Source organism: Thalassotalea litorea (assembly GCF_043642205.1).
Taxonomy (GTDB): Bacteria; Pseudomonadota; Gammaproteobacteria; order Enterobacterales; family Alteromonadaceae; genus Thalassotalea_A; species Thalassotalea_A litorea.
Window position 1 is genome coordinate 1 of record NZ_JBHZSG010000026.1, and the last position, 45800, is coordinate 45800.

Sequence of the window (45800 nt, forward strand, 5' to 3'; positions counted from 1 at the left end):
TTCTCTGCAATCAAAGCCTTGTCTAAAAGCCTTTAAATTCTCACTGAGTGAGCAATAATTTAATGGGATTGGTATAAATCATTCGGATACCAGAGCTTTTAGAGTGAATTTGCTGGTGTGTTTATTTTCAGTGGACGTTTTATTTTGTGTGGAAGGTTATGTCAGTAATAACGCTACGGCGATTATCAAAGGAACGACAAGGGTGATTATTGTATTAACCCCCAGATAGACGGGGTGGTCGCCAAGGCTCGAGCCATGGGTTTTACTCCCGTGATAACAAAAGATGCAGGCGAGCAATGGCAGCAGGGCGATGGCGGTTATTTGGGGAAAGCTGTTACTTACGATTGCCACCACCAATGTCAGAGCCGTAAGCAAGGCAAACAACGCATAAACCTTACTGGCAGTATTAACGCCATATCGAATGGACAAGTGATTGCGACCAACCTTTTGATCGGCATCGATATCCGGAAACTGGTTTAACAGTAATAGGTTGTTGGTCAGAAAAAACATGATCAAGCCCGCAAAAAATGCACCGCAAGTCTGTGTTCCCGATAACGCAAAATGACTGCCGCTAACCATAATCGTGCCAAACCCTAAACCCGGTGCAATTAAACATGCCAGTGCTGATTTATTGAGCCAGCGGGTATAAGCAAGAATTAAGAAAATACCGAGAACACCATAAATCATGATTAATGGTCCTCTCAAATAGTAAAAAAACAGACCGATAGTGAGTGTTACCAATAGTGATAACAGAGCGATATATAACACCCAGTTTTTCATGTTTGGGGCTTCAATTAAGGCGCCGCTGCCACCACTAAACGCGGTACGTTTTGTTGTCGCGTCAAGGCCGCTGGTAAAATCCAGATACTCGTTTAATGCATTGGCGCTGATATGAGCAAAAAGCGCTGCGATCAAGGCTAAAAATAACACCATAAAATCGAGATTGACTTGTTCATAGATAACAAGGCTGGCAGCAACAAAAATACAGACTGGGGTCAGTATTAAAAATGGTAACCGCATGGTTCGCAGTAGTGTGGTAATCATTGATGCTGTCCAGCATATTCGAACGCAGATACGAAGGTATCTGGCCAAAGACCTGTGCTTGCTGATTTGAGCAATCCGATACAGTTTTGCGAAATGAGTGGTGTCGATGGCGTCATTTAACGAAATGAATTTGTTAGCCTTTGATTCTTTAAAGGTAGCAAAGGGCACTGGGAGATCAAAGCTGAATGGAGCAGCGAAACGATTAAATTTCGCTATTGCAGACAGGATAACCAATATTTCAGCTCATGGAAGAGAGGGGGAACCTTGTGCTTTTCTTCCACGTCAGTATCCACCCAAAGCCACGACAAATAGAGTGGTTTTCTTTTCAGAAGATAGCTCCTCGATAACTGCTCCTGCGTTATTCTACCAGAGTGCGTCCTTGCACTTGTGCATTTTCTGTATACCGACCATCCGTGGTCATAACCTTCGTTAGAGTCCCTCTTTCACAGAAGCGAAACGATTAAATTTCGTTTCTTAGTTAAAGTTTCTCTTCTAGAACTCATAAGAGATATTCGCAGCGAACCCGCGTCCTGGCTCAGTAAAACCCTGAAGATCAGAGTCAGTCGCATGACCGGCAACATTGACAAAACGGATATACTCTTTATCAAGCAAGTTGCTGGCGAGAACATTTAATGTCAGTGCATCATTAACCTGATAATTTAGCGACCAGTCCAGTGAGCCATAACCGGCAATCTCTGTTTCAGCTTCATTTACTTTGCTCATCCGATCGGCCCAGTTTAATGTCAGTTGTGTAGAAAGGTCTGCGTAGTCAAAAGTCACCCCTAAAATACCCGACAATGGACTGATGGTGTTGATGTACTCGTCCGTAGTATCGTCTTTACCATCCTGATATGAGGCATTGGCGAATACACTCCAGCTATTGCTCAGCGCATAGTCTATGGCAAGCTCGGCGCCTTTAATCGTTACCGAATCAATGTTCTGATACTGGAAGGTATCGTGCTGATTAGCGAAACTGCCATCTTCATTAAACACGGTTTGAGAATCGATTAATTGAGTCGCTAAGAACTGATCGTATTCGGTATAGTAAATCGCTGCATTGATGATTAGGTCGCCAACATGGCCACGAACACCAACCTCAAAACTATCACTCTCTTCCGGTGATAAATCATCACTTGGAACAATTTCGTAAATGTAAGTAGATGCCGCCTGGTTGTAGTGCTCGATGTAAGCCAGATCGTAAGCCGGAACTTTAAAACCCTGACCGTATTGAGCAAACGCCGAGAACATATTGTTAACTTTGTAAAGCGCACCTAAATTGAATGATGTCTGGCTTTCATCAATCTTGGCAAATTCTTCACCATTGGTTTTCAACGCACCATTGGGATCCATATTGTATTGGTCAAAACGAACACCCGGAGTAATGAGAAAATCACCGCCCAATAGGCTGATTTCATCATTAAAAAAGATACCTAAACGATTAACATCATTGGTTGGGAATTTGTTGGTTACATCGTCTTTCGTGCTTACACCTGCAACCTCACGGTACTCATGTGAGGTACGTAAACTTTCTGTAGTTTCATAGTCTAAGCCGTAACCCAAGGTGTGGGTGTCGTTTAATTCAATGGCTGCGTTAGAAAGGAATCCCGTTGTTTCTTGCTTGTATAGACCGGTTTTCCACATATCGCGTAATTCGACCACGCCGAATATTGGCGCGTTAATATCTAGTTGACCGTATTCTTCATCGCTTTGTTCTGAGGTGTTGTTATACAAGGAAATATTTAGATAGTCGAAAAAAGGTGTTTTGCTGGTGCTGGTGTATTGCAGCTTGTAGGCGGTTGATTGTTTCTCAGTGATGCTTTTTTCGGCAACGATGTTATAACCATATGGCGCCAACCCTCGGAAATAAAATAGCAATCCATCGGCACTGTCACCTTCCACGTCTTGCTTGTAGGAGTCGACGATAAAGTTTAACGCGTTGTCATCGTTAATGTTCCATTTTGCTTTGTATAGAACACTCGTTGATTCAATGCTAAATGGTGCTTTTGATGCTTCGAAGTTTTGTTGTTCTTCACCATCGCGGTAGCTGGCGTTTAACAAGTGCTCTAGCTCGCCGGTTTTAAGTGCTAGTGTACCAGCAGTACCGACTTGCGAGCTGTGATCGGAGTATTCTAGTTTCACGCGACCACCAAAATTCTCTCCATTTTCTAAGTAGTCGCTGGCATCTTTGGTAGTGAACACGACAATACCGCCAAGTGCATCAGAACCGTACAAAGAGGAAGCCGCACCTTTAGCAACTTCTACTTGTTTTAATGTGTCGGTATCAATAAAGCCGCGACCAACAATATCATTTTGACCATTGGCACCGTAGCCTTCGCTCATCCGCATGCCATCTTTGATAATCAATATACGGTCAGAGCCCATGCCGCGCACCAAAATATTCTGAGCACCACCAACACCGCCAGTAACCTGAATGGAAGGATCGTACTTAAACAATTCGTTCAAGTCGGTAACAACCTGAGTTTCAATAGTTTCAGCATCTATGACTGAAATACTGCCGGCAACATCCTGCAATGCTTTTGGCGTTTTGCTACCACTGATAACAATGGTTTCTATGGGATCGGTCAGGGGGCCTGGTTGTTCTTCATTGGCAGAAACGTTAGGTGTTAGTAAAAATTGGCCGGCAATTACCGTGCTTAACAGTGTTTTATTACAGCGATACATAGCATTTCCTTATTCTTGGATTTTGCAGAATGAGCGTTAAGTGATGGAAAATTGCGTTTTATTATTATCTTGATAAATGCAATTGTAAAGCTAAATGATAATTATTATCATTTGTATTGTTATTTGTTTGTGGGTTCGCTATAGTTCGTTCCATAATTTCAATAAGGAACTTCTCTGTGTTTATTCAATCCATCGAACAATTAATGGCTCAGGTATCAGAACTGCTGATGACACCGGTTATCATCGCCATTGTGCTACTACTCTTCTATGCCTTGTTTGCGCTCGGTCGTTTTTTCAGTCAATTGATCCAGCGCAGAAATAATGTGTTGATTTACACCCGCCAATTAAATAGCGAACAGCCACAAGGTGTTGCTGGTTTCCCGATATACAACTATTTCGTAGAAAACCCGGACGCAAGCCAGGATGAATTGGAAGTGTTTGCCTTGAAAAAGCTGGAAACCTTGCGAATTGTGACCCGTATTGCGCCAATGCTCGGCTTGATAGCCACCATGATCCCGATGGGGCCTGCGCTACAAGCGTTAGCCGATGGAAACATCCAGGGGATCAGCGAAAACCTGATAATCGCCTTTGCTGCGGTTATCTGGGGATTGGTTATTTCTTCGATTACTTTTTGGCCGGCTTCGGTAAAAAAACGCTGGTGTGCCAATGAGTTGATTGCGATCTCCAAACTTAAAAAGCAAGACTAAATAGGGTGCCTTATGCGATTTCTTGATGAAGATGAAGAATTGAACCCAATTGTGAGTGCAGTAAACCTGGTTGACGTATTTCTAGTGATTATTGCGGCGCTATTGATTGCTCTGGCGCAAAATCCCATTAGTGTTTTCAGTGCTGAAAACGTCACGGTAATTAAAAATGCCGGTGAGCCGAACATGGAAGTGATTGTTAAAGAAGGTAAGGAAATCAAACAGTATAAATCTACTGGTGACATCGGTTCTGGTGAAGGGTTGCGAGCTGGTGTCGCTTACAAAATGGCGGATGGTAGCTTTGTATATGTTCCAGAGGGAGAAGCCGTTGAACAAGGTAATGCCACTACTGGCGGAGGACAACCATAATGTTTAAGCGCCTAGCGACAGCACTGTTTTCGGTGCTAATGGTGTTAAGTGCACCGCTGAATGCCGCCGAACAAAAAGCCAAAGACGTAGTGTTAATCATGTCGTCTCATGCATCTAAGCCTAAAGGTGAACTATTAGCTTTACTGGCAAAAGATCAGGCTTTTAATCTTGATATTTATTCTACCAAAGGAAAAAGCGAAGACGACGTTAAAGCGCGTTGGCAATCCGCCGATTTGATTATGCTCGACGGTATTAATCCGGCATTATCGGCGTTTATGTTTGGTAAATACCAAGCGTATTTGCAGGAGTTTTCTGACGTTCCGGTTATCTCGTTAGGGGATTTGGATAACGACAAACAAAATCAGGGGCTATCGACACAGCAGAAACAAACGCTTGGTAGCTATTATCAAAATGCCGGGCGTGACAACTATGCCAATATGATGGATTACCTGAGTGTTGACGTTTTTAGCCTAAGTGATAAAACCGTTGCCTCGCCACGAGTTACCCCAAATGTTGGCTTGTACCACTATGATTTTCCTGGCGCTGTTACCGCCGATGAAAATGCATTTTTCGAATTTTTGGCGGCTGCTGACAAACAACCCATTATTGCTATTGGTATGCATCGCTCTGTGGTTGACTACGAGCAAACGCAAATTGTTGATGCCATCATCAAAGGATTGGAAGCAAAAGGTGCGAAAGCGTTAGGTTACTTTTTCGAAGGCAATGACGAGGCGCTTAACTACACCGATTTATTGCAAGATGATACACAGCAAACCCGTGTTGATTTGTTGATCAACTACCGTTCGTTACATTATGTCGATAAGCGCCGCAGTGAATTTGAAAAGCTTGGCGTTCCGATTATTCACGCATTGAATTACAACGACGGTGACCAAGCCTCATTCAATGAAAATCACACCGGAGTTTCGCCTTCTTTAACGCCATTCTTTTTGGTGATGCCAGAAGATACCGGAAGTACCGATCCGACGATTATTGCCGCTAATGACAAGGGCGAGAAAGTGATCATGCAAGACCAGCTAACCGCATTAGTTGAGCGCGCTTATAATCACGCCAATCTTGCTCATATTGCCGCGGCGGATAAGAAAGTAGCCACCTTTATCTGGAACTATCCTCCGGGTGAGAAAAACATTGGCGCGGCATTCTTAGACGTACCGTCATCGATTGAACAAATTGCTACAGCGATGAAAGCCGGTGGTTATCAGGTCAATGTTAAAGACAACGAAACCTTAATTGAACAAGCGGGTCTTTTACTTCGTCCTTATTATCGCAATGAAGATTCGGCGACGCTAATTGATAAAGGTCTGGCCGACTATTTACCACTTAGCACCTATTTAAGTTGGTTCAATTCCTTACCTGAAAACGTCCAACTACCGATTGTAGAGCGTTGGGGGAATCCGGGCGACTCGAACATGGTCACCGAAGTAAACGGTGAGAAGATGTTTGTTATCCCGCGCATGGAACTGGGTAACATGATTGTCTTGCCACAAGGGGTTCGCGGTGAAGACCCAGATGAGCATGCCAGCTTATATCACTCAACCAAAACCCCGGTAACTCACGGCTATCTGGCCATTTATCTATATGTTCGCGAAGTGTTTGATGCCGATGCCTATATCCATCTGGGTACTCATGGTTCACAGGAATGGCTAACCGGTAAAGAACGCGGTTTATCGGTTTGGGATGCGCCCAATTTAGCCATTGGCAATTTGCCGGTATTCTACCCGTACATTATCGACAATGTTGGCGAAGCCATGCAGGCGAAACGTCGCGGTCGTGCGACGATGATTTCTCATTTAACCCCGGGCTTTGCCAAAGCAGGCCTTTATGCTGACGTTGCTAAGTTAAATGAGTTGATCACCAACTATATGATGCTAGAGCAGGGGCAGACCCGCGCGAACACCGAACAATCAATTAAAGACTTAGCGACTGAGTTATCCCTGTTTAAGGATCTCGGCGTAGATCCAAATGCTGAAGGCTTTGTCCTTGATGATGCGATCGCTAAGATGCAGGATCACTTAAACGATATGGTCCAGCAAAGCCAGCCGCTTGGGGTTCATACCTTTGGTTTATTGCCAAAAGAAGCGCATTTACTCAGTACCATCATTCAAATGTTGGGTGATGATTTTGCCGAGCGCGCCGCGGCCTATGAAAAAGCTAATTCCCTGGCAGTCGCTGAACAAAATCGTCTTGATGAACGCCAGGTCGTTAACCTTGAAGCGCTGGATGGTTTCCAGCTATTAAAGCGTCACTTGATTGACAATAAAGCCGATGCAAATTTGTTACCTGCAGCGCCAGATACGGCTCTGGCTGCCGATCTGGAACTGGCAGACAGCTACTGGCATAACTTTGACAATATCGCCGAAATCAGCAATCTATTGTTGGCGCTTGATGCCGGTTATATTGGCGTCAGTCACGGTGGCGATCCCATTCGAAACCCGGATGCTGCGCCAACTGGCCGTAACCTGATTGGCTTTAACCCGGCGAAAGTGCCTTCCAAAGAAGCCTATCAAGCCGGTGTGAAATTAATGGATCAGACCATTGAAGATTACTATGCCAAGCATGGTAAGTACCCTGACAAGCTAGCGTTCTCATTATGGTCACTGGAAACCATGCGTCATCAAGGCGCCTTGGAAGCGCAGATTCTTCATGCCATGGGGGTTAAACCTGTCTGGAACCGTGCAGGCAATGTAACTGGTACAGAAGTCATTCCTTACTCGGAGTTGGGCCGTCCACGGGTTGATGTGGTTATCTCTGCAACCGGTTTGTATCGGGATGCATTCCCGAATGTAATGCTTTTCCTGGCTAAAGCCATTGATGAAATCGGAAAGCTAAAAGAAGACAATAACTTTGTTTATCGTCATGCTAACGCTTTGAAAAAAGAGCTTCTAGAGTCCGGTAAATCAGCTGAAGACGCCGATTATTTATCGACCTTACGTATCTTTTCTAATGAAACAGGAAATTATGGTACTGGCCTTGCCGGCGCATCACTGGATTCCGATAGCTGGGAAGATGATAGTAAACTGGCAAATTTGTATTTAGACCGAATGGGCTATGCCTTTGGTAAAGACGAGTCACGCTGGAGCGAAAATGTTACTGGTGACAATCTTTACGCCAAAGTCTTGTCTGGCACAGATGGTGTGGTGTTCTCCCGTTCCACCAACCTGTATGCCTTGATGACCAACGATGACCCGTTCCAGTACTTTGGAGGTATCGGTCTTGCGGTACGTCATTTAGACGGTGAAACGCCTCAGATGTACGTGTCTAATTTGCGTCGCAAAGACAATGTGAAAGCGCAAACCATGGAAGCTTTTCTAAATCAGGAAATGCGTAGCCGTTATTTTCACCCGCGCTGGATTCAGGCGATGCAGGAATCAGGTTATGCTGGCGCCACTGCCATTCTTGATCGCATGAACAATATGTGGGGTTGGGAAGTGATGACACCGGATGCGGTTCGTGATGACCATTGGCAGGAATTCTTCGAAGTCTATGTTAATGATAAGTATGAACTGGATATGCGGGAGTTTTTTGAACAGCACAATGCAGAAGCTCTGGCGCAAATGCTAGAGCGCATGTTAGAAGCGGTTCGTAAAGGCTACTGGCAAGCGGATGAACAGACACTACAAACTATGGTAGAAACCTATACCGAGCTGGCGACGGAGTTTGATGTAGCAACGGATAACGAGAAGTTCAAAGAGTTTATGGATAGCACGGCTGCAGGTTTTGGTTTAACGCCTCTAACGCAGGCGCTCGCTGAAGCTTTAGCTCAGGTTCCACCCATAGCCGCTGCACAGCCGCAAACGGAGCAGGTCACAGGGCAAAAACTTGAGCAGACCGAAGTGGTTGAGCACGAGACCGATTACCGTGGTTTGTACTTGTTATTGTTGGTTGTTCTTGCTGGATTTAGCAGTAGCTACCTGCAGCGTCCACCAAGTGCATCAGCCCGTCTGCCAAAGGAAAACACGAAACAACGGGAAACGAAAGAAAAACTCGCTGCCTGATGATGACGTTAAATCATCAGGGTTTAAATGCCGGCTTTCGCCGGCATTTTTTTATCACCAAGTGGCTACATACCCTGACATATTCGCAGATGCTGGCCGATGAAAAGTTTAGTGACCCTTTTGTTGAATAAGCAGGCGGCGGAGAGATTTTATGGGGACAGAGTCATGTATGTATCGCAGTTAACGATTTGAATTATTTCAAGATCTTTTGTCGCTAATTGACTCTGACCCCACTTAAACTCGAGGAGTTTATCTTAAGGCCCATTTACGGCGCTAACTCTGAGTTGTGCACAAACTTAGTGGGATTGGTATGAAACTAAAGTACTTGTGGATTATTGAACGCGCACGATAGGGGGCCAACATCCAGTGTCTGTGGGTCTACACTTTCTGATGCTAATGCATTAAGCGGAGTAAATATCAGCGTATTGTCGTTTGATTTCAGGTTAAATTTCCGCATCCAGTTTAAGCGACCGATAGTGTGTAGTGCATAGCGGTTGAATGGCAATGGGCACTTTAAATACACATAGTGATACGCTTTTGCCATCGCACCAGGATCGGCGGTGTGGATATAGATGGTATGTTGGTTAAGGTTATGTTCCTGATGGATGTAACCTAAATCGGAATCAGACGCGGTAAGGAAAAATATACCCAGGGTAAGCAAGATAATTTGCAGTGCGGCGAAAATATAACATGCGGCTAAAACCAGATTGCCAGCGATACGTGAATGGATAACCGCTTTAAAGGCCTTAGCTTTGTGGGTTAAGAGGAAAACGCCAGCACAAACCAGAACGATCTTAACCGGGCGCAAATAATCAGCAAGCACATCCATGTGTGCTGGTGAATAAAGGTTAAGGCCCCATAAGGTGACACCATACCAACTTTCCCACAAGGGCATAAAAATCAGCAGGATGGCAAGGCATAAAAGCCAAGCCACGGATCTGCTTCTTTCAGTATGTTTCATATCGTCCCTGATTTTCATCACCTAGCTTGTGGTTACGGTGACTTCGTAAGAGGTGAATTTGCGCAGGTTAATAACGCCGGTATCGAAAATTAAATACTGGCCCTTGATACCTTGTAAAACGCCGGATACTTCAGGTGTTTTATCGAAGTTGAATGAGCTAATCTTGGTCGGATATAGATCTACCGGGTAATCAATATCGATTACATCTTCATCCAGTTGCTCGATGGCGTCGCCGCCAAAACGAAGCCTTAATTCATCCAGGCGTTTGCTGATCTCAGGGATAAGTTCCAGCGCTCGCTGTTTTAAATCAATAGCATCGGCTTTGCCCTTTAGCATATTACGCCAGTTGGTTTTATCGCTAATGAGCTCTGCTAATGCGGTTTCAACCAATCCGGATTGTAAGCGCGAATCGACTTTAAAAATTGGCAATGCCTGATTTGCGCCCTGATCCATCCAACGCGTTGGTATTTGCGTGTGACGGGTAATACCGACTTTAATCGCGGTGGTGTTGGCAAGATACACATAATGGGGCACAAAACAATTGGCTTCTCCCCACTGTGGTTCACGACAGGTGCCTTGTTCAAAATGACATTTTTCCGGTTTTAATATACACATGTCACATTGCGCTAGCTTCATCATGCACGGATAGCAAAAACCCTGAGAGTAACTCTTTTTGGTTTTTTTGCCGCAGCTTTGGCAGTGGATTTGTCCTGTGTGAGTCAGGGTTAATTTCTGGCCAATGAGTGGGTTTAACGCTAAGCGATGCTCGCCGGCTTTGAGTGTGTAATGGGCGACGCCATCGATAAGTTCTGTGGCCATTTTACTTAAATGGCCGGTAAAGTGATTTGTCATTAGAGTTTAACCTTGGATCTCGTTGCTTTTAGGTTACCGCGCTGGCTCTTTTTGTCCATGCGTTTGGCTTTCGCTGATTTACTGGGCTTGGTAGGGCGTCGCGTTTTAACGGTTTTTGATGCAGGTAATAGCACTTCAATTAAACGTGCGATAGCTGCCGCCTTGTTCATTTCCTGAGTTCGATGTTCCTGAGATTTTAGGATCACGACTCCTTCTTTGGTAATGCGATGGTCCGTTAACGCGAGTATTCGCTGTCGATAATGCTCCGGTAAATTGGCGCTTTTAATGTCATAGCGCAAGTGAATTGCGGTGGCGACTTTATTGACATTCTGACCACCTGCGCCCTGTGAGCGAATGGCGGTAAACTCAATGTCATTTTCATCGATAACAAAGTCGGGAGTCTGTTTGCTGACGGGGATCATGTTATTGCCTTATTTATCTATCTCTATATAGTGAGGGATTCTTAAATAAGGTTCAATGGTATTTATGTCGTCTTCTTGGTTTGTCTATATTCTTCGCTGTGCCGATCAAAGTTTGTACACCGGTATTACCATTGATGTGGATAAACGTCTGAAGGAACATAATCAGGATAATCAAAAGGGGGCAAAATATACCAGAGCGCGACGTCCTGTCGAGCTCATCTACCAGGAATCCCAGCCCGATCGTAGCGGAGCCGCAAAGCGCGAAGCGGAAATTAAAAAGCTTTCGCGCAAGCAAAAAATCCAACTGATATCAGCGCACGAGACTGCATTAACAGACACATAGCCGCAGCGACAACGGCAAAGGTATCGTCCACATATGACAAATTCCTTTAGCGTTAAATTTGCTCTGTCTACTCCCTATCTTGCTATTATGTACGCAGTTATCACTTCCAGAAATAAGCACTTACTTACCTTTTGGCGCAATAAAATCAGTTCAGTGTACAGGTGTACAGAGGTCTGATTAGTATGAATTGCATCGACTTGCTGTTTTTTGCTGGGTAAACTAGCCGCCAATTACCTTTTTACTTTGTTTAGGCAAACTATGTTTATCCGCCAGTTTTATCAAAATAAAGATGCGAAAGTATGCTTTAGCCGTCAGCAGGCTAGCGATTTTGCTAAAAATGTTGCCGATGATTTCAATCCTTTGCATGACATCACCGCCAAGCGATTCTGTGTTCCAGGCGATTTGTTATTTTCGGTTATCCTGGATAAGTCCGGCTTAAACCAGGAAATGTCATTTACCTTCTCAGGCATGGTAACCGATGCCAACGAACTTTATTTTCCAGAGGATATTCAAGAGTCGGCGAGCGTTATTGATGATAATGACAAAGCCTACCTGTCGGTGGATGTTAGTGGTAAAAATAGTCGCTGTGAAACACTTACTGAGTCTTTGGTTCGTTCTTATGTGGCTTTTTCAGGCGATACATTTCCGCATATCTTAGGCGATTTGATGCGCAAAAATTCGGTGATGATTAATCCTGCCCGCCCGATGGTGATGTATGAAAGCATGAAAATCCACCTAGACACCGTTGATGTAAAAGAAGTCACGCTGAAATTTAACGAAAAAGAGACTGAGCTTGTCGTTGATGGTAAGCGAGGCAAAGCTCGCCTGGTATTTGATTTTAATTCCAATGGTGAAACCATTGGCTATGGTGAGAAACATATGGTGCTGAGTGGCTTGCGTGAGTATGACCAAGAAATCATGGATGCGGTGTATCAGCAATATATGGCAATGAAAGAGGCGTACCACAAGCAACAAGTCGTAAACGCTTAACAGGATAATTAATCGTCTGTAAACGGTTAGTTGGGGAGCAAAAAGCGCAGTAGGGCAGCGCATTTCCTACTGCGTTTTTTCATTTCTGGAACTTTGAATTCCAGCTTTAACTGAAATTCAAAAGGTGTCAGCTTGAAAGGAACTGCTTTTAAGCGGTGTCAACGAATAGCCTTTGCGCGAGTTGCCTCTGCTCAGGCGAGGTGTCAGCTCGAAATGGACAACTTTCAAGCGGTGTCAAACGAGAAATAGATTCCTCGTTAGGGTGTCAACGGTGTCAACGAATAGCCTTTGTTTAAGTCGGCACCTTCACAAAATCGTTTTTTGATTTTGTGATGACACCTGACTTCGCGTCGTCTGCGAAGTCTGACACCCAAGCGTAATTGTATGCGAAGTAAATTACGCGCCACTCGTCACTTGTCACCCAAGCGGAATTGGCTAGGCCTTATCAATTCCGCTTAAACACTCGCTTGAATCTTTCTCTGGTAAACCAGTCGTCCATTTTTCTCGCGGCTTCACCGGAATATCTTTGATATTTGCGCAGCCAACGTTTTGCAAATGTATACTCTAGGCTCAATATTCCCAACCCTAATGGGATAAATAGAATTGCCGGTCCTGGCAATAGAATAAAAATCACGCCAATGGCCAGTAAAAACCAGCCCAGAATCATCAATAATTGAGTTTTAATTCTCGTCAGTAACATTTTTGTCCCTTTGATATCAAACCATGTTTGGATTTAATATCAATGCAGCAATAATTGAACCATGATTGTAACTCATTGTTATTATTGTGTTTCGTGGTATTTGAAAACCTTGTTTATTGACTCTTTTCGTTTAATTTACGAATAATTGGCGGATAAAACTAATTCTGATTTTTGATCCGTCGGCAGGCATTAAGGATTTTATTTAAGTCATTGCGGCGTTGTTGGTATTGCTGCTGCTGTTTTTGGTGCCGCTGCCGCTCCATTTCCTGCTGTTGTCTTTCCGCTTCACTTTGCGGCATATTTCGCTGTGAATTACCTTGGCGTTGTATATTGTTATAGCGATTATTCGCTTGGCGAATATCGTTTTCCAACTGGCGTAATTCGTTCGAGGCAAGTTGACAATCTTGTCTTGCAAATGCTTGCTGACAAGCTGCCAGACAAAATAGGGTAAGCGCAATGGACATTGTCCTGGAGGTTTTCGTCGCTTGCATGTTAAGGGCTCCCGATAAGAATTTGAATAAATCAATTATTGTTACAGTGTAGTTTATGATGCGCACTTGCTATGATAAGTGCATTGTTTTTGATGGATAAAGTAAGAAATGGCGTTAGAACTTTGGTTGTCTTTAGTGCTGGTGTGTATCTTAGGGGCCTTGTCGCCAGGGCCAAGCCTGGCGTTAGTAGTAAGAAATACCATGTTAGGTGGTCAAGCAGCCGGTCTTGCAACTGCCATTAGCCATGGCTTTGGTGTCGCTCTTTATGCAGCTATAGCTGTCACTGGTATCGGACTGGTCATTGTTCAGTCACCTATGTTATTTGCGATTGTTCAATACGCTGGCGCGGCATTTCTGCTGTATTTAGCCATTAATGCCTTGCGCAGCAAAGGCACAAATATCGAGTTTGAACACCAGCAAAATGGCGCGGAGCATAAAGTCCACGGTTGGCGTGATGGTTTTCTTATTGCCTTTTTAAATCCTAAATTGGCGTTGTTTTTTCTGGCACTATTCAGCCAGTTTGTCGACGCCAATGCCACGCTTAAGCAACAACTTATCATGATATTTACGGTCGGCGGTATTGATACCCTATGGTATTGTATCGTGGCTTATGGATTGTCCCGGGGACCGGTGCTAAATCGCCTGAAGAAAAATAGCGCCATCGTCGATAAAGTCACTGGCGTGGTGTTAATTGCATTGGCGGTTCGGGTAGTGATTTAACCGGAGTTAGCTTTAACATTTATCTAGTACCCCAAAAAATAATTTCAGAGCACTTAGCAACTTTTCCAATAGGAATATTCCTCTGGTTAATTCACGAATATTACGGCGATAAAGCAAGTAAACTGAATTGGTATAAGCTTAATCCACGCCTTTAAAAATTAACGTTTATGTTGGAAGTCATTTTTCTTGCTATTGCTCTGAGTATGGATGCCTTTGCCGTTTCTATCGGCTTAGGCTCAAAAGCGGTGCCATCAAAAAAGAAACTGGCGATTTTAGCGGCATTTATGTTTGGTTTTTTTCAGGGCATTATGCCGCTGCTCGGCTATCTTGGCGGCAAAGGCATGCTCGGCTGGATCGATAGTTATGCCACCTGGTTGGCGTTTTTCCTGCTCATGTTAGTAGGCATTAAAATGATTTATGAAGGGTTTGCTGAAGGCATTGAAGAAGACATTTCAAAAATCACATTTAAAGTTATGTTGATCCTGTCACTGGCCACCAGCATTGATGCCATGGCTGCGGGGTTTAGTCTGACATTGCTATCTGTGCAGCCACTTCTAGCCTGTGCCATTATCGCGTTAATTACGGCATTATTTAGCGGTTTTGGCGTGTATATAGGTCATCGAAGCGGCACCTGGCTTGAGGGTAAAGCAGAAATCTTTGGCGGTGTGATTCTCATTCTTATTGGTATAAAGATACTGGCAGCGAGTTGAGGGCTACAGTTTTCGGTAGCGGTAAATTAATACTTTTAAACCTTTACCTGGCATAGCGTCAATAAACACGTCTGGCGGCAGTAGCTCTTCAATAAATTCACAATCAGGGCATTCTTTTTCGACCGTATCTTTAAGGAATTGCTGGTCTAAATCCGGTGAATTTAGACACAGCATGATTAGACCATTATCGGCCATTAATTGTGGCAAGCGGCGAATGATTTTACCGTAGTCGCGCTGAATATTAACACTACCCTTTTGAAATGATGGTGGATCGCAAATTAGCAATTCATAAGGGCCATATTTGCGCAGGCGAGCATAGGATTTAAAGATATCGACGCCTTCAAATTTTACCTTTTCAAGTAGGTGCTTATTCAGACGATGGTTATCTCGTCCTCGAGCCAAGGGAGCTTTGGCAATATCAATATTGACGACTTGTCTGGCACCACCAGCAATGGCGGCAATGGAGAAGGCACAGGTATAGGCAAATAGATTTAACACGTTTTTATCTTGGGCATGATGTTTTACCCATTCTCGGCCATTTCGCATATCAAAAAACAAGCCATGGTTTTGCGATTTACCTAAGGTTAGGCCGTATTTAAGACCTGCTTCCGTTGCTTCTAATGCCTCAATTTGCTCACCCAGCAATAATCGATAAGGTGCCTTAGCCAGAAATCTTTCTTGCACCTGCACCGATTTACATTCAGGTATGCTGCGTTGTAAACATTGTGCCAGTGCACGTAAGAAGTTCTCGTCTTCTTCTCTAAATAGGGAAATCACCACCACTGGCTTTATCCAGTCGATACAAATGTGTTCAAAGCCGGCATATTGATGGCCACGACCATGAAACAAACGCTGGGCATCCGTTGTTGGGATACCTTCGTTATTGCCCGGCAGTCGGACTAGGGGGAAAAAGTCGTCCATAAAATTGGTGGTAAGAATTCAGAGGAATATTAGGCGCTAGTGTAGCGAAAAAGCCCCGCAGAGTGAAATAACATGCGAAAACGCGGTGACTTAGGCGACGCATTTACGCTCTTCACTCTTGATTGGTCCAATCAATGGGGCGTTAAATCCTAACAAGATTTACATCATAAATAGCTTGAACAGAGGTTTTCAATTGCGTAGTTTAATCTTTCAAATCAGTAGATTAGATATCTGTTTAGATTCTTTCATTGAAAATAAGACGTATCAAGGATGTATGAATGACAAAAATTACTGCACTATTATTAATGCTAACTTTCTCTGCAGCACCTGCGTATGCAGAGTCCGCCAAGGAAGAAACTCACACAAAAGCTGTCGCCGAAAATAATTACAGTGTTAGTTTGGAAGGCAATTGGAATGACGTTGATTTTTATACGCTTCAAGCTGACGGTACATTCGGTATCGGAGAACATTTTGGTAGTTCCATTGGTGCGAACACGATTTTTATTAATGGCGATTCCGATAGTAGCGATTTTCAGAATTTGCGAGCATCGATTTTTACCAGAAATCCAGAGGTTGGTCGATTAGAGCTCGCTTACCAAACGGTATTTGGTCCATCTAATACAAGTGACTATTTTTCAGTGACGGGAGAGTATTACTTTTCTAATTGGACCATTGGTGCCTATTTTTTGAGTGATGATCTTTCTGATTTAAACGACCTTAATATATACACCAATATCTATTTCACGCAAACCGTTCGGTTGGAAATCGACCTTCTAGATTCAAGTGATGATTCGCTCGTTAAAGGGACCATTAAATTTCAATTGCCGGAGGTTACGGGCAATGAATGGATTTTTAATGTGAGTTATGGTGCGGCGCTTTGGGACAATAATCAGGTCGGATTCGGTGTCACTTATGTCCCTAAATTTAATGGTAGCTTGAAACAATATTACCGTAGCTATAGCACCAATATTAAAGCTGCCTTATTCCATTAGTCATTAGTAAGAACTACTAAAATCAAGATGTCAGAATCGTTGATATTCAACAACTCTGGCCTCTTGATATTGGCCTCTTGATATAGCCCCTTTGATATCGAAAGCCTTAGTCGATGAAACTAGTTTGATTAGTACTTCCTGTACCTCACCCCAGCCTGTTGCTATTGGTGCTGGAACTGGAGATGGTGCCGGTGTTGGTGTTGGTGTCGAAACCTATTCTCATTAAATGAGGCTTGTTGATATATTTTCCAAGGTGCAGCCAGATCTCCCGATTACTCACGTCCTTCTAACAACCTAAAGATAACGCTAAGACAAAGTCTGACTGTCTTTCTTTATCCCGTTTAAGTTACACTCATAACATCAGTCCAATATGTAGAAATATCCAACCTCTTTTCATCTTTGAGGTTTTTGGATTTGTGCTTATTTGGATAACACTACGGCTCATTATAAAAACAATAAATATAAGGATAGCTTTATGGCTAATCTGTTGGTTAAATCCACAAAAATTATATTCGTTATTCTCATTCTGGTGGTTGCCGCCATCTATTTTTACCTACGGCAAAGCTTGCCGATACTCGACGGTCAAGTGCAAGCAGACGTGGAGCAAACCGTAATCGTATCCAGAGATGAGCAGGGCATCGCTCAAATCAACGGCAGTAACCGTCAGGACGTGAGTGTTGCGTTAGGCTATTTGCACGCGCAGGAGCGTTTTTTCCAAATGGATTTATTACGCCGAAACTCTGCTGGGGAACTGTCGGAATTATTTGGTGAATTAGCTTTTAAACACGATCAAAAAATCCGTGTGCACCAGTTCAGAAAACGTGTCACTCAATTTGTTTCCTTGCTCACGGAAGAACAACAATCGATTTTGCAAAGTTATACGGCAGGCGTGAATCAAGGTTTAGAGGATCTTGCGGCTAACCCTTTTGAATATGCCTTACTTGGTGCAACACCAAAGCCTTGGTTGCCACAAGATAGTATGTTGGTGCTCTATTCTATGTATATGGACTTGCAATATGAATATGGCGACAGGGAATTATTATTGGGGGCAATGTCAGATCTGCTCTCAGAAGAGGGATTTCAGTTTTTAATTCCGGAAGGTTCAAACTGGGATGCGGCGGTAGATGGTACGCAATTACCTAAGGGCGAAATGCCCGAAGGGGAAGTCTTTGCGGATGATCTGAGCGCAGTAAACTTAGCAAACGTAGTAAACTTAGCAAACGCAGAAACCATCAATCACGCTCAGCAATTCGCACTATTTCCGGATAATCAGGAAGGCTTCAAAGGGAGTAATAACTGGGCTGTTTCCGGAAACGTCTCAAAAACGGGCAGCGCCATTGTTGCCGATGATATGCATTTAGGCATTGCCGTTCCCAATATCTGGTATCGAACCAGTCTGCGCTATACCGCAAACGATCAGCCGCTATTAATTGATGGCGTTTCCTTACCGGGCACGCCGGCTATTGTTGTCGGTAGTAACCACAATATTGCCTGGGGATTTACTAATAGTTACGGAGACTGGAACGATCTGATTAAATTGGTGGTATCGGAAGATGGAACTCAGTATTTAACGCCAGAAGGGTATAAATCCTTTGTCGTTGAACAGGAAGCGATAGCGATAAAAGGTCAGCAAAGTAATAGCATCGACATTAAGTTAACCCAATGGGGGCCGGTGATTGGTGAAGATCATCAGGGTAACCAGCTTGCCATGCGCTGGGTGGCTCATGATGCTGAAGGTGTTAACTTTAATCTGTTTGGTTTGGAATACGCACAAAATGTTGAACAAGCTATCGAAGCTGCCCACAGTGCGGGGATCCCGGCACAAAACTTAATGGTGGGTGATAGGTATGGCAGTATCGCCTGGACAATTGCCGGCGCGATACCGAGAAAGTTTGGCCTGGATAATACCGGCAGTCAGGGCTGGGCTGTCCCTCAGGACTGGAGCACCGGCGATATTGGCTGGTCGGGTTACCTTAACTCCGATGAATACCCTGTGGTGCTAAACCCGGAGCAGAATCGTTTATGGACCGGAAATAGTCGTGTTGTTGGCGATGATATGTATCAAAAACTTGGTAATGGTGGCTATGCACTAGGCGCTCGCAGTCAACAAATTCGCGATGGTTTAATGGCGATTGAAAAGTTTACTGAACAAGATTTGTTAGATATTCAAAATGATGACAAAGCGGTATTTCTAACGCCTTGGCATCGCTATTTATTAGACACGGTACTGACCGATGAGTTTGTTAATGACAATGATTATGCGCAACTTGTAGAACAGCTAAATCAGTGGCAGGCGCGCGCGTCAATCGACTCGGTTGGGTATCTTTTTGTGCGCCAGTTCAGACTTAATTTAAGGGATGAGCTTTTTTCGCCACTAACCAAAATGATGCAGGAAGCCAGTAAAGACAAGGCGCTAGATCTGTCATTCCGACCAATTCGCAGTCAGGTGGAAATACCTATGTGGCAGCTATTGACGCAGCAGCCACAACATTTAGTGCCAGACGGACATGCAAGCTGGACCGAGTTTAGTCAGTCTGTTGCCAGCGCTACTTATCAGGAGCTGGTTGAAAAATACGGTAGCATTGATAAAGCAACCTGGGGGGCTCACAATACCACGAATATTCAGCATCCCCTGTCAAAAGCGATTCCGGCTTTAGGCTGGTTGTTGGATATGCCGCAGGAGCCAGTCCGGGGTGATACGTTTATGCCCAGAGTACAAGGTGTTGCCTTTGGTTCTTCACAACGAATGGTTGTGTCCCCAGGGCATGAACATCAGGCGATATTCCATATGCCTTCGTCCCAGTCAGGACACCCACTTTCACCATTTTATGGTAAAGGTCATGATGACTGGGTTAAGGGAGTAGCGTCACCTCTGTTACCGGGTTTGACCAAGTACACATTGGAATTCACCCCTAAGTAGATTTTCTCTTTAAAGACAGGTTCGACTTGAAAAGCCTTCCTCGCGGAAGGCTTTTTTGATCCGATTAACAATCTAAATGGTAAACCTCTTATTCCGGTTCAGCGTTATGATTTGAACCGCCGCTTGAACAGCACCCAGAGCAATACCTTTAACATGACTACGAGCAACGTCGAAATTTGAGCGTAAAAAAAACGGGACCTTAGGGCCCCGCTTTATCACAGTAGATGAGTTGGCGGTTTAACCAATAAAGTCGTGGCCAAAGAATATCTTAGCCACGGTATTGATAAAGATGACCGCTAAAATGAACGGGATAAACGTACCTAATGAGAAGTCTACGTATTTGGCAATAAAGGATTGTGCAAAACCCGGATTGCCTTCGCTTAACTCTGCATTGAGGTTATGCTTCTTCCAGCGATAACTTACAAACAAACAAATTAATAAACCGTTTAATGGCAATATGGTGTCGTAGAAAATATCGTAAATGACATCAAACAGAGACTTACTCTTACCGCCGTAGTTGGTAAGACTGGTAAGAAAATCGACCATACCAAAAGACAATGTCGCCAATACCGCTAAAACGCCACCGACGATAAATATGGTGCGAAGCGCTTTTTTACGGGACTGTTTGCGTTCATCAATTAAATAAGAAACCGGTACTTCAATAATGGAGACCAGAGAGGTTAATGCTGCGAAAAACACTAATAAGAAGAATATTGATGCAATAACACTTGCGGCGAAATAACCAACCGTAGCCTGCAACGCCAGGAATATTTTCGGTAAAAATACGAAAATCATCGACACAGAGCTGTCGCTTAATTTGTCTGGATTGACATCCGGGTTGAAGGAGAAAATGGCTGGTAAAACCATCAAACCCGCGATAAAGGCGACAGAGGTGTCCATGATGGCAACGAGTTTGGCGGAGCCGGCGATATCGGTTTTACGGGAGATATATGATCCGTAAGTAATTAAAATCCCCATACCAAGGCTTAATGAGAAGAAAGCCTGTGACATGGCGCCATTGATAACGGATGGTGTTAATTTGCTAAAATCGGGTATCAGATAAAATTTAATTCCGGCCATGGCGTTATCTAAGGTTAGAACAAAGATAACCAGACAAACCAGCATAATAAACAAGGCAGGCATCATCACTTTAGCCGCTTTTTCAATACCATCTTTCACACCAAGGGACAGTATTGAACCGACCAGGCCGCCGACGGCAATCATGGATAAAAACAGATAAGGGCTGTTTATGATGGTACCAAAACCATCAGCACTGGCCAGATAATCGAGGTTTCCGGTAACCGTCATCACCAGATAAATAAAGATCCAAATGGTTAAAACCGTGTAGAAAACGGCAATCATAAATGGCGTGATAATGCCAAGTAGACCGGCAATATGCCAGGGCCCAGATTTACCACCAAGGGCGTGATACGCACCCACTGGATTTTTTGCGGTTTTACGACCAACTGCCATTTCTGCCATCATCACTGGCAGGCATATCAAAAATACGAATAGGGCGTACATCACCAGAAATGCACCGCCACCATTTTTAGCCGCATTGACCGGAAAGCCAACGATATTGCCAATACCTACCGCAGAACCTGCAGCGGCCAAAATAAAGCCCAGCCTTGAGCTGAAATGTTCACGAGAAACGCTCATAAATGATCCCGATTATAGTTTTTATAATTTTATGTAATGCCTGATGCTAGCAAGGTTTTGACAAGAAGTCATGAGCATATTGGACAAAACCATAAAGCCTATGGGAGACGGATTGATTCTGACGGGATTATTCAGAGTTTTTCAAAAAACAAGGTTACCTTAGCGACGGTTACTCCGAGTTTCTTGATCTTGGCAATGTTCATCATATGATTGTCATCAATAAGGATCATTTGATCGTCAAATGTCACATCGTATTCGCTGCCATCGACCTTGAGTTTCATTTTGTACTGCCAGCGTATATAAGCTCCGGCTCGTTCGCCTGTCGCGGTGCCAATGATATCGTCAGCTCTGCCCTGGTAGGTCGTTTCATTGATGCGTTCAATTTCCCAACGGCGAAATTGTTTTTCGCCATCATCGTAGAGGAAGTATTCGTCCAAAACGCCTTTGTTACCTTCCCAACTAGCCTCAATATCAACAGTAAACCGACGAACGAAATCATCGCTAAAATTGGTCACCAGTCCCCAGGCTTTGACGTTGCCATCAAAGAACTGTTCCAGCGTAAAATCCGGAGTCGTGCTTTGATAGTCTTCGACCGATTGAGAGCAGCTACTGAGCAAAGACAAACACACGAGTGGCAACAACAGAATTTTCGTCCATCGTGTCATTGGGTTAACAGGCATTATTGATGTCAGGGCGGTTAATGATTTCATTGCTGTTGTCCAGTAAGCTGCTTCATCAGTTTAGGTCGGGTTGATTTTTCTGACAGCCAAATTGCCAGAAACTGATCCACTTGGATGCTGGGTGCAAATTCATGGATGAGTTGTTGGTTATGGTACAGTTTAGCCTGTCCGGTGTGATTGGTTTCAATGGCAAGAGAATCCTGCTCCTTTAAATCCGGGAAAATGGCGGCAAGCTGCTCGGTAAAGGGCTGATTTTGCGCATGTTTAAAGCCCATTTTTCGCCACTGTTTCTTTGTTTCCTCGGCCAGCTTCTCGCCTTCAATGTCGAGAAAGTAGGTCAAATGCAAACGCAGCGGGTGTGCCACGCCGTGCGCGTTGCTTGCAAAATCACCGTTAGGCGTGAAGAGTTTCGCCAGGTACACATCCCAAAACAGCACCTTTAATTGCGCTTCGCCAACTTTCTGCCATTGCCCACTATGATCTGAGTCCGTGCTGGTCACGGTCATGACAGCCGTTTTGTCAACGCTGTCCACGTCGGGAGTATCATAGCGACTCTGTTTATCGCTGTGCTTATCGGTCTGATTGCCACTGGCTGGCAATGCTGCGAACAGTGATAGACCTGTTGCGATTGCAACCAAAAGCGAAGTACGCATGGAAGTGTTCATGAAAATTTCCTCCAGATGTAGAGAGCAAGGGGCAGTACACAAGCCCAAAATAGAACGAACAGAATGACCTGAGGTAATAACTGCAATTGGATAATAACTGCCTGTTTCAGGTGGCCTACGTAGTAACTGAAAGGGCCAGAAACTGCAGAGATTAACGCCAGTTGCCAGTAGGGAAGGGGCCAGTGCTGCAAGAAGATAAACGCAAAGCGAGCAAACGATACCCAAAGTACACCGAGCCAAAGAGGGTTGATGGTAGCGTCGTTAAACACGAATAGGTTCATGCTGATAAATGTAAAGTCGGCGATGATGCCAATGCTTGCCAGACTAACAATCAACTTGAGAGTCTTTGCGCGCGGCAGGGTAAAAGCAAACCAGATTAACGCTACAAGCGCTGCCGCTGTGCCCCATTGCATGATAACGATAAGAAACCAGATAACGTTGAAAACGATACCGTGCCACAGCAATGAGGGCGGCTGAGTGCGCTCAATATTGGTATCATTAGTGTGGCTGGTGTTCATAATCATCATAGGGTCCCGGCGAGTGGTGATGAATATACGAAATGAACGGGAAATGGGTTTAGTTTAAAGCGGAAAGTTTACTGGGGGCAGTTTATAATACCAATCACATTAAATTATTGCTCACTCAGTGAGAATTTAAAGGCTTTTAGACAAGGCTTTGATTGCAGAGAATGGTTATTCCATTGTCAAAATCAGTGACGCAGGATAAACGCCTTTAAAACTCACCCGTAGGGAGTTTACCAGAGGCCCATTTACGGCCCTATATTTCATTAATATAGAATGACTATATCAATAAAATCTATGTTGTAACTGAACCTCTGCCCTAACTCTGAGTTGTGCACAAACTTAATGTGATTGGTATGAGCGACACCTGTATACCAATTCCACAAAGTGTTTTCTCGCTCAGTGGAGTTGGTATTGGGCCTGGTGTCGCTTAATTAAAGGATAAGTTTTTAACTAAATTACCGACTTTACGATATCAATGAAGTGCTCAATATCCGCCTTGTCGTTGTAAATGTGAGGAGATACGCGCATCCCAAAAGTGCGACTGTCGACAGCGATTTTCTGAGCGGCAAGTTTTTCTAATACGGCTTGCTGCTTATCAGCAAAATGCAATATTGCCGTACCTGAGCGTAGGGCCGAATGTTCAGGAGATACAATAAAGTCGGCGAGATGCTGCCAGAGATGATTTAACATGTTCTGGTTATGCTCGCGTAATTTGTCTGAGGTTACCTTATTAAAATACTTTAACGTGTGAGCGGCGATAGCATAGGGCGCGATTGAAGGGGTGCCGCCCCAAAAACGCATAGCACTTGGATGATATTTAAAGTGATGAATATCAAATTCAAACGGGTTTTCGTGGGAAAACCAACCAACATCAATGGGCTCACATTGTTCGATGTGTGCTGCTTTAATCCACAAATAGGCAGCGCCGGGGCCGGAACATAACCACTTCACACTAGAGCCAATCATAAAGTCTGGTTGCAGAGCCTGCAGATCCAGTGGGATAACACCGGCGGATTGAGCAATATCCAACACCGAAAGAGCATTCACTTTTTTGGCCAGGGCGATGACCTCCGAAATTGGTGCTAATTGGCCAGTATTGGAATAGGCATGGGAAACAAACACTAAATCAGTATCGGCATTTAAGTATTGCGCCCAGACATTGGCATCGGTGATGTCATGATCTTTTGGGATAAACCGAATGTCTGCGTCTGGTAGGCTTTTTTGTACGACGAACCCCATACTTGGGAAGTCCTGCTCCGCCATGAGTATCACAACGCCTTGTTTGCGTAATTGCGGTAAGGATTGCAATAGCTTGGTCAGAGCCGACGATAGGTTTGCCTGCGGACAAAACTGACTGGCGTTGGAATTAAATAACCCAGCTAGCTGATTAACAAAGTCGTCAATAATACCAAGCCACGGATGCCAGGGCTCGGTCGCACCATTTTGCCAGGGATCAAAAAATTGCTCATTAAAGCCCTGCTGTAAACTTTTTAGCGGCCGACCAACGCTGTGGTTTAGCAGGTAGGCACCCTCTGGCAGGTGAAAGTTTTGTTTAGCCATGATCATTGTGCGCTCTTATGTTAGTTATCCAGCGTGGATTTCAGGATTTCGATATCACCATAACGGGTGCGAATATCATCTCGATTTGCTGCGCAGCGTTTATCTCTGAGCTTTTCTAATCCGTCCAATAGTACCGGTAAAGGTGGACCGGATGCTGTAACTTTACCCATGTGCTGTTGCGCCATGGTTAGTGAAGGGATCCGAATATACTTTTCTACCAGTTGGTTATGGTGGGCAATCGCGGTTTCACCATGCAACTTACAAACCTCTAGAAACAACGCAAGGTTTTCCTGATACCAGGTTTGATGATGGGCATCTTTGGTTTCCAGAAAATCGTCCATTAAACTTGGTCTACGCATACAATCGCGCAGGATAATCTGATCTTCTGGCATCATATATAAAAATTTATCGACTAACATTTGCGAGTAAGCCGGCTCATTGGCAAAACACAAACCAAGCTGCATATCGATGACATTAATACCGGCAAAATCACCTGCATTCGCACCGCGATACACCTCTTTACCTACCCGGTAAGGCTTGTAATAAGGTCGCACACAATAGAAGAAGCGTTCGGTATCCAGCCGCTCGAACAAAACCTGGTTTGAGCACAGCACATCCTGTAACGCCTGTTTCGCCACTTTTAACAGATCGGCGGTAATTGGATGGGAGATCCCAAGAGGTTGAATTTTTAATAGTGCATCTGCGGCACGTTTATAGGCAAGAATACCTTTGGTGTTGTAATCGAGGAATAATGCTTCGTCCGTTAAATCGGTAAAGCGCTTATATACCCCATCTACGGCATGATTGTGTGTTGTGAGATGGGCGGTTGCAAACCTGGGAGTTACGCCAATAGACGCACCAATATGCATGGCCAGTGCTGAAGCTTGAGTTAATGGGGAAACGGTTTCTCTGGAAGGCTCGGTAATTTCATGGCGTCTGCACGCGGCCATATAGAGCCCGACATTGCCCAGCAGGTTGAACGCATTATCAAAGCCTTCGTCCGTATTGCCTTCGGCCAGCAGGGTGGCAATCAATGCCTCGCCCTGGTGTTTCAGATCGCTTTTTAAATCGTCACCAATATGCTCAACGCAAGCACGATCGTCTTGTTGCCAGTACAAGGTTTCAAGTTCTGAATTCAAGTTGCAGAACTCGTTTCTGATCCAGCGATCAAAAGCGCGGGTATTTGCTGTCACGGTTTTATGCCCATTATGATTTCACTAAGGGCATGCTAACAAAGCTTAACAAGTGAATTGCAATAAAATAGGTGAGTCGTTTTGTATTTTTGTAGTTGTATAGTCTAATATTGCTGGCATAAATAGTGGAAATCGCTAATATGCCTCCGTTGATTGAAGGGCAGCCTATGGATAATAAAGATTTACAGATACTCGAAGCCTTGCAAAGTCATGGTCGGATAGCAATTTCTGAACTGGCTGAGCAGGTAAACCTGTCGGATACTCCCTGTTTGCGCCGGGTGAAAAAGCTGGAAGCCAGTGGCATGATTAAAGGCTATCGGGCAAGCATCGATGCCAATGCGTTGGGGTATTCTGTGCTGATTTACGCGCAGGTGAGACTGACGGAAAACTCATTTGATAAGGCTGAAGAGTTTGAGCAGGCAATGCGGTCATTACCGCAGATCCTGGAATGCTCAGTAGTTACGGGGAGTTATGATTATTTACTAAAAATCATTGCTAAAGATCTCGGCCACTATGAACATTTTCTTAAAACATCACTTGGCAAAGTTGCCGCCATCGATAGCATCGAATCCACTGTCGTACTCAAACAAACCTTTTCCCGAGAGACGATACCGATTTTTGACTAACCCCTTGATTCTTTAGTTTATCGGTGTTCAGGAAGCTATTGCTGAATATCTTCCGAGGTTTTCTCAGATACTTCTTCGTTATCCTCAGTTTCTGTTTCACCATCTTGGACATCGGAATTATCTTTACTCTTTTCCGGGTGCCACTCATAGATTCGAGTGATAATACAGCTGTCTACCATTCCTCCGGTAACATCCGTCACGACTTTGTCGCCTCTTGATAAGCAACTTGACCCCATGCGCTGTACCGTTGCAATGCGGGTAAATGCCCACTGAGGATCGCAAGTTCCTGACAAGGTTAATTTATAGGCTTTGTTGGATCGCGGATAAATCAATAACGCCTTGCGTTCGCTATCTAAGGTACTCCAGCTATCTAAAGATGAGGCATAGCAGACTTGTGAAACTTCTTTTCCCTGGCGCGGGTCAACTTCTTTGGCAGCCGAGGATTGTTCGCCATTGCCGCTGCAACCCCCAATGACGAGTAATACCGTGAGCAAAGAATATTTGAGAGTCGATAATTTCACTAACATTGTCATCGCTATACCTTTTTCATACCTGTGCTTATTGTCGCTAAGGGTGTTATTTCAGGGCTTCTTTGACCGCTCTTGGCACTGCTGGTTAAGGTGCGCCTATTTGAACACCCTAGTGCGCCTTAAGTTATGAGTTAAGTATAGTCTGCCCGTATCAGGGGGATTTGGCAAAGCGAATATTGACGACTAAGTTAATAGTAAGGATTGATAACTCTCATAAACACAGATGAAATCAGTGGATAATGCAAATATTAGTCATGCGGCGACGGTGGCGGTGAATCGCTTCGGAATTGGTGCAAAACCTGGGGAGCTGGTGACTGCTTCAACCGACCCGCAAGGGTGGGTGATGAAGAGTCTTGCGCCGATAAGCTTTGAAAGCAGCCGCTCTCCTACGTCTTCGCAAATTTTAATTAAGCTGGCAGACATTCGTCAGTTACGGAAAAAACGTCAGGCTCTATTAGATTCAGGTAAGCTCGCAGATAATGACGAAATTCCCGATGAGCTTATGGATCCCGCCGGAAATTATTTTCAAGCTACCTATCGACAGATAGCGACGGATACCTTTAACCAGGCTCTGGCGTCGGATTCTGGAGTGAGTTGGCGGTTGCTAGACTTTTTTTCTAATCATTTTAGTGTATCGGCGAGTTCCCAAGGGATGACAGCGCTTGCTGCAACATTGGAAAGGGAGGCCATTGCGCCACACTTGTTGGGCTCTTTTACCGATATGTTAATTGCCGTATGCCAGCACCCGGCAATGCTGATTTATCTGAACAATGAAAAATCGTTTGGACCGAATTCCATTTTTGTTCAACACGGACGTCTTGGACTCAATGAAAATCTGGCCAGAGAAATATTAGAGCTGCACACCTTAGGCGTCGATGGCGGCTACACTCAGCAAGATGTTGTAGAGCTTGCCAAAGGCATAACCGGTTGGAGTGTGAAAAAACCTGTAGATGCTAAGTCAACAGGGTTCAAATACCGCAGTTATGGTCATGAGCCGGGAGCGCGAGTATTACTTGGCAAACAATATTCACAAAAAGGCATGCATCAGGGCCTAGCCATGCTTACCGATCTGGCCGCACATCCGCATACGGCAAAATTTTTAACGCACAAACTGGCCGTACACTTTGTCAGTGACAAGCCATCGAAAGCGTTACTTGAATCTCTGGAAAAACGCTGGCTAAACACAAATGGCAATATCCGTGAAGTGATGGAAACGCTGGTCAATCACCCCGATGCCTGGCAGCAACAAACACGAAAATATAAAAGCCCGCGTGATTTTGTGTATTCATCGTTGCGGGGGCTGAACGTAACATCGATAAAACAGGGGCAGTATTTCTCTACGATGCGCTCGTTAGGTCAAGCTCCGTTTAAAGCGGGATCGCCGGCAGGGTTTGGCGATGTGCAGCAAACCTGGGATGGCGCCAGTGCACTTATGGCACGCATTGAATGGTCCGCAGAGCTTGCGACACGCGCGAAACAATCCGATCCGCAAACGCTAATGAGCACAACATTAGGCAGTGCCGTTAGCCATGATACCTACGCGCATGTGAGCCGGGCTGAAAGTCGCGATGTTGCGATGACGCTTTTGCTAATGAGCCCTGAATTTCAAAGGAGATAATGATGCGCCGCAGACAATTTATCAAAGCATTAACCGCATCATTGGCAACCATACATACGCCATTGCTTGCGGCCAATAAAATATCCCTTAATCCAAATGGCAGTGACAAACCCGCGAAGTTGGTTTGGGTGATTATGCGCGGTGCTCTGGATTCCCTGCATACCGTTGTTCCAACATTTGAATCACAGCTTGCCAGCCTTCGGCCGAACCTATACCCAGCTATTAAAGATGAGTTATTGGCCATTGATAACGGCTTTGGATTGCATCCAGCGATGACTCATATGCATACGTTGTATCAGCAAAACCAGTTATTGGTGATCAATGCGGTATCCTCTGGCTTTGCCGAACGTTCGCACTTTGACGGTCAGGATTTTCTTGAAAGTGGACTTGCCGATATTGATGCTGACACCGGATGGCTGGGGCGCGCTGCGGCTTCCAGAGTCAATAAAGCCATTGCCGTATCTAATTCCATCCCCATCAGTTTACGGGGTTATGAAAAAGTAACTACCTGGTATCCATCTCGCTTTCAAAGTGCCGATGCGACAGTTTTTGAGGCGCTGGAAGACTTGTATCGTAGCGATGAATTGCTGAGTAAACGTCTTGCTCAAGGGGTTGAACTCAGACAACTTACCAATGAAGGAAGTTCCGGTTATAACCGAGGCCGGTTTGTCGATCTTGCCCAATCTTGCGGACGTATTCTGGCAAATGACAAAGGTACAGATTGTGCGATGCTCGAAGTCGGTGGCTGGGATACCCATAATTACGAAATACGCCGTCAGCACAAGCATTTGGTGGAATTAAATGATGGCTTAAAAGCATTGCAGCAAAGCCTTGGCGACTACTGGGAAAATACCGTGGTAGTGATGGCCACTGAGTTTGGCCGTACCGTGCAGGAAAACGGTACATTGGGCACGGATCATGGCACCGCAAGTTGCATGTTTATGGCCGGAGGCGCGGTAGCTGGTGGTCAGGTTTTAGGTAAGTGGCCGGGATTGTCGAAAGAGCAATTGTTTGAAGGTCGGGATCTGGCGCCAACCTCCAATACATTTTCCTGGATAGCATCCATGCTGTCTCAGCATTGGCAGTTAGGCGATCAACAAATTGCCGAGGTGTTTCCTCAGGCAAGCCCATATAAAGGCAATTTAATCGCCAAACGCTAGCTGGATTGCGATTGCCATTCGGTCTTTAAAAGGCCGTAAATGAATTCGTCATGCCAACGCCCGTTTAGGGTTGAATGCTGGCGCAGGCAGGCCTCCTTTTGCATCCCAAGCTTTTCCATTAATCCGAAAGATGGATGATTTTCTGTGACGCAATAGGCGAGGATCTTATTTGCCTGCGCCTCCAAAAATAACCAATCGACCAGCTTTTTGGCGGCTTCCAAAGCATAACCTTTGCCATGGTAATCGGGATGTAAGCGATAGCCTATTTCCACCCGCCCATATTCAAGCGAGTCGACTCGCAGACAAACGATGCCGATAAACGTTTGTTCATCTCGCAAGCAAACGGCCAATCCTAACCAGGTTTTCTCATCACATTGCCAGGGTTCCATGAATTCGCGAACCTTCTTCTCAAGTGTCGCATCGTCTTCAATATCAGCGATATAACGCATGATTCTGGGATCTTTGTTGTGCGTCAGTTCTACAGCTAGATCGTCAGCTTGAAAATTTCGAATGTGCAGGCATTCTGTTTGCCAGTTACATTGATTAAGCCTGTCTTGAAGTTCTATTGCAGACAACATAGTGATTTTAACCCTTTTTATGCTCTTGCTTTACGGTATCTTTGGTGCAGAATTTGCACCCGTTCAACGTAGTTTTTTGTTTCGGTAAAAGGTGGTATGCCACCGTATTTCCTGACATTTCCTTCACCAGCATTGTAGGCGGCGGTGGCAAGTTTGATATCGCCTCGGTATTTTTTTAATAAACGTGCCAAATGTTGAACCCCGCCCTCGATGTTTTCCCGGGCAATAAAGGCATTTTTAACCCCCAGAGACTCGGCTGTTGCTGGCATTAGTTGCATCAGTCCTTGCGCGCCCTGTTTGGATATTGCCTTATGATCAAAATGAGATTCGGCGTGGATCACGGCGCGAATAAGCGCCGAGTCGACCAGATACTTAGCACTGGCGGAAATAATTTCCTGACGATAATCGTCGGTATTTAAGCGGGTACGATACCAGTTTACCTGTGAATTGGTGCTACAGGCGTAGCACTGGGAGCGGTATAAAGTATAAGGCACTGATTTTGGTTCTTTATCTGAAAAAGAAACCACGCCATCTTCGGATGTGTATTTGTAGATATTCCCGTTGTTGGCAAAACCAACGGTGGATATAAACAGTGTTAGAAATGTCAGACCTTGACGCCAGCTCGCCATAATCCCTTCACATTATTATTATTTGATAGTGTTAACATAACCAAAATTCAGCCTATTGGCTATTCTGATCATCGCCTTGTTGTAAACGCAATTGGTTTTGGCAATCTTGTGCAACCAGTTTTATTGCTTTTAATGCGGTTTCTGGAGGTATTGCGTTTTCCTCTAACAACTGGATTAAATCTACCGCAAGCTGTACGTGTTTAGGTGCATTTTCTAAAGACATTCTAGCAATCTTTATGTGAATTTATGTTAGTGTCAATGACTAGGCGAAGAACTGCAATAGCTGGTTGTAAATATTATTATTTATATGACTTTTGATAGCGTTTTTTCAGGTCCGTCTTTTGGCCTACGGCATCTGAGCACGACGAAAACTGCTGGCGCTAACGTCGGAACAGTCTTCGGGCAAAATACCATTAGCTATTCCATGCCAAGTTGATTTTTTGCCCATTGCACCATGTCCGGTTCAATCGGAGGCGGGGTTGTATCTACGCCTCTTTCCAATAGTAAAACCAGCCCTTTGAGTGCCGAAACTCGCGCATACCATTTATGATTACCATTGACCAAATGCCAGGGAGCATGGTTGGTGGATGTTTGCTGGAACATATCGTTGGTGGCTTGTTCGTAGGCGGCCCATTTTTCTCGGTTACGGATGTCTTCTTCAGTGAGCTTCCAACGTTTGACGGGATTATCGAGGCGCTCTCGAAAGCGCTGCAGTTGTTCGTCTTTACTGATGTGAATAAATGCTTTAATGATGCGTACCCCGTCGTCCGTTAACATACGTTCAAATTCGTTGATCTCCTGATATGCCCGTTGCCATTCAGCAATGCTGGCGAAACCTTCAACGCGTTCTACCAGTACCCGGCCGAAATATGAACGATCAAAGATGGCGATGCGTCCTGGTGGAGGCAGGGCTTTTTGGAAACGATACAGATAATGTCTGCCTTGTTCTTCTTTGCTGGGGGCGGCGATAGGGTAGACTCGAAAACCTCTAGGATCGAGGCGCTCGGTGATCCGACGAATTAATCCTCCCTTACCACTGGCATCCCAACCCTCCAGAACAATAATGACCCTGCGGCCTTGATGAAAATAAGCCTGCTGAACGGCAAGCAGCCTTTTCTGCCAATGGCTTAGCTGTTTTTGGTAGGATTTTTTGTCTTCGATAATACCCTTGCTGAAATCAACATCACTGAGTTGGGGCACCGGGTCGCTAATAATTATTTCTGAAGGAGTATTCATTGCAACGCACTCTTAAATAATGACTCTTTCAGTGTTAGAGACAACTGAGTAAAACTCAAGAAAATCAATGGCTCATTCTTATATTCGCAACTAATCTTTATTTTAGTGACTTATTAAACGAGTGATATGGTGTTACCTAGGATCCTAAGTGTCATTCCTACCTGGATAAAAATCTTGTCTTCGGGGATCTTGCTGGCCGCGGTTTTCTTATTGTGCCTGGAAATTATGGTGGTCTATGGCCAAGAAGAAGAACGCTTGCCTAGCTGGGTAAGCTATCTGGTTTCACTTTTATTTTATGGCGTGATTCTGGTGTGGATTGCCCGGTTGATTTATATCTTCATTTACCTGTTTCAACAAAATGTGAAAAATCGGGTGTTGGGGGATTTGGCGGCGACTTATTTATCCACGGTTATCGTTTTTGCGTCAGGTTACTATCTGATTAGTTCATTGGCAGACTATCGTCACGCAATGAATGAATACCACCATTATCAGACATTGCCTGAACATTTCCAGCATATTGAATACCCGAACAATCATCGAGGTTTCAAGGGCATGAATTATTCCATGTTTGCTGGCGTTGCCGCATTGGTTACGGATATCGAGGTTAAGTATGGTCAGCCGATAACGGCGCAGCATAAATGGCAGGCGGTGAATCAACTTGAGAACGTGTTTTTACCGCAGTATTTGCGAGAAAATCGTCATTTGTATTTTCTTGAATGCTTTTATTTTAGTGTGGTGACGGTGACCACACTAGGTTATGGTGACATTACCCCAAATTTTTGGTTTGTGAAAATAGCGGCATCGATACAAAGCTTACTGGGGGTTGCTATCGTCGCTGTCGGCTTTGGTTTGATTGTAAATCGTATCCGGCAAAGAAATCAGCTTGAATGTCGGGAGCGACAATAAGGAATGTATTTTGAAGAAAGTAAAAAACGAGAAAGAGTTATTGAAGAAAGCGTTAATGGTCGGTCAAAGCTATGCTAATAATCGCGGCTACCGGAGTTTTGGGCCAACCGATTCGTTTGACCAAAAAGTCGAATGTATCTATTTGTTGTTGGTGAACGATAAGTTATTGATCCCGTTACCGGAAGAACAGCAAAACGGTGTTCATATGAAAAAGCGGTTAGTGAAATGGATCAGTAGTCAGCTTCCAGCCGATCATCCTTTGTTGAATTGACAATATGCTCTAATACCAATCACATTAAGTTATTGCTCACCCGTAGGGAGTTTATCTTAAGGCCCATTTACGGCCCTATATTTCATTAATATAGAATGGCTATATCAATGAAATCTATGTTGTAAGTGAACCTATGCCCTAACTCTGAATTGTGCACAAACTTAATGTGATTGGTAAAAAGGTAACGGCAGGCAAAGATAACAACCAAATTACGAAATGCGTGTTCGGTCCTTTTACTACCTTGGCTCGCCTTATACTCTTTACTTAGAATAATAATTAGCATTTAATATGGTTCCTTTTGGTTTATGTTTTATAAGGAATTTTCAGGATGAATCAATGTAAAACAGGGATTTTTGCCCTAAGTCTTTCTACGCTTTTCTTAACTCAAACCGTCAATGCTGAAGCGTTGCTAAATCCAAAGCCTTTCTCTGTCGGTATCGGTAGTTATGCCTTGGTGGTCAGCGCCGATGATTCGGACTATGACGACGACGATTTTTCCGGTTTTCAAGTTAATGCAAGTTACGCATTTAGCGACAATTTTGCTGGAAAACTTACCTATTATTCATTAGAGCATGATGACTGGTCAGATCTAGAAAATAGTGGTTTTGACTTGGTAGGTTATTTTGGTACCGGCTTATTAAACGACGGATTTAAAGCCTACGTTGGTGGCGGTGTTTATCGGGAAACGTGGGAAATTGGTGGTTTTGACTTTGACGAAACTTTTTCAGGTTTTCAGTTAAATGGTGGTATTGGGTATCATTGGCCTGCGGTGACTTTAGATCTGACGCTAGGGTTGCGCTCAACCGGCGATTATGAAGATTTTGCCGGTATTGATGCAACGGCGGTGACCTCGTCGTTATCTATCGGTTATCGTTTTTAATCTTACCTGCCAATTTAAATCTTTGAATCAGTGAAGCTTTGAATCAGCAAAATCATAAGGGCACTTAACGTGCCCTTGTTTGAATGTGCGGTTCATAACGAGCTTAGAAACTGTAGCGAACACCTATCGCACTGCTCAAACCAAATTTGAAATCATCGTCATCATGGTTATTATTATCATGCATTTCCAGTTGCGGTGCTAATTGGCCAAAGACATGCCAGCCTTGGGCAATATGTAATTTAATGCCTAAAGGCACGCGCATTCCATAATCGTTTTCACCCACGTATGCACCGGCAGCAAGATACCAACTCAATGGTGCATTTTGCTTAAAAATTCCTTGTTGGAATTTATAATCGAGACTGATGCCATTATTCCCGGCAAATAATTGAACATTATCAATTTGCGCAGACAGGCCCAAACCTTTGTCGATAGCTAAGCCTAACTGGACGTTAGCGTAAGAAGAAATTGGTAACAGCAATGAAACTGCCATTGCCAGGCGTAAACAAAATTTTTTCATAGAAAACCACAGATTGTTATTGTCAAAGATGTCTATCAACCCATGCTTGGTAACGAAACCTTAAAGCGGGGAGATAAGAGCGGGCGGGGGCCTGTTTTTGTGCTCGCTAAGCTGCAGTTATGAGCTTTGCCTCAGCATAGTAAATAAGTCCTCTATGGCAGGCAAGTAATTAGCCAATTATCTGGATTGATTGCTTAAATTATCAGCATTAACGATAGGTGACAGCTCTAAAAACAGCGCAAAGAGAATTGCAACGATCGAAAAGATAATCGCAACGATCGAAATTGAGGTGACAAAATTCGGTTTAGCCGCCATTAAAATCGGTATAAAACGCCTACATTGACACCATAAATATTTTCGATCTCTGTTTGATACAGTTCATGTTCGATAAAAATGGTAAGCCTTTCTTTCGTACCTTCGATGCCGATGGCAAAGTGCCCATCGGTACCACTATCTGAATATGATTCCACTCGATTAGTATCTTCTATGCTAGGGTCGTAGTGGTTTATCACTAACTTTTTGTCAATATCGGTATGCCAATTGAAAAAGCTCGCTTTTGAGTAGAGCGCAAAATGTCGTGATAATGGCAAAGATGCTTTCAGGCCTAACCGAAATCCATAATTGTCCTGAACAGAACTGCGATAAAGATCGACATTTCTATCGCCAGTGCCGGCAAATTCTTGCTCGATTATTTCTTCCAGTTTACTCAGATCGGTAAAACCAGCTTCAATGGCAAAATACTTATTGATGGGATACCCGGCAAACAATTGGTAATAGAATCCAGATTTGTCGACACTTCGAGACTCGAGATCATTGTTGGGATAATCGTAACTGCTAGAACCCAGGCCAGTGCCGATATAAAAGGGAACGGGGGATTTTGGCAACGCTGCCCGACAGACAGCAGGCATCACAACGCAAACAGCGAAAACCGCTGCTAACCATATCCTTATGATTTTATTATTAATCATCAACGCTATACCGAATATTATTGTTATCTCTTTTAAACTTAGCACGAGAAAATGAGAAGACAAATTTGTGCTGGTATTGATTTTTAAATCGGCGTGTTTATCAATAGCATCAAAGTAGAGGTGTTAAAGGCGGGTTCTGAAAAGCAAGGCTAACTCGCCCTGTGTCAGAAAACAGGGTAATAGCGTTTGTCTATCACCCTGTGGTTTATATCGACAATACTAGCTTTTGTATTTTACTGAGCAACCGTAAGGTGCGGTCAGTTTATTCTCAACATCTTTACCCGCCATTAGCGACGTTAAGCTGACATCTACATAGTTGGTCGCTTTCTCAATATCTGCCGGGTTTGCCGATTTAATGCTATCGATGGCGCCAGCATATTTCAAATCACCTTCTGGATTAATGATATACATATGCGGTGTGGTTTTAGCACCATACAGTTTGCCAACGTCACCTTCTGGGTCAAATAATACATGGGAAGGTTCGGAATTACGCTCTTCATTTAAGGCTACGGCTTTTTCTGCATCGACATGACCCTGCTTACCTTCAGCGGAAGAGATAACCTGTAACCAGACAACGTCCTGCTCGGTATATTTGCTTTGCAGCTGCGGAATATTGCCACTGTCATAGTGTTTTTGCACGTAAGGACACAGATGATTGGTCCATTCTAAAACCACATACTTGCCTTGGTAATCACTTAATTTAACGGTATTGCCTGTCTCATTAACCAGCTCAAAGTCTGGCGCGGCTTGATCTACTTTTACCCCGGCGTGCACCGAAAGGGAAAAGGCGAATGCCATAAATGCTGTCAAAAAAACACTGTTCTTAACCATGATTAATTTCCTTCTTTGCTTGATTAATGGCCTCGATAACCATGTCGGCCGTAAGTATTTGCGGCAATACTTTTTCATAGGTGCTGCCGCCATAAATCACATATAAAGGTACACCTGAACGTTTATATTTCTGTAAAAATGCTAATATTTCTGCGTTTTTATTGGTCCAGTCGCCAACCATGTAGTTAACCGACTGTGATTGTAAAATGGTCTGCACGTCCTTATCCGAAAATGCCACCTGTTCGTTTACTTTACAGGTAATGCACCAGTCGGCGGTCATATTAACCAGCACCACTTGGTTTTCCTGCTTTAACTCGGCAAGTTTGGTTGGACTGTAGGATTTTTCAAAAGTGACAAGATTACTATCGCCAGCCGATGTCGGTGGCGTAACGGATGCGCTGAAATATACCGCGGAAAATACGAACGCAATAGCACTACATTGGAATAACCCTTGCCATATACCTTTGCTGATGGATGCCAGCCACAGAATCAAGGCAAACAGCAGTAGCGCCATCATCAATACGAACTGGGTACTTGCATTGCTTTGCCCCAGAAATACCCAGACCAACCACACGACCGTCGCAAGCATGGGAAAGGTCAGGAATATTTTGAAGTGATTCATCCATGGACCAGGTTTTGGTAGCCATTGGCGAAAGGTTTTCGACAGCATAAGCAATGTCATAGGTAGGGCAAAACCCAGAGCTAACGCGTTGAAAATAACAAGCGCTGTCAGGTTGTCACTGAGCAAGGCCACTCCTAGAGCCGCAGCCATAAACGGGGCGGTACAGGGAGATGCAACAACGGCGGCGAGCACGCCGGTAAAAAACTGACTGGCGAAACTATCGCCTTTTATTAGTGATTGGCCGATACCTGCATATTTCGCACCAGTAGGGCCAATGTCCAACAATGTCAGGGTGATGTACACAAACAAAAAGCTCAACGCGACGATAACGGCGGGCTCTTGCATATGAAACCCCCAACCAACGGCATTGCCGGATTCTTTCAGACCAATAATAATCGCCGCAAAGACATTAAAGCTAACGAGTACACCGGTCAGGTAACCAAGTTTCTTGGTGAGTGTCATTTGCGTGTCAGATAAAGATAGTGCCTTGAAAGACAATACTGGCAACACACAGGGCATGATATTGAGGATCAAGCCTCCGACAAACGCCATGGCAATCAGCAACCAAAGGTTGATATCCTCTCCCTTGCCCGGACCGATAGCATTGGCATCTGCGGTAAGGTAATAGGCGCGATAACCGTCGCTCACTAAAAAGCGCAACGATTGGTTGTTTGCAACAAAATAATCCGATAATGGGATAACGCTGGTAACCTGACCATTATCGCTCACTTGTTGTTGTGGCTGGTTGTGCTGAACGATATCAGACCGCAATGGAAATAAGGTCCAGCTCGATGAAACAGGCGGTTCAAACACGACCGATATATGTTGCTCAGTAACCTCAAATTTGCCATGGAGTAATTGTGTGGCAGGCAGGCTGTTACGTTGTTCCTCGAATAAGGGCTTTGAATCGGAAGATTGACTAGGTGTCGACACCGGTAAGGTTAATGTAAGGTCAGCCCAGCCGGGAATACAGTCTTCTTTACATACTAACCAGGATAATGACGCTTCTATGGTAATGTTATCCTGATTTAGATTGTCAGGAACCTGCACTGGCACCATTAACAGGTTCGCGCCTTCATAGCCGTAGTTAACCAGATGGGCGACAGGAATCGCTTTTGGTATCGGCCATTGAATGTCTCCAAATTGCAGCTTAGCATCACTGCTCCAGGTAACACTCGGCGCCTCACCGGAATCTCCGGGGTTTTGCCAATAGGTGTGCCATTCAGCTTCCGGCTCTAACAGGATCCCTATCCACTGTTCACTGCCAGGTTGCCAGGCCTGATTTTCACTGTGCAGGGAAACTTCGATGTGCGGTCCGGTTGCGGACGTATTAGCGGTTGCGAAGTTCATCCCTAACAATAGAATCGAGTTAATAACTACGTTTATTAACAGCTTAAAATCTGTTTTTATTAATGTCCTGATAAGGCGATGCATTTGTTTAGGCTTCTGTAATGAGTATTGTCTAAAAACACTAAAAATTCGTGTGAGACTTTTTATACGTGTTTTGTTAATAATTTGTTTAATTGTTTTAAGTGTTAAGCATGATGGAGTCAAGAAATTAACCACTAGGAATGATTATTTGCGACGGATGGTAAAAATTACAAGAATAACCATTTCAATCGAATAATTTTGGTTACGGGTTATTTCGCGGTATCTTGTGTTGCAACTTCAGAATAAAAACATGGAACTATCAATGACTATCGAACTTTGGTGTCTGTTTATCGCAGGCTTGCTACACACCCTTTCAAAATTACCGTTGGTAAAAGCTCAGGCACAATTGAAAGGTGGATATGATAACAATAACCCTCGGGAGCAACAGGCAACCTTATCTGGTTGGGGAAAGCGCGCCCATGCAGCACACAATAATCAAATCGAAAGCTTCCCACTATTTGCCGCCGGTGTTTTAGTGGCAATGATTGCCGATGTAACATCAAGCGCAGTCGGTTATCTGGCTATCGCTTATGTTATTTGTCGAATTTTATATATTGTGTTTTACGTGAAAGATATCGCTAGATGGCGTTCTGTGGTTTGGATTGTTGGCTACTTTGCGTCTTTGGCACTACTTTGCAGTCCGGCTTGGGGCTAATAAGACATTGGAACTGTCTTAGATAGGGGGGGCAGGCAACTTGCTTTAGTGAACTCGGATATTCCTTGTCTTTGTATTTGAGGTGAATTTATCAAGCCAATTAGTAATTTTCTAAGGCATAGCGCAAACTTAGAAGACGACTCAATAATTGCTAATTGGCTAATTGGCTAATTGGGTTTGCGCGGGATTGTTGCTGGATTTAAGCCAAAGCAAAGTTAAACCCCAGTTAAGCCAAAGCTGAACCTAAGATACCGACCGGAGAATATAATGAAAAAGCTAATCGTTTTGATATTCATCATGCTGCAGGCATCGTGCTCTAGTACCCAAGAAAAGCCAGAAACCGTTGTGGCGCAAGACAGAATGGTAACCGTTACATTATTTCACCCTGACGAGTTTACCGATATTGAAGCCGGGAATATGGGCGTCCAGTCCCGGTTTGAGCAGAATGTCGCTGATAAGTTGGCTGAAGCATTAGCCGATGAGTTTGAAGATAAAAATGTCACTATAGATATAAAATTCACCGACATCGATTTAGCTGGTGATACTCGCTTTAATACTCAGGAAATTCGGGTTATCAAAGACTTATACATCCCACGCATGGCATTTGAATATAGCATCAAAGATGCTTCTGGCAATGTGCTTAAAGAGGGCCGCGATGACATCAAAGGTATGGGCTTTTTAGACAGAAGACTAGTTGGTAGAGCGGCTGACGAGCTCATCGGTTATGATAAGCGCATGCTTGTGGAGTATTTTAAGAAAATTTTGTAGAGACGTTAAAAGCTCATTGTTCTTCTATTTACCGAATGGGCTCAATTTCATAATAAAGTTCCATGAGTTCCTAGCGTCCCTGTTTGCAATAATTTTCCAATGTTTCGGGGGAGTGTCATTTTCTCAGAGGGCTGAAGGCGACCTAATACAGTGGCCGTAAGGTTTTGATATTAAATCATTCTTAATAGTTATGATAAAAATCAATTGGTTTCATTTAAAAGATGTCCTGTTGTCAGAACAAATGTAAGGTACTATGACAAATGTATAGGTCAAGTAAACGCTCATGATAAAACTGTCATAATTTCTTACTGTAGAACTCAGGGACTCTTATTAACTAACTAATTTGAATGCGATTTTTTTGTTGGCTTAAACATTGCAACAAGCCTTCGAACGCATTAGAAACATTCTCGAAGTTTGAGTCTTTGTACCGTTCATAAATTACGATTATTTTATATTAATTAAAATCCGTACATGCATCTGAAAGCAGACTTCAGGTTGTTGGAATTGGGAGGTTCGGCATACGGCTTCAGCCAAACACAGGTTACCTCCATGAAAATATTAGCTTCACTTACTTGTCTTGTCGTTCTATTCATTTCAACGTTCCATGCCAATGCTATTCAGATAAACGGTTTTGTTGATTATTACGAAGGTGATAATTGGGAAGTAGATGCCTACATAGACGAGCATTTAGATACCTATGAAGGACATATCGGTCTTTCATATATCCCAACGGTGGAAATATCTTCAGAACGTATGGGCTTGGAAGGGGGCCATTCTATTGTTGGTTCATTAGTGGGCGCTGGAGATTCGTTTATTATCGTGGAAATTGCTATTCCAGCGAGTGGCACGATTACATTCGACTGGAGTTATTACGTTGGCGGTTGGGATTTAGAATTTCGATTAGAACCATTCGGGTATCTGTTAAACGGCACGTTTTACCATTTGGCTGCTGATCCTGATATAGGCTACGACTCTGAGCAATATTTTGACTTATTGGAAGAACAACAAGGCTCGGCAAGTATTTCTGTTCAGGCAGGTGATGAATTCGGATTTACTCTTTTTTCTGAGGATAATTTCCTTTCATACCCTATTGTAAGTATCTTTAACTTTTCTGCTCCCGCACCAGAATCTGTGCCTGAATCGAATACATTAATACTCGCTCTAGTATCCGCTTTGCTTTTGCTAACGCGGAAATCAGGGCTATCGAAATACATGAAGGTATAAGCGAATGGCTAAGCAATTGTGGGTTTTTCGCCTTATGCGACTTATAACCGTGAGCCTATGCCTGATTTGTTCTACCGTTGCTCGAGCAGAACTAATAACCATCATCGATTTTAGCGAATCTGGCGATAAGCAAGAAAGGCCTCTAGGGCCTGAAGTTCTTTTTACAGACCTAATGGGAATTTCTGATTTTAATGTGACCATTAGCTCTAAACGCAACTACGATTTGTGGATTAAATCTGGTGTAGGATTGGGGAATTGCCTCGAACAGTTTTGTACAGGTTCAGCTGATACAAGCCTTCAGCGGGGATTGGTGATTTCATTTTCCTATCGAGGGATGCCATTGGAATTCGAAAGATTAACTTTATTTTTCGATAATCCTATCAATGATATTGGTAATGCATCTTTAGATCTTGAAACTGTTGAAGGAAATGGTTTTGCATTAAAGCTAAGATCGATTTGGACCACTAACCCTTATGTTCATTGGAATTACAATATTGACCCGTTTCAATTTACGTTTGTGGATGATGAATACTCCGATATTTATTTAAGGGCTATTTACGCCGAAAGTATTAAGTTTCCTACGTCTATTTTAGAAACGCCTTCGTTTGTGCTCTTCTTCTTACCTGTGATCGCGATAATACTTCGAAAGAGTAAGAGGTATGCCAGCGAAGAGGTCCTTTAAATTTAAAACGGATTTATTGAGCTTCACTTATAGAAAGAGCCGAATAATTCGGCTCTAATTGCGTTGCTTTATTCAAAGCATTCTTCTGCATCTCCCATTATTTGAACGGCTCGTTGTTCTAAAAATATTTCAATTGCTGAACGACCGCCTCTAAGGATGGTGTGAATGTCATTAGGGTTATTGGGAGCTAGCCCATTTTCTTGTTCAAAAGCGTTTAACATACCATCGTTATCACTGTCTTCGGTATTGATATCACGAGATGTTGACCCCCAAAAGAGATCTGGATCTTTATTACCGTTGTACTTGCCGGTTCTATCCATGACATCGTTTATTGCTTTGGTATCTATGGCATCTCTTGGAAACGCCCCCGCACACTTCAACACTCTTTGATAGGCTGTGGTTGAGCTATCGGTTGTGATTGGCTGATAACCCGCTTTTTTGCTGAAATCTATAGGCTGTTCGTTATCAAACATATCGGCAGTTACTACACCTTTTAAATAAAAATTGTAATTCGTCAATTCCAGAAAAGGGTTGCTAAACGTTCCTGTGTAAGGTTTATTCGGATCATCAACATAATTATCAAAGGAATAATAACTTAACTGCGGGTTTGAATTTTCAGGGTCTAACCAAATCGGCAATAAGGTTTCACTTGGGCCATCGATGTAATAGTTACCAATGATATTGAATTCACCATCTGCAGGGTTGTGGTGTACGGTTGCTTCCTTACTATTGTAAATAACGTTATTACGGATATCTGCTGGCCCGTAAGCAATGGCTGGCGCTCGTCTTCTGTTGTGCGCAAATAAGTTATGGTGTACGGCAATTAGACCGCCGTCAGGACCATTAAGTAAGCCATTTCCTTTTTGATGGGTTGGTGTCTCTCGAGGGAAACTGATAACCGACCACTGCACCGTGATGTTTTTTGCACCAGTATAGAAATCAATATTCTCATCACTAGCGTGCGATACACTCACGTGATCAAGGATAATATGATTATTCGATGAAAATTGAATGGCATCATGATCTTGTTGAGACTTTCTCCCTAATGGCGGGCGTACTCTAATGTGTTGGACGATAATGTTGCCAAAGCTATTATCCGGGTCACGAATATAGCGAGTGTACATGTGACCATGGAGCGTAACACCTTCAGTGCCTGGTGCCGTTTGGCCTGCAATCGTTAAATCACCATGGTTAATGGTGATGTCGCCATCGATAACGCCGGAAACATCGAATACGACAATGCGCGCTCCAGGTTGGTCAATTGCATCTTGCAAACTTCCCGGGCCGCTGGCATTTAAATTGGTAACTTTTATTACCTGACCGCCTGCGCCGCCGGTTGTATTGCCGACAAACCCTTGAAACGGCAGGCTGGCAACTTGTTTTTCTTTATCGCCAGTTGTCGAGCGAAAATCAGCGCTGACATCGCCAATGAATAGGGTGGCTGCAACGGTAGAATTAAAAACAGCGGAGTTTTGGATTCGTACTTTTACTTTATCACCATTATTTACCGTGCCCTTTGTTGATACAAATGCGCCGCCATTAACCTTATATTCACCGCCAACAATCCTGATTGGTGCCGCTGTATTGATACCTGTAACCGTGATGCTATTTGACGTTGTTTGTGAAGAAGGGGTTTGTTCAGTAGCGCTGTTAAAGCGAAAAGGCTCAGGGACGGAATCTTGCAACTTGTCTTCAGTTGTTACCTCAAAACTTGCTTGTACGCCTCCAATATCAATCGTCGCCGATGTTTTTTCGCTGTAGTTGCTTGGGCTTAATACACGTAAGGCTAATGTATCGCCATTCTCAATGAATCCTTTATCCTTGGTAAATGCTGCTTGGTTAATCGAATACTCGCCATTTTCAACATTCACTTCGGCTTTAGATGTTATGCCTGATATCGTAATGTTCTCGGACGAAATGAGGGTATTTCGAGGCTGGTCGTTTCGAGCAGTGAATGAAAATGAGTCCGGTTTTTGAACGATTGAGCTGCTGTCTTCATCTTTACTAACTTCATCATCTTTTGAGCAAGCACAGAGAAATGAAACTAAGAACAATATTATTATTGGTTGCTTAAAATTAATACGCATAAACCACCTTTAAAGGGAATTATCAAAATTATTTTATCGATTTAAAAATGAGAAAAAGGCCGGTTCTCGTCATACTGCAGTAACAATAAATAGTTCTATATAGCTTTGCTTAATGCGCCTAAAAGCGTCTAGGTACGCTTAGGGGGAGTATCAGAGCAAACAAAAACAACGGATATACTGGCAACGGGGGAGTTGAGCATTTTTCGAAAAAAGTATCTCTTAGTTCGGCGGGCCAATCTGTAACAATTTGCAAAGCTTTGTACCGTTGTGATCGATAGGTTGCCCATTTTTCAGTAAATTCAGGCGTCTATGTGTTTTGTTGAGAGAGTTGTTTTTTAGTTTCGAAATTGATTTAGAGAATGTTGGCCGTCCTGATTTGCGCAGGAGAATTGGCTCGGGGTTTTGAGAGCGAGTCGGTTATTGCTTCTCATTTTATTACTGATGGTTTAGCAAAACAGCTGTAGGAATAAATGGTGGCCCGTCCCTGACTTGAATTGTGGGATTTGGCTCGGGTTATCGAGTGCGAGTCGGTTGTTGCTTTCTTATTGTTATTGTGTGATTTGAAAAATGGTGGCCGTCCCTGACTTGAACTTGTTGTTGTAGGTCTTATTTTATAAGGGGTTTGCTTTTTTATTTGGGGTTGGTGTTACTATGGGTGTTACTAAACGGGAGAGTCATTTGTGATTCGATGTGTAACTCTATTACTAAAATCGACAACGCTAGTTAACTTTTGTAAGAATAAGAGTCGTAAGTAGAGTCTACGATTGCTAATAGGTGGGTGTACTCTATTCCTTTAGGAACTACATTCGTTGGTCTATTGCTGTTAGGTCACGTTGTTCCGCAACCATAGTCGATTGGTTCAAATCTCACCAAGTTAAGTCTAATGTATTCTTATTGATTTCCATTTGATAAATGGGGAAGTAACCGGGTAGGAAGTTCAGAATCTCCAACACAACCTTTTTAGTGGCTAAGTCGCAGTTAACCCCGAAATAGAGCTCTTTAATTTGGTCCTCTTTGATTACCCAATATCCAGGATTTTTTAGCCAAATTCGGTATTCAGATTCATTTGCCCAGTGTTTGGACTTAACGGACAAGTCATTAAGGAATATGTGCTGAAACTCTTCTTCACCATTTATGAACCTAAAGAATTCTTCGACATTCCAATCAGGCAATTGGTTCAGGTATTCAACTTTTTGTAAACTATCTTGAACTTCGCTTTCATTAAATTCAATACCTAATACAATTCCCTTGTGGCTATTAGCATAATGCGACCACATTACGACGTCATCACATTTCGTGCTGAGAGAGCAAAAGGCAAATTTCTTAGCCATTTCTCTTCTGGCTTCCAAAAACATCTTATTTATATCATCATTTCTCAAGCCAGCTAGGTGTAGTGGCATAGTAATTTTGGCCACCTAATTAGAGGATGTTATGATCCGTTCATAGCAGTATTAGGTGAATTAAAT

General features: G+C 43.7%; 45 protein-coding genes. 20 read left to right on the forward strand and 25 right to left on the reverse strand.

The window, feature by feature from the left end; all coding sequences use genetic code 11:
- Positions 1-156: 156 nt before the first annotated feature.
- Both ACHUFQ_RS11600 and ACHUFQ_RS11605 read right to left on the reverse strand, forming a co-directional pair.
- On the reverse strand, positions 157-1044 hold the full coding sequence (locus ACHUFQ_RS11600) for a prenyltransferase (RefSeq protein WP_394175729.1): 888 nt from the start codon (positions 1042-1044) through the stop codon (positions 157-159).
- Positions 1045-1536: 492 nt separating this feature from the next.
- Positions 1537-3726: a TonB-dependent hemoglobin/transferrin/lactoferrin family receptor gene (locus ACHUFQ_RS11605; protein ID WP_394175731.1), complete on the reverse strand. Its 2190-nt coding sequence runs from the start codon at positions 3724-3726 to the stop codon at positions 1537-1539.
- Positions 3727-3902: 176 nt separating this feature from the next.
- On the opposite strand from ACHUFQ_RS11605, the gene ACHUFQ_RS11610 reads away from it, so the two are divergent.
- The 4 genes from ACHUFQ_RS11610 to ACHUFQ_RS11625 are packed head-to-tail and all read left to right on the forward strand — an operon-like array spanning position 3903 to position 8943.
- Positions 3903-4433 (forward strand): MotA/TolQ/ExbB proton channel family protein, encoded by a 531-nt coding sequence (locus tag ACHUFQ_RS11610; RefSeq protein WP_394175733.1) that lies wholly within the window; start codon positions 3903-3905, stop codon positions 4431-4433.
- Positions 4434-4445: 12 nt separating this feature from the next.
- Positions 4446-4799: a DUF2149 domain-containing protein gene (locus ACHUFQ_RS11615; protein WP_138318474.1), complete on the forward strand. Its 354-nt coding sequence runs from the start codon at positions 4446-4448 to the stop codon at positions 4797-4799.
- Positions 4799-8812, forward strand: coding sequence for a cobaltochelatase subunit CobN (cobN, locus tag ACHUFQ_RS11620; protein ID WP_394175735.1), 4014 nt, complete (start codon positions 4799-4801; stop codon positions 8810-8812). Before ACHUFQ_RS11615 ends, cobN begins: the two co-directional genes overlap by 1 nt.
- The gene (locus ACHUFQ_RS11625; protein WP_394175737.1) at positions 8812-8943 is read left to right on the forward strand and encodes a hypothetical protein; all 132 of its coding nucleotides are present in this window, start codon (positions 8812-8814) and stop codon (positions 8941-8943) included. The genes cobN and ACHUFQ_RS11625 overlap by 1 nt, the downstream gene beginning before the upstream one ends.
- 185 nt (positions 8944-9128) lie before the next feature.
- Here the strand turns inward: ACHUFQ_RS11625 and ACHUFQ_RS11630 are convergent, their stop codons facing one another.
- The 3 genes from ACHUFQ_RS11630 to arfB are packed head-to-tail and all read right to left on the reverse strand — an operon-like array spanning position 9129 to position 11047.
- On the reverse strand, positions 9129-9746 hold the full coding sequence (locus tag ACHUFQ_RS11630) for a hypothetical protein (protein WP_394175739.1): 618 nt from the start codon (positions 9744-9746) through the stop codon (positions 9129-9131).
- A gap of 48 nt (positions 9747-9794) precedes the next feature.
- The gene (locus ACHUFQ_RS11635; RefSeq protein WP_394175741.1) at positions 9795-10625 is read right to left on the reverse strand and encodes a DUF2797 domain-containing protein; all 831 of its coding nucleotides are present in this window, start codon (positions 10623-10625) and stop codon (positions 9795-9797) included.
- Positions 10625-11047 (reverse strand): alternative ribosome rescue aminoacyl-tRNA hydrolase ArfB, encoded by a 423-nt coding sequence (gene arfB / locus ACHUFQ_RS11640; RefSeq protein ID WP_394175743.1) that lies wholly within the window; start codon positions 11045-11047, stop codon positions 10625-10627. The genes ACHUFQ_RS11635 and arfB overlap by 1 nt, the downstream gene beginning before the upstream one ends.
- A 64-nt stretch (positions 11048-11111) precedes the next feature.
- On the opposite strand from arfB, the gene ACHUFQ_RS11645 reads away from it, so the two are divergent.
- Together ACHUFQ_RS11645 and ACHUFQ_RS11650 are read left to right on the forward strand one after the other, a co-directional pair.
- Positions 11112-11390, forward strand: a complete 279-nt coding sequence (locus ACHUFQ_RS11645) for a GIY-YIG nuclease family protein (RefSeq protein WP_394175745.1) — start codon at positions 11112-11114, stop codon at positions 11388-11390.
- Between the two features lie 258 nt (positions 11391-11648).
- Positions 11649-12380 carry a DUF3581 family protein gene (locus ACHUFQ_RS11650; protein ID WP_394175746.1) on the forward strand — a complete coding sequence of 244 codons (732 nt, stop codon included), beginning with the start codon at positions 11649-11651 and terminating at the stop codon, positions 12378-12380.
- Between the two features lie 445 nt (positions 12381-12825).
- Here ACHUFQ_RS11650 and ACHUFQ_RS11655 read toward each other — a convergent pair whose 3' ends face one another.
- Both ACHUFQ_RS11655 and ACHUFQ_RS11660 read right to left on the reverse strand, forming a co-directional pair.
- Complete coding sequence (locus ACHUFQ_RS11655; RefSeq protein ID WP_394175747.1) at positions 12826-13080, reverse strand: PGPGW domain-containing protein; 255 nt, start codon at positions 13078-13080, stop codon at positions 12826-12828.
- Between the two features lie 158 nt (positions 13081-13238).
- The gene (locus ACHUFQ_RS11660) at positions 13239-13571 is read right to left on the reverse strand and encodes a hypothetical protein (protein ID WP_394175749.1); all 333 of its coding nucleotides are present in this window, start codon (positions 13569-13571) and stop codon (positions 13239-13241) included.
- Positions 13572-13679: 108 nt separating this feature from the next.
- Between ACHUFQ_RS11660 and ACHUFQ_RS11665 the strand changes: the two genes are divergently transcribed.
- Together ACHUFQ_RS11665 and ACHUFQ_RS11670 are read left to right on the forward strand one after the other, a co-directional pair.
- Positions 13680-14291 carry a LysE family translocator gene (locus ACHUFQ_RS11665; RefSeq protein ID WP_394175751.1) on the forward strand — a complete coding sequence of 204 codons (612 nt, stop codon included), beginning with the start codon at positions 13680-13682 and terminating at the stop codon, positions 14289-14291.
- 167 nt (positions 14292-14458) lie between these two features.
- The gene (locus ACHUFQ_RS11670) at positions 14459-15001 is read left to right on the forward strand and encodes a manganese efflux pump MntP (protein ID WP_394175753.1); all 543 of its coding nucleotides are present in this window, start codon (positions 14459-14461) and stop codon (positions 14999-15001) included.
- A gap of 3 nt (positions 15002-15004) precedes the next feature.
- Here ACHUFQ_RS11670 and ACHUFQ_RS11675 read toward each other — a convergent pair whose 3' ends face one another.
- Positions 15005-15922 carry a class I SAM-dependent methyltransferase gene (locus ACHUFQ_RS11675; protein ID WP_394175755.1) on the reverse strand — a complete coding sequence of 306 codons (918 nt, stop codon included), beginning with the start codon at positions 15920-15922 and terminating at the stop codon, positions 15005-15007.
- A gap of 278 nt (positions 15923-16200) precedes the next feature.
- Here ACHUFQ_RS11675 and ACHUFQ_RS11680 point away from each other — a divergent pair, with 278 nt between their 5' ends.
- Complete coding sequence (locus ACHUFQ_RS11680; RefSeq protein WP_394175756.1) at positions 16201-16914, forward strand: hypothetical protein; 714 nt, start codon at positions 16201-16203, stop codon at positions 16912-16914.
- A 475-nt stretch (positions 16915-17389) separates the two neighbouring features.
- Positions 17390-19834 carry a penicillin acylase family protein gene (locus ACHUFQ_RS11685; protein WP_394175758.1) on the forward strand — a complete coding sequence of 815 codons (2445 nt, stop codon included), beginning with the start codon at positions 17390-17392 and terminating at the stop codon, positions 19832-19834.
- Positions 19835-20071: 237 nt separating this feature from the next.
- Here the strand turns inward: ACHUFQ_RS11685 and ACHUFQ_RS11690 are convergent, their stop codons facing one another.
- The 6 genes from ACHUFQ_RS11690 to ACHUFQ_RS11715 form a co-directional block, all read right to left on the reverse strand.
- A complete protein-coding gene (locus ACHUFQ_RS11690) occupies positions 20072-21493 on the reverse strand; it encodes a sodium-dependent transporter (protein ID WP_394175759.1) in 1422 nt (473 codons plus the stop codon).
- A 131-nt stretch (positions 21494-21624) separates the two neighbouring features.
- Positions 21625-22203: a DUF3833 domain-containing protein gene (locus ACHUFQ_RS11695; protein ID WP_394175761.1), complete on the reverse strand. Its 579-nt coding sequence runs from the start codon at positions 22201-22203 to the stop codon at positions 21625-21627.
- The gene (locus ACHUFQ_RS11700; protein WP_394175763.1) at positions 22200-22838 is read right to left on the reverse strand and encodes a chalcone isomerase family protein; all 639 of its coding nucleotides are present in this window, start codon (positions 22836-22838) and stop codon (positions 22200-22202) included. Before ACHUFQ_RS11700 ends, ACHUFQ_RS11695 begins: the two co-directional genes overlap by 4 nt.
- Complete coding sequence (locus ACHUFQ_RS11705) at positions 22835-23365, reverse strand: DUF2878 domain-containing protein (protein WP_394175764.1); 531 nt, start codon at positions 23363-23365, stop codon at positions 22835-22837. Before ACHUFQ_RS11705 ends, ACHUFQ_RS11700 begins: the two co-directional genes overlap by 4 nt.
- A gap of 447 nt (positions 23366-23812) precedes the next feature.
- Positions 23813-24922, reverse strand: coding sequence for an aminotransferase class V-fold PLP-dependent enzyme (locus ACHUFQ_RS11710; protein WP_394175804.1), 1110 nt, complete (start codon positions 24920-24922; stop codon positions 23813-23815).
- 20 nt (positions 24923-24942) lie between these two features.
- Positions 24943-26115, reverse strand: a complete 1173-nt coding sequence (locus ACHUFQ_RS11715; protein WP_394175765.1) for a PrnB family protein — start codon at positions 26113-26115, stop codon at positions 24943-24945.
- A gap of 167 nt (positions 26116-26282) precedes the next feature.
- Here ACHUFQ_RS11715 and ACHUFQ_RS11720 point away from each other — a divergent pair, with 167 nt between their 5' ends.
- The gene (locus ACHUFQ_RS11720; protein WP_394175767.1) at positions 26283-26741 is read left to right on the forward strand and encodes an Lrp/AsnC family transcriptional regulator; all 459 of its coding nucleotides are present in this window, start codon (positions 26283-26285) and stop codon (positions 26739-26741) included.
- Positions 26742-26776: 35 nt separating this feature from the next.
- Here the strand turns inward: ACHUFQ_RS11720 and ACHUFQ_RS11725 are convergent, their stop codons facing one another.
- Positions 26777-27274 carry a DUF6491 family protein gene (locus ACHUFQ_RS11725; protein ID WP_394175769.1) on the reverse strand — a complete coding sequence of 166 codons (498 nt, stop codon included), beginning with the start codon at positions 27272-27274 and terminating at the stop codon, positions 26777-26779.
- A gap of 220 nt (positions 27275-27494) precedes the next feature.
- Between ACHUFQ_RS11725 and ACHUFQ_RS11730 the strand changes: the two genes are divergently transcribed.
- Both ACHUFQ_RS11730 and ACHUFQ_RS11735 read left to right on the forward strand, forming a co-directional pair.
- Positions 27495-28889: a DUF1800 domain-containing protein gene (locus ACHUFQ_RS11730; RefSeq protein ID WP_394175771.1), complete on the forward strand. Its 1395-nt coding sequence runs from the start codon at positions 27495-27497 to the stop codon at positions 28887-28889.
- A 2-nt stretch (positions 28890-28891) separates the two neighbouring features.
- The gene (locus ACHUFQ_RS11735; RefSeq protein WP_394175772.1) at positions 28892-30049 is read left to right on the forward strand and encodes a DUF1501 domain-containing protein; all 1158 of its coding nucleotides are present in this window, start codon (positions 28892-28894) and stop codon (positions 30047-30049) included.
- On the opposite strand, the gene ACHUFQ_RS11740 is transcribed toward ACHUFQ_RS11735, so the two are convergent.
- The 4 genes from ACHUFQ_RS11740 to ACHUFQ_RS11755 form a co-directional block, all read right to left on the reverse strand.
- Positions 30046-30627: a GNAT family N-acetyltransferase gene (locus ACHUFQ_RS11740; RefSeq protein ID WP_394175774.1), complete on the reverse strand. Its 582-nt coding sequence runs from the start codon at positions 30625-30627 to the stop codon at positions 30046-30048. The two genes, ACHUFQ_RS11735 and ACHUFQ_RS11740, sit on opposite strands and share 4 nt — an antisense overlap.
- Before the next feature lie 17 nt (positions 30628-30644).
- The gene (locus ACHUFQ_RS11745; protein ID WP_394175776.1) at positions 30645-31256 is read right to left on the reverse strand and encodes a lytic transglycosylase domain-containing protein; all 612 of its coding nucleotides are present in this window, start codon (positions 31254-31256) and stop codon (positions 30645-30647) included.
- 52 nt (positions 31257-31308) lie between these two features.
- Entirely contained in the window at positions 31309-31479 is a 171-nt protein-coding gene (locus ACHUFQ_RS11750; RefSeq protein ID WP_394175778.1) for a DUF2496 domain-containing protein, read from the reverse strand.
- A 194-nt stretch (positions 31480-31673) separates the two neighbouring features.
- A complete protein-coding gene (locus ACHUFQ_RS11755) occupies positions 31674-32492 on the reverse strand; it encodes a polyphosphate kinase 2 family protein (RefSeq protein ID WP_394175779.1) in 819 nt (272 codons plus the stop codon).
- A gap of 126 nt (positions 32493-32618) precedes the next feature.
- On the opposite strand from ACHUFQ_RS11755, the gene ACHUFQ_RS11760 reads away from it, so the two are divergent.
- From ACHUFQ_RS11760 to ACHUFQ_RS11770, 3 genes are all read left to right on the forward strand, one after another.
- Entirely contained in the window at positions 32619-33398 is a 780-nt protein-coding gene (locus ACHUFQ_RS11760) for a potassium channel family protein (RefSeq protein WP_394175781.1), read from the forward strand.
- A gap of 10 nt (positions 33399-33408) precedes the next feature.
- Positions 33409-33669 (forward strand): DUF5062 family protein, encoded by a 261-nt coding sequence (locus ACHUFQ_RS11765; protein WP_394175783.1) that lies wholly within the window; start codon positions 33409-33411, stop codon positions 33667-33669.
- 328 nt (positions 33670-33997) lie between these two features.
- A complete protein-coding gene (locus ACHUFQ_RS11770; RefSeq protein ID WP_394175785.1) occupies positions 33998-34549 on the forward strand; it encodes an outer membrane beta-barrel protein in 552 nt (183 codons plus the stop codon).
- A 103-nt stretch (positions 34550-34652) separates the two neighbouring features.
- Here the strand turns inward: ACHUFQ_RS11770 and ACHUFQ_RS11775 are convergent, their stop codons facing one another.
- From ACHUFQ_RS11775 to ACHUFQ_RS11790, 4 genes are all read right to left on the reverse strand, one after another.
- The gene (locus tag ACHUFQ_RS11775) at positions 34653-35066 is read right to left on the reverse strand and encodes a hypothetical protein (RefSeq protein ID WP_394175787.1); all 414 of its coding nucleotides are present in this window, start codon (positions 35064-35066) and stop codon (positions 34653-34655) included.
- Positions 35067-35380: 314 nt separating this feature from the next.
- The gene (locus ACHUFQ_RS11780; protein WP_394175789.1) at positions 35381-36034 is read right to left on the reverse strand and encodes an outer membrane beta-barrel protein; all 654 of its coding nucleotides are present in this window, start codon (positions 36032-36034) and stop codon (positions 35381-35383) included.
- Positions 36035-36253: 219 nt separating this feature from the next.
- Entirely contained in the window at positions 36254-36865 is a 612-nt protein-coding gene (locus tag ACHUFQ_RS11785) for a redoxin domain-containing protein (RefSeq protein WP_394175791.1), read from the reverse strand.
- Positions 36858-38837: a protein-disulfide reductase DsbD family protein gene (locus ACHUFQ_RS11790; RefSeq protein WP_394175793.1), complete on the reverse strand. Its 1980-nt coding sequence runs from the start codon at positions 38835-38837 to the stop codon at positions 36858-36860. The genes ACHUFQ_RS11785 and ACHUFQ_RS11790 overlap by 8 nt, the downstream gene beginning before the upstream one ends.
- 343 nt (positions 38838-39180) lie before the next feature.
- Between ACHUFQ_RS11790 and ACHUFQ_RS11795 the strand changes: the two genes are divergently transcribed.
- The 4 genes from ACHUFQ_RS11795 to ACHUFQ_RS11810 all read left to right on the forward strand — a co-directional run bounded on the left by ACHUFQ_RS11795 (position 39181) and on the right by ACHUFQ_RS11810 (position 42247).
- A complete protein-coding gene (locus ACHUFQ_RS11795; protein WP_394175795.1) occupies positions 39181-39573 on the forward strand; it encodes an MAPEG family protein in 393 nt (130 codons plus the stop codon).
- Between the two features lie 267 nt (positions 39574-39840).
- Positions 39841-40341 (forward strand): DUF3016 domain-containing protein, encoded by a 501-nt coding sequence (locus ACHUFQ_RS11800; RefSeq protein ID WP_394175796.1) that lies wholly within the window; start codon positions 39841-39843, stop codon positions 40339-40341.
- Between the two features lie 549 nt (positions 40342-40890).
- Positions 40891-41565 (forward strand): hypothetical protein, encoded by a 675-nt coding sequence (locus tag ACHUFQ_RS11805; RefSeq protein WP_394175798.1) that lies wholly within the window; start codon positions 40891-40893, stop codon positions 41563-41565.
- Between the two features lie 4 nt (positions 41566-41569).
- Entirely contained in the window at positions 41570-42247 is a 678-nt protein-coding gene (locus tag ACHUFQ_RS11810; RefSeq protein ID WP_394175799.1) for a hypothetical protein, read from the forward strand.
- Positions 42248-42315: 68 nt separating this feature from the next.
- Here ACHUFQ_RS11810 and ACHUFQ_RS11815 read toward each other — a convergent pair whose 3' ends face one another.
- Together ACHUFQ_RS11815 and ACHUFQ_RS11820 are read right to left on the reverse strand one after the other, a co-directional pair.
- Positions 42316-44334 (reverse strand): pectate lyase family protein, encoded by a 2019-nt coding sequence (locus ACHUFQ_RS11815; RefSeq protein WP_394175800.1) that lies wholly within the window; start codon positions 44332-44334, stop codon positions 42316-42318.
- An 866-nt stretch (positions 44335-45200) separates the two neighbouring features.
- Complete coding sequence (locus ACHUFQ_RS11820; RefSeq protein WP_394175802.1) at positions 45201-45665, reverse strand: DUF2971 domain-containing protein; 465 nt, start codon at positions 45663-45665, stop codon at positions 45201-45203.
- Positions 45666-45800: the final 135 nt, after the last annotated feature.

What these genes read in the sequence shown, in the direction of transcription:
- ACHUFQ_RS11720 (WP_394175767.1), top strand. Translation starts at nt 26,283, where the DNA reads ATGGATAATAAAGATTTACAGATACTCGAAGCCTTGCAAAGTCATGGT.
- ACHUFQ_RS11775 (WP_394175787.1), bottom strand. Translation starts at nt 35,066, where the DNA reads ATGAAAAAATTTTGTTTACGCCTGGCAATGGCAGTTTCATTGCTGTTA.
- ACHUFQ_RS11750 (WP_394175778.1), bottom strand. Translation starts at nt 31,479, where the DNA reads ATGTCTTTAGAAAATGCACCTAAACACGTACAGCTTGCGGTAGATTTA.
- ACHUFQ_RS11660 (WP_394175749.1), bottom strand. Translation starts at nt 13,571, where the DNA reads ATGCAAGCGACGAAAACCTCCAGGACAATGTCCATTGCGCTTACCCTA.
- ACHUFQ_RS11700 (WP_394175763.1), bottom strand. Translation starts at nt 22,838, where the DNA reads ATGAACACTTCCATGCGTACTTCGCTTTTGGTTGCAATCGCAACAGGT.
- ACHUFQ_RS11685 (WP_394175758.1), top strand. Translation starts at nt 17,390, where the DNA reads ATGGCTAATCTGTTGGTTAAATCCACAAAAATTATATTCGTTATTCTC.
- ACHUFQ_RS11625 (WP_394175737.1), top strand. Translation starts at nt 8,812, where the DNA reads ATGATGACGTTAAATCATCAGGGTTTAAATGCCGGCTTTCGCCGGCAT.
- ACHUFQ_RS11655 (WP_394175747.1), bottom strand. Translation starts at nt 13,080, where the DNA reads ATGTTACTGACGAGAATTAAAACTCAATTATTGATGATTCTGGGCTGG.
- ACHUFQ_RS11770 (WP_394175785.1), top strand. Translation starts at nt 33,998, where the DNA reads ATGAATCAATGTAAAACAGGGATTTTTGCCCTAAGTCTTTCTACGCTT.
- ACHUFQ_RS11705 (WP_394175764.1), bottom strand. Translation starts at nt 23,365, where the DNA reads ATGATGATTATGAACACCAGCCACACTAATGATACCAATATTGAGCGC.
- ACHUFQ_RS11805 (WP_394175798.1), top strand. Translation starts at nt 40,891, where the DNA reads ATGAAAATATTAGCTTCACTTACTTGTCTTGTCGTTCTATTCATTTCA.
- cobN (WP_394175735.1), top strand. Translation starts at nt 4,799, where the DNA reads ATGTTTAAGCGCCTAGCGACAGCACTGTTTTCGGTGCTAATGGTGTTA.
- ACHUFQ_RS11820 (WP_394175802.1), bottom strand. Translation starts at nt 45,665, where the DNA reads ATGGCTAAGAAATTTGCCTTTTGCTCTCTCAGCACGAAATGTGATGAC.
- ACHUFQ_RS11800 (WP_394175796.1), top strand. Translation starts at nt 39,841, where the DNA reads ATGAAAAAGCTAATCGTTTTGATATTCATCATGCTGCAGGCATCGTGC.
- ACHUFQ_RS11760 (WP_394175781.1), top strand. Translation starts at nt 32,619, where the DNA reads ATGGTGTTACCTAGGATCCTAAGTGTCATTCCTACCTGGATAAAAATC.
- ACHUFQ_RS11735 (WP_394175772.1), top strand. Translation starts at nt 28,892, where the DNA reads ATGCGCCGCAGACAATTTATCAAAGCATTAACCGCATCATTGGCAACC.
- ACHUFQ_RS11645 (WP_394175745.1), top strand. Translation starts at nt 11,112, where the DNA reads ATGTCGTCTTCTTGGTTTGTCTATATTCTTCGCTGTGCCGATCAAAGT.
- ACHUFQ_RS11615 (WP_138318474.1), top strand. Translation starts at nt 4,446, where the DNA reads ATGCGATTTCTTGATGAAGATGAAGAATTGAACCCAATTGTGAGTGCA.
- ACHUFQ_RS11675 (WP_394175755.1), bottom strand. Translation starts at nt 15,922, where the DNA reads ATGGACGACTTTTTCCCCCTAGTCCGACTGCCGGGCAATAACGAAGGT.
- ACHUFQ_RS11635 (WP_394175741.1), bottom strand. Translation starts at nt 10,625, where the DNA reads ATGACAAATCACTTTACCGGCCATTTAAGTAAAATGGCCACAGAACTT.
- ACHUFQ_RS11745 (WP_394175776.1), bottom strand. Translation starts at nt 31,256, where the DNA reads ATGGCGAGCTGGCGTCAAGGTCTGACATTTCTAACACTGTTTATATCC.
- ACHUFQ_RS11650 (WP_394175746.1), top strand. Translation starts at nt 11,649, where the DNA reads ATGTTTATCCGCCAGTTTTATCAAAATAAAGATGCGAAAGTATGCTTT.
- ACHUFQ_RS11790 (WP_394175793.1), bottom strand. Translation starts at nt 38,837, where the DNA reads ATGAACTTCGCAACCGCTAATACGTCCGCAACCGGACCGCACATCGAA.
- ACHUFQ_RS11785 (WP_394175791.1), bottom strand. Translation starts at nt 36,865, where the DNA reads ATGGTTAAGAACAGTGTTTTTTTGACAGCATTTATGGCATTCGCCTTT.
- ACHUFQ_RS11740 (WP_394175774.1), bottom strand. Translation starts at nt 30,627, where the DNA reads ATGTTGTCTGCAATAGAACTTCAAGACAGGCTTAATCAATGTAACTGG.
- ACHUFQ_RS11795 (WP_394175795.1), top strand. Translation starts at nt 39,181, where the DNA reads ATGACTATCGAACTTTGGTGTCTGTTTATCGCAGGCTTGCTACACACC.
- ACHUFQ_RS11730 (WP_394175771.1), top strand. Translation starts at nt 27,495, where the DNA reads ATGAAATCAGTGGATAATGCAAATATTAGTCATGCGGCGACGGTGGCG.
- ACHUFQ_RS11670 (WP_394175753.1), top strand. Translation starts at nt 14,459, where the DNA reads ATGTTGGAAGTCATTTTTCTTGCTATTGCTCTGAGTATGGATGCCTTT.
- ACHUFQ_RS11810 (WP_394175799.1), top strand. Translation starts at nt 41,570, where the DNA reads ATGGCTAAGCAATTGTGGGTTTTTCGCCTTATGCGACTTATAACCGTG.
- ACHUFQ_RS11815 (WP_394175800.1), bottom strand. Translation starts at nt 44,334, where the DNA reads ATGCGTATTAATTTTAAGCAACCAATAATAATATTGTTCTTAGTTTCA.
- ACHUFQ_RS11780 (WP_394175789.1), bottom strand. Translation starts at nt 36,034, where the DNA reads ATGATTAATAATAAAATCATAAGGATATGGTTAGCAGCGGTTTTCGCT.
- ACHUFQ_RS11755 (WP_394175779.1), bottom strand. Translation starts at nt 32,492, where the DNA reads ATGAATACTCCTTCAGAAATAATTATTAGCGACCCGGTGCCCCAACTC.
- ACHUFQ_RS11605 (WP_394175731.1), bottom strand. Translation starts at nt 3,726, where the DNA reads ATGTATCGCTGTAATAAAACACTGTTAAGCACGGTAATTGCCGGCCAA.
- ACHUFQ_RS11710 (WP_394175804.1), bottom strand. Translation starts at nt 24,922, where the DNA reads ATGGCTAAACAAAACTTTCACCTGCCAGAGGGTGCCTACCTGCTAAAC.
- ACHUFQ_RS11680 (WP_394175756.1), top strand. Translation starts at nt 16,201, where the DNA reads ATGACAAAAATTACTGCACTATTATTAATGCTAACTTTCTCTGCAGCA.
- ACHUFQ_RS11695 (WP_394175761.1), bottom strand. Translation starts at nt 22,203, where the DNA reads ATGAAATCATTAACCGCCCTGACATCAATAATGCCTGTTAACCCAATG.
- ACHUFQ_RS11600 (WP_394175729.1), bottom strand. Translation starts at nt 1,044, where the DNA reads ATGATTACCACACTACTGCGAACCATGCGGTTACCATTTTTAATACTG.
- ACHUFQ_RS11665 (WP_394175751.1), top strand. Translation starts at nt 13,680, where the DNA reads ATGGCGTTAGAACTTTGGTTGTCTTTAGTGCTGGTGTGTATCTTAGGG.
- ACHUFQ_RS11690 (WP_394175759.1), bottom strand. Translation starts at nt 21,493, where the DNA reads ATGAGCGTTTCTCGTGAACATTTCAGCTCAAGGCTGGGCTTTATTTTG.
- ACHUFQ_RS11725 (WP_394175769.1), bottom strand. Translation starts at nt 27,274, where the DNA reads ATGACAATGTTAGTGAAATTATCGACTCTCAAATATTCTTTGCTCACG.
- arfB (WP_394175743.1), bottom strand. Translation starts at nt 11,047, where the DNA reads ATGATCCCCGTCAGCAAACAGACTCCCGACTTTGTTATCGATGAAAAT.